At 72.9% G+C, this 56,603-nt stretch carries 53 protein-coding genes (1 of these 53 running past the window's edge); 30 read left to right on the top strand and 23 right to left on the bottom strand.

Annotated elements, in window-relative coordinates:
• From HAV40_RS05470 to HAV40_RS05400, 15 genes are all read left to right on the top strand, one after another.
• Positions 1-1,689, top strand: the 3' portion of a protein-coding gene (locus tag HAV40_RS05470; protein WP_239086348.1) for a CHAT domain-containing protein. The gene continues 858 nt to the left of window position 1, outside the view; the window shows 1,689 of its 2,547 coding nt (coding positions 859-2,547); its start codon lies beyond the left edge, outside the window; it ends in the stop codon at positions 1,687-1,689.
• 120 nt (positions 1,690-1,809) lie between these two features.
• A complete protein-coding gene (locus HAV40_RS05465) occupies positions 1,810-2,502 on the top strand; it encodes a hypothetical protein (RefSeq protein WP_166379575.1) in 693 nt (230 codons plus the stop codon).
• Positions 2,503-2,504: 2 nt separating this feature from the next.
• Positions 2,505-3,719, top strand: a complete 1,215-nt coding sequence (locus tag HAV40_RS05460) for a phage tail sheath family protein (RefSeq protein ID WP_166379573.1) — start codon at positions 2,505-2,507, stop codon at positions 3,717-3,719.
• 1 nt (position 3,720) lies between these two features.
• The gene (locus HAV40_RS05455; protein ID WP_166379571.1) at positions 3,721-4,215 is read left to right on the top strand and encodes a phage tail protein; all 495 of its coding nucleotides are present in this window, start codon (positions 3,721-3,723) and stop codon (positions 4,213-4,215) included.
• Positions 4,216-4,273: 58 nt separating this feature from the next.
• Positions 4,274-5,617 carry a hypothetical protein gene (locus HAV40_RS38335; protein WP_239086347.1) on the top strand — a complete coding sequence of 448 codons (1,344 nt, stop codon included), beginning with the start codon at positions 4,274-4,276 and terminating at the stop codon, positions 5,615-5,617.
• Positions 5,605-6,243, top strand: coding sequence for a CIS tube protein (locus HAV40_RS05445; RefSeq protein WP_166379569.1), 639 nt, complete (start codon positions 5,605-5,607; stop codon positions 6,241-6,243). Before HAV40_RS38335 ends, HAV40_RS05445 begins: the two co-directional genes overlap by 13 nt.
• Positions 6,244-6,254: 11 nt before the next feature.
• The gene (locus HAV40_RS05440) at positions 6,255-7,721 is read left to right on the top strand and encodes a phage baseplate assembly protein V (RefSeq protein ID WP_166379567.1); all 1,467 of its coding nucleotides are present in this window, start codon (positions 6,255-6,257) and stop codon (positions 7,719-7,721) included.
• Positions 7,718-8,056 carry a hypothetical protein gene (locus HAV40_RS05435; protein ID WP_166379565.1) on the top strand — a complete coding sequence of 113 codons (339 nt, stop codon included), beginning with the start codon at positions 7,718-7,720 and terminating at the stop codon, positions 8,054-8,056. The genes HAV40_RS05440 and HAV40_RS05435 overlap by 4 nt, the downstream gene beginning before the upstream one ends.
• Entirely contained in the window at positions 8,053-8,448 is a 396-nt protein-coding gene (locus tag HAV40_RS05430) for a GPW/gp25 family protein (protein WP_166379563.1), read from the top strand. The genes HAV40_RS05435 and HAV40_RS05430 overlap by 4 nt, the downstream gene beginning before the upstream one ends.
• On the top strand, positions 8,445-10,979 hold the full coding sequence (locus HAV40_RS05425; RefSeq protein ID WP_166379561.1) for a putative baseplate assembly protein: 2,535 nt from the start codon (positions 8,445-8,447) through the stop codon (positions 10,977-10,979). Before HAV40_RS05430 ends, HAV40_RS05425 begins: the two co-directional genes overlap by 4 nt.
• On the top strand, positions 10,969-11,430 hold the full coding sequence (locus HAV40_RS05420) for a phage tail protein (RefSeq protein ID WP_166379558.1): 462 nt from the start codon (positions 10,969-10,971) through the stop codon (positions 11,428-11,430). The genes HAV40_RS05425 and HAV40_RS05420 overlap by 11 nt, the downstream gene beginning before the upstream one ends.
• Positions 11,427-12,542, top strand: a complete 1,116-nt coding sequence (locus HAV40_RS05415) for a PASTA domain-containing protein (RefSeq protein WP_166379556.1) — start codon at positions 11,427-11,429, stop codon at positions 12,540-12,542. Before HAV40_RS05420 ends, HAV40_RS05415 begins: the two co-directional genes overlap by 4 nt.
• Before the next feature lies 1 nt (position 12,543).
• Entirely contained in the window at positions 12,544-12,993 is a 450-nt protein-coding gene (locus tag HAV40_RS05410) for a hypothetical protein (protein WP_166379554.1), read from the top strand.
• On the top strand, positions 12,986-13,750 hold the full coding sequence (locus HAV40_RS05405; protein WP_166379552.1) for a hypothetical protein: 765 nt from the start codon (positions 12,986-12,988) through the stop codon (positions 13,748-13,750). Before HAV40_RS05410 ends, HAV40_RS05405 begins: the two co-directional genes overlap by 8 nt.
• A gap of 207 nt (positions 13,751-13,957) precedes the next feature.
• Positions 13,958-15,181: a Clp protease N-terminal domain-containing protein gene (locus HAV40_RS05400; protein WP_166379550.1), complete on the top strand. Its 1,224-nt coding sequence runs from the start codon at positions 13,958-13,960 to the stop codon at positions 15,179-15,181.
• 126 nt (positions 15,182-15,307) lie between these two features.
• Here the strand turns inward: HAV40_RS05400 and HAV40_RS05395 are convergent, their stop codons facing one another.
• Positions 15,308-16,036: a neutral zinc metallopeptidase gene (locus HAV40_RS05395; protein WP_166379547.1), complete on the bottom strand. Its 729-nt coding sequence runs from the start codon at positions 16,034-16,036 to the stop codon at positions 15,308-15,310.
• 110 nt (positions 16,037-16,146) lie between these two features.
• Here HAV40_RS05395 and HAV40_RS05390 point away from each other — a divergent pair, with 110 nt between their 5' ends.
• From HAV40_RS05390 to HAV40_RS05380, 3 genes are all read left to right on the top strand, one after another.
• On the top strand, positions 16,147-16,698 hold the full coding sequence (locus tag HAV40_RS05390; RefSeq protein WP_166379545.1) for a hypothetical protein: 552 nt from the start codon (positions 16,147-16,149) through the stop codon (positions 16,696-16,698).
• A gap of 79 nt (positions 16,699-16,777) precedes the next feature.
• Positions 16,778-17,251 carry a (2Fe-2S)-binding protein gene (locus HAV40_RS05385; protein ID WP_166379543.1) on the top strand — a complete coding sequence of 158 codons (474 nt, stop codon included), beginning with the start codon at positions 16,778-16,780 and terminating at the stop codon, positions 17,249-17,251.
• A complete protein-coding gene (locus HAV40_RS05380) occupies positions 17,248-19,455 on the top strand; it encodes a xanthine dehydrogenase family protein molybdopterin-binding subunit (protein WP_166379541.1) in 2,208 nt (735 codons plus the stop codon). The genes HAV40_RS05385 and HAV40_RS05380 overlap by 4 nt, the downstream gene beginning before the upstream one ends.
• A gap of 21 nt (positions 19,456-19,476) precedes the next feature.
• On the opposite strand, the gene HAV40_RS05375 is transcribed toward HAV40_RS05380, so the two are convergent.
• The gene (locus HAV40_RS05375) at positions 19,477-22,551 is read right to left on the bottom strand and encodes an AfsR/SARP family transcriptional regulator (RefSeq protein WP_166379539.1); all 3,075 of its coding nucleotides are present in this window, start codon (positions 22,549-22,551) and stop codon (positions 19,477-19,479) included.
• Positions 22,552-22,707: 156 nt separating this feature from the next.
• Between HAV40_RS05375 and HAV40_RS05370 the strand changes: the two genes are divergently transcribed.
• Positions 22,708-23,352 (top strand): hypothetical protein, encoded by a 645-nt coding sequence (locus HAV40_RS05370; RefSeq protein ID WP_166379537.1) that lies wholly within the window; start codon positions 22,708-22,710, stop codon positions 23,350-23,352.
• A 45-nt stretch (positions 23,353-23,397) separates the two neighbouring features.
• Here the strand turns inward: HAV40_RS05370 and HAV40_RS05365 are convergent, their stop codons facing one another.
• From HAV40_RS05365 to HAV40_RS05345, 5 genes are all read right to left on the bottom strand, one after another.
• Entirely contained in the window at positions 23,398-24,069 is a 672-nt protein-coding gene (locus tag HAV40_RS05365) for a CE1759 family FMN reductase (protein ID WP_166379535.1), read from the bottom strand.
• Positions 24,066-24,533, bottom strand: coding sequence for a MarR family winged helix-turn-helix transcriptional regulator (locus HAV40_RS05360; RefSeq protein ID WP_166379533.1), 468 nt, complete (start codon positions 24,531-24,533; stop codon positions 24,066-24,068). Before HAV40_RS05360 ends, HAV40_RS05365 begins: the two co-directional genes overlap by 4 nt.
• The gene (locus tag HAV40_RS05355) at positions 24,533-25,720 is read right to left on the bottom strand and encodes an LLM class flavin-dependent oxidoreductase (RefSeq protein ID WP_166379531.1); all 1,188 of its coding nucleotides are present in this window, start codon (positions 25,718-25,720) and stop codon (positions 24,533-24,535) included. Before HAV40_RS05355 ends, HAV40_RS05360 begins: the two co-directional genes overlap by 1 nt.
• 240 nt (positions 25,721-25,960) lie before the next feature.
• The gene (locus HAV40_RS05350) at positions 25,961-28,390 is read right to left on the bottom strand and encodes an ABC transporter permease (protein WP_166379529.1); all 2,430 of its coding nucleotides are present in this window, start codon (positions 28,388-28,390) and stop codon (positions 25,961-25,963) included.
• Positions 28,387-29,067: an ABC transporter ATP-binding protein gene (locus HAV40_RS05345; RefSeq protein ID WP_166379527.1), complete on the bottom strand. Its 681-nt coding sequence runs from the start codon at positions 29,065-29,067 to the stop codon at positions 28,387-28,389. The genes HAV40_RS05350 and HAV40_RS05345 overlap by 4 nt, the downstream gene beginning before the upstream one ends.
• 173 nt (positions 29,068-29,240) lie before the next feature.
• Between HAV40_RS05345 and HAV40_RS38330 the strand changes: the two genes are divergently transcribed.
• The 3 genes from HAV40_RS38330 (at position 29,241) to HAV40_RS05330 (ending at position 32,359) form a co-directional block, all read left to right on the top strand.
• Positions 29,241-30,524, top strand: coding sequence for a sensor histidine kinase (locus HAV40_RS38330; protein WP_166379525.1), 1,284 nt, complete (start codon positions 29,241-29,243; stop codon positions 30,522-30,524).
• Positions 30,521-31,198: a response regulator gene (locus HAV40_RS05335; RefSeq protein WP_166379524.1), complete on the top strand. Its 678-nt coding sequence runs from the start codon at positions 30,521-30,523 to the stop codon at positions 31,196-31,198. Before HAV40_RS38330 ends, HAV40_RS05335 begins: the two co-directional genes overlap by 4 nt.
• A 177-nt stretch (positions 31,199-31,375) precedes the next feature.
• On the top strand, positions 31,376-32,359 hold the full coding sequence (locus tag HAV40_RS05330; RefSeq protein WP_166379522.1) for a hypothetical protein: 984 nt from the start codon (positions 31,376-31,378) through the stop codon (positions 32,357-32,359).
• 179 nt (positions 32,360-32,538) lie between these two features.
• On the opposite strand, the gene HAV40_RS39150 is transcribed toward HAV40_RS05330, so the two are convergent.
• Positions 32,539-32,799 carry a YrhB domain-containing protein gene (locus tag HAV40_RS39150; RefSeq protein ID WP_166379512.1) on the bottom strand — a complete coding sequence of 87 codons (261 nt, stop codon included), beginning with the start codon at positions 32,797-32,799 and terminating at the stop codon, positions 32,539-32,541.
• A 20-nt stretch (positions 32,800-32,819) separates the two neighbouring features.
• On the bottom strand, positions 32,820-33,020 hold the full coding sequence (locus HAV40_RS05320) for a hypothetical protein (protein WP_166379510.1): 201 nt from the start codon (positions 33,018-33,020) through the stop codon (positions 32,820-32,822).
• A gap of 289 nt (positions 33,021-33,309) precedes the next feature.
• Between HAV40_RS05320 and HAV40_RS05315 the strand changes: the two genes are divergently transcribed.
• The 3 genes from HAV40_RS05315 to HAV40_RS05305 all read left to right on the top strand — a co-directional run bounded on the left by HAV40_RS05315 (position 33,310) and on the right by HAV40_RS05305 (position 35,688).
• Positions 33,310-33,735 carry a DUF4326 domain-containing protein gene (locus HAV40_RS05315; RefSeq protein WP_166379508.1) on the top strand — a complete coding sequence of 142 codons (426 nt, stop codon included), beginning with the start codon at positions 33,310-33,312 and terminating at the stop codon, positions 33,733-33,735.
• 192 nt (positions 33,736-33,927) lie between these two features.
• Positions 33,928-35,058 (top strand): peptidoglycan DD-metalloendopeptidase family protein, encoded by a 1,131-nt coding sequence (locus HAV40_RS05310; RefSeq protein WP_203671421.1) that lies wholly within the window; start codon positions 33,928-33,930, stop codon positions 35,056-35,058.
• A gap of 153 nt (positions 35,059-35,211) precedes the next feature.
• Entirely contained in the window at positions 35,212-35,688 is a 477-nt protein-coding gene (locus HAV40_RS05305; protein WP_166379506.1) for a hypothetical protein, read from the top strand.
• A gap of 62 nt (positions 35,689-35,750) precedes the next feature.
• Here HAV40_RS05305 and HAV40_RS05300 read toward each other — a convergent pair whose 3' ends face one another.
• Entirely contained in the window at positions 35,751-36,617 is an 867-nt protein-coding gene (locus tag HAV40_RS05300; protein ID WP_166379504.1) for a sulfotransferase domain-containing protein, read from the bottom strand.
• Between the two features lie 154 nt (positions 36,618-36,771).
• Complete coding sequence (locus tag HAV40_RS05295; protein ID WP_166379502.1) at positions 36,772-37,533, bottom strand: cutinase family protein; 762 nt, start codon at positions 37,531-37,533, stop codon at positions 36,772-36,774.
• A gap of 201 nt (positions 37,534-37,734) precedes the next feature.
• Between HAV40_RS05295 and HAV40_RS05290 the strand changes: the two genes are divergently transcribed.
• Positions 37,735-38,232 (top strand): hypothetical protein, encoded by a 498-nt coding sequence (locus HAV40_RS05290; RefSeq protein WP_166379500.1) that lies wholly within the window; start codon positions 37,735-37,737, stop codon positions 38,230-38,232.
• A 61-nt stretch (positions 38,233-38,293) separates the two neighbouring features.
• Here HAV40_RS05290 and HAV40_RS38810 read toward each other — a convergent pair whose 3' ends face one another.
• Positions 38,294-38,419: a hypothetical protein gene (locus tag HAV40_RS38810; protein ID WP_275413485.1), complete on the bottom strand. Its 126-nt coding sequence runs from the start codon at positions 38,417-38,419 to the stop codon at positions 38,294-38,296.
• Positions 38,420-38,625: 206 nt separating this feature from the next.
• On the opposite strand from HAV40_RS38810, the gene HAV40_RS05285 reads away from it, so the two are divergent.
• Positions 38,626-39,546, top strand: coding sequence for a phosphotransferase (locus HAV40_RS05285; protein WP_166379498.1), 921 nt, complete (start codon positions 38,626-38,628; stop codon positions 39,544-39,546).
• Positions 39,547-39,631: 85 nt separating this feature from the next.
• Here HAV40_RS05285 and dhaK read toward each other — a convergent pair whose 3' ends face one another.
• The 4 genes from dhaK to HAV40_RS05265 are packed head-to-tail and all read right to left on the bottom strand — an operon-like array spanning position 39,632 to position 42,916.
• Positions 39,632-40,627 carry a dihydroxyacetone kinase subunit DhaK gene (gene dhaK, locus HAV40_RS05280; RefSeq protein WP_166379496.1) on the bottom strand — a complete coding sequence of 332 codons (996 nt, stop codon included), beginning with the start codon at positions 40,625-40,627 and terminating at the stop codon, positions 39,632-39,634.
• Between the two features lie 14 nt (positions 40,628-40,641).
• The gene (gene dhaL, locus HAV40_RS05275; RefSeq protein ID WP_166379494.1) at positions 40,642-41,283 is read right to left on the bottom strand and encodes a dihydroxyacetone kinase subunit DhaL; all 642 of its coding nucleotides are present in this window, start codon (positions 41,281-41,283) and stop codon (positions 40,642-40,644) included.
• Positions 41,280-42,059 carry an HAD-IA family hydrolase gene (locus tag HAV40_RS05270; RefSeq protein WP_166379492.1) on the bottom strand — a complete coding sequence of 260 codons (780 nt, stop codon included), beginning with the start codon at positions 42,057-42,059 and terminating at the stop codon, positions 41,280-41,282. Before HAV40_RS05270 ends, dhaL begins: the two co-directional genes overlap by 4 nt.
• Complete coding sequence (locus tag HAV40_RS05265; RefSeq protein ID WP_166379490.1) at positions 42,056-42,916, bottom strand: class II fructose-bisphosphate aldolase; 861 nt, start codon at positions 42,914-42,916, stop codon at positions 42,056-42,058. Before HAV40_RS05265 ends, HAV40_RS05270 begins: the two co-directional genes overlap by 4 nt.
• A gap of 400 nt (positions 42,917-43,316) precedes the next feature.
• On the opposite strand from HAV40_RS05265, the gene modA reads away from it, so the two are divergent.
• Positions 43,317-44,114 (top strand): molybdate ABC transporter substrate-binding protein, encoded by a 798-nt coding sequence (gene modA, locus HAV40_RS05260; RefSeq protein WP_166379488.1) that lies wholly within the window; start codon positions 43,317-43,319, stop codon positions 44,112-44,114.
• 78 nt (positions 44,115-44,192) lie between these two features.
• Here the strand turns inward: modA and HAV40_RS05255 are convergent, their stop codons facing one another.
• The 5 genes from HAV40_RS05255 to HAV40_RS05235 form a co-directional block, all read right to left on the bottom strand.
• Positions 44,193-44,846, bottom strand: coding sequence for a response regulator (locus HAV40_RS05255; protein WP_166379486.1), 654 nt, complete (start codon positions 44,844-44,846; stop codon positions 44,193-44,195).
• Positions 44,843-45,937, bottom strand: coding sequence for a sensor histidine kinase (locus HAV40_RS05250; RefSeq protein WP_166379484.1), 1,095 nt, complete (start codon positions 45,935-45,937; stop codon positions 44,843-44,845). Before HAV40_RS05250 ends, HAV40_RS05255 begins: the two co-directional genes overlap by 4 nt.
• 2 nt (positions 45,938-45,939) lie before the next feature.
• A complete protein-coding gene (locus HAV40_RS05245; protein ID WP_239086346.1) occupies positions 45,940-47,460 on the bottom strand; it encodes a serine hydrolase domain-containing protein in 1,521 nt (506 codons plus the stop codon).
• A gap of 122 nt (positions 47,461-47,582) precedes the next feature.
• Positions 47,583-48,212, bottom strand: a complete 630-nt coding sequence (locus HAV40_RS05240; RefSeq protein WP_166379482.1) for a DUF4360 domain-containing protein — start codon at positions 48,210-48,212, stop codon at positions 47,583-47,585.
• A 111-nt stretch (positions 48,213-48,323) separates the two neighbouring features.
• Positions 48,324-48,947 (bottom strand): proteophosphoglycan 5, encoded by a 624-nt coding sequence (locus tag HAV40_RS05235; RefSeq protein WP_203671417.1) that lies wholly within the window; start codon positions 48,945-48,947, stop codon positions 48,324-48,326.
• Positions 48,948-49,036: 89 nt separating this feature from the next.
• On the opposite strand from HAV40_RS05235, the gene HAV40_RS05230 reads away from it, so the two are divergent.
• Positions 49,037-49,852 carry a Calx-beta domain-containing protein gene (locus HAV40_RS05230; protein WP_166379480.1) on the top strand — a complete coding sequence of 272 codons (816 nt, stop codon included), beginning with the start codon at positions 49,037-49,039 and terminating at the stop codon, positions 49,850-49,852.
• Between the two features lie 3 nt (positions 49,853-49,855).
• Here the strand turns inward: HAV40_RS05230 and HAV40_RS05225 are convergent, their stop codons facing one another.
• Positions 49,856-52,936 carry a BTAD domain-containing putative transcriptional regulator gene (locus HAV40_RS05225; RefSeq protein WP_166379478.1) on the bottom strand — a complete coding sequence of 1,027 codons (3,081 nt, stop codon included), beginning with the start codon at positions 52,934-52,936 and terminating at the stop codon, positions 49,856-49,858.
• Positions 52,937-53,145: 209 nt separating this feature from the next.
• Here HAV40_RS05225 and HAV40_RS05220 point away from each other — a divergent pair, with 209 nt between their 5' ends.
• Positions 53,146-55,035, top strand: coding sequence for a serine hydrolase (locus tag HAV40_RS05220; protein ID WP_166379476.1), 1,890 nt, complete (start codon positions 53,146-53,148; stop codon positions 55,033-55,035).
• Between the two features lie 101 nt (positions 55,036-55,136).
• Here the strand turns inward: HAV40_RS05220 and HAV40_RS05215 are convergent, their stop codons facing one another.
• Positions 55,137-56,402 carry a pectate lyase gene (locus HAV40_RS05215; RefSeq protein WP_166379474.1) on the bottom strand — a complete coding sequence of 422 codons (1,266 nt, stop codon included), beginning with the start codon at positions 56,400-56,402 and terminating at the stop codon, positions 55,137-55,139.
• Positions 56,403-56,603: the final 201 nt, after the last annotated feature.

Raw genomic sequence — 56,603 nt, 5'->3', positions numbered from 1 at the left:
CTGGCCCGGCGGGCGTTCACCCGGCAGGAGCGCGGCCGGTGGGCGGTGCACGCCGAGTATCTGCAGGTGCGGGCCGCGCCGGGGCGGCGTACGGCCCGGTTGCGGGCGCTGGCCGACGCGCTGGACGCGGCGGGCTGGCCCGAGCAGGCGCTGGAGGCGCGGTTGTACGCGGCCGAGAGCGGCGACCCCGCCGCGCTGGCCGACCTGGCTGCCGTCCGGCCCGGACGGGGCACCGCCCGGCTGCGCATCCGGGCCTGCCACGCGCAGGCGCTGAGCCGCCTGCACCAGGGTGACCTGGCCGGGGCCAGGCGGGCGCTGCGGGCCGGGCTGCGCCTGCTCGACCAGTACCGGGCCGCGCTCGGCGCGACCGAGCTGCGGGTGCTCAGCTCCGCCGAGGGCGGTGACCTGGCCGCGCTCGGGGTGCGGCTGGCCGTGTCGGAACGCTCCGCGCGCCAGGTCCTCGCCTGGGCCGAGCGGTGGCGCGCGGCCACGTTGCGGCTGCCCCCGAGCACCCCGCACGACGACCCCGACCTGGTACGCGAACTCGCGCAGCTGCGCCGCGTCACCGCAGAACTGGCCGGCGACTCCCTGGACGCGATCCGCCGCACCCGGCCGTTGCAGCGCCAGCGCGCGCTGGAGGACGCGATCCGCCGCCGCACCTGGCGCACCGAACCGGGAACGTCTCCGGTGGACACCCCCGGTTCGGTGGACGAGATCACGGCCGGGCTCGGCGACCGCGCGCTGGTCGAACTCGTCGAGCAGGACGGGCGGCTGCTGGCCGTCGTCGTCGCGGGCGGGCAGGTGCGGCTGTGCCCGCTGGTCGAGGCGGCCGCGCTCGGTCCGGAGACCGCCGCGCTGCGGTTCGCGATGCGGCGCCTCGTGCTGCGCTACGGCTCGCCCGCGTCGCTGGCCGCCGCCGAGGCCGCCGCCCGGCACGGCCTGCGGCAGCTCGACGACTGGCTGCTCAAACCCGTCGCGGGGCTGACCGGGGACCGGGATCTCGTGGTGGTGCCGACCGGTGCGCTGCAGGCGCTGCCGTGGGCGGCCCTGCCGAGCTGTGGCGGGCGGCCGGTCACCGTCGCGCCGTCGGCGACGGCCTGGGTGCGCGGCACCGTCAACCGCCGTACCGAGCTGGACGAGCGGTTCGTGCTGGTCGCCGCCGCCCGGCCGGACCACGCGATCGGCGAGGTGCGGGCGCTGGCCGAGCTGGCCCCGTCCGCGCGGTTGCTGATCGGTCCACGGGCGACGGTCGCCGCCACGCTCGCCGCGATCGACGGGGCGCGGCGGGTGCACCTGGCCGCGCACGGTGAGTTCCGCGCCGACAATCCACTGTTCTCGCACCTCGACCTCGCCGACGGGCCGCTGACCGTACACGACCTGACGACCCTGCGCCGCGCCCCGGACCTGGTCGTACTGTCCGCATGCGACACCGGCCTGTCCGCCGTGCATCCCGGCGACGAGCTGATGGGCCTGACCGCGGCCCTGCTCGGCGCGGGCGCGCGGACCCTGGTCGCCAGCACCGGGCCCGTCGACGACGAGGCGACCCGCGAGCTGATGCTCGGCCTTCACCAGCGGCTGCGCGCCGGTCAGGACCCCGCTGCCGCGCTGGCCGCCGCGCAGGCCGCCGCCCCGGTGGAGCGCTGGGCGACCGCGTACAGCTTCAGCTGCTTCGGCTCCGGGGCCGCCTGACGTCGGAAATCAGCGACTTCCGCGTCACGGAGCTGACAGCAGTAGGTGTATCACCGCCCGTGACTGAGCGCTCTGTCCTGCGATCGTGCCGCCCCGGCACGAGACGAGGCGGAGGTCGCTATGCGCCACCACGAGGACCACGGGCCCCTGGCCAGGGCGTCCGCGCTGCTGCTGGCCAGCCTGGCCGAGGTCGACGTCGCGGTGCGGATCGAGCATCCGGCCGCGTCGGTCGGCGTGCAGTCCGGTGCCTTCGGCGGACCGTGGGTGGCCGCCTGGCCGTACGCGGTGCTGCCGGAGACGCTGCCCGCACGACCCGGTGACCCGCTGCGGCTGCGGGTCAGGTTCCTGCTGCACGCCGACGGCCCCGACAGCACGGCCATCGAGGCACTCGACCGGATCCTCACCGGCGGGGTGCCGTACCTGCTGGCCGAGCCGGTGCCGGACACGTTGTGGACGGCGCTGGGCGCACGGCTGCGGATCGCGCTGCTGTGCGAGGTCGCGGTGCAGGTCGCCACGGTCGCGCCCAGGGTTCCACGGGTCACCCAGCCGCCCCGGCTGGACACCGTGGCGCTGCGGCGGCTCGCCGGACGGGTGCAGACCCCCGGCGGGGTGGCCCTGGTCGGCATGCGGATCTCGGCCGAGGACGGCACCGCCGCCGCGTACACCGACATCCGGGGCCGTTTCGAGCTGCCCGTCGTCGCCGACCGGCCCCAGCGCCTGCTGGTCTCCGGTCGCGGGCTGCTGCTCACCGCCGAGGTCGCGGCCGTCACGGCCGAACCTGTCGTCATCACCTGCGAAATCCAGGAGGTCTAGCAATGCCTGTGTACTCCTCTCCCGGCATCTACGTCGAGGAGGTGTCCGGCGGCAGCAGGCCGATCGAGTCGGTCGGCACCAGCACCGCCGGCTTCGTCGGCACCGCACCGGACAACACCGCGCGCCGCAACGAGGCGGTCGCCGTCAACAGCTGGTCGGAGTTCGTCCGGATCTTCGTCGGCGAGAGCAACGACAGCACCCCGCTGTCGCGGGCCGTCTACGGCTTCTTCGACAACGGCGGCGGGCGCTGCTACGTCGTCAACATCGCCCCCGGTGACCCGGTCGCGGGCAAGGGCCGCCAGCGCAGCGGGCTGCGCCTGCTGGAGGCGATCGACGAGGTCGCCATCGTGGCCGCGCCCGGCTACACCGACGCGCTGTCGTACGAGGACCTGCTCGCGCACTGCGAGCTGATGGGCGACCGGATGGCCATCCTCGACGGGCCGGAGCACACCGGCGACGTCGAGCGGCTGACCCGCGTCGGCGGCGTGACCACGCCCAAGCCCGCGACGAAGAAGCCCGTCGACGGCGACGCCCCGGCGGCCGAGGACAACAGCGGGCTGCGCCCGCGCCAGTCCGACTACGGCACCTTCTACGTGCCGTGGCTGGTCGTCCGCGACCCGCTGACCGGCGATGTCGTCAACACCCCGCCCAGCGGCCACGTCGCCGGGGTGTGGGCCCGCACCGACACCCTGCGCGGGGTGCACAAGGCCCCGGCCAACGAGCCGGTGCGCGGCGCGGTCGACCTGTCGTACCGCGTCACGAAGGTCGAGCAGGACGTGCTCAACCCGGCCGGGGTCAACTGCATCCGGCACTTCCCGGCCGAGGGCATCCGCATCTGGGGCGCCCGCACCCTGGCCGCCTCCGGCAGCGAGTGGCGCTACCTGAACGTCCGGCGGCTGTTCAACATGCTCAAGGAGTCCATCGGCGACGGCACCCGCTGGATCGTGTTCGAGCCCAACGACACCCTGCTGTGGAAGTCGATCCGCCGCGACGTCAGCGCGTTCCTCACCCGCGTGTGGCGCGACGGCGCGCTGCAGGGCCGCTCGCCGCAGGAGGCCTTCTTCGTCAAGTGCGACGAGGAGACCAACCCCGCCGACGTCCGCGACGCCGGCCAGGTCGTGACCATGATCGGCATCGCGCCGGTCAAGCCCGCCGAGTTCGTCATCTTCAAGATCAGCCAGTCCGCCGGTGCCGGCGGCGACCAGGCAGGAGCCTGACATGCCCGAGGTGACCGCGACCCCCGCCCCCGCCGCCCAGCCGGGCAACCTGGTGGACCCGTACCGCGCGTACAACTTCAAGCTGCTCATCAACAACGTCACCGAGGGCCACTTCACCGAGGTCGGCGGGCTGGGCATCAAGGTCGAGACCATCTCGTACCGCGAGGCCGGCAACAACTCGGTGGTGCGCGCCATCCCCGGCCGGGTCACGTACGCCCCGGTGACCCTGCGGTTCGGTCTCACCTCGTCCCTCGAACTGTGGGAGTGGCTGATGACCGCCGTCGAGGGCCGGGTCAGCCGCCGCAACGTCTCGATCGTCATGCTCGACAGCTCGGGCTCGGCCGAGGCGCTGCGCTGGAACCTGGTCAACGCCTGGCCGCAGGAGTGGTACGGCTCGCCGCTGGACGCGATGAGCCGCGAACTGGCGGTGGAGACGCTGGTGCTGGCACACGACGGCATCCAGCGGGAGACCAGCAATGTCGGCGCGGCTGCGTGACATGCTCGGCTGGTTGCGGCGCCTCCTCGGCCTGAGGGGCGCCGCTCCCCAGCCGAGGATGCCCGCTCCCGGGGACGGGGCCGTCCGGCTCGGCGGGCGCACGCCCGCACCGGACGCCCCGCCCACCCTGCTCCTGCGCCCGGCCACCCCGCTGTATCCGCTCCCGGCCGACGGCTTCGTCGCCGTCGCGGCCATCCCGGCCGACCCCGGCTCGGCGATGCCCGATGCGCCGGTAGCCTGGTCCGGCCCCACCCGGTGGCTGGACGGCGAGCGCTCGGCCGCCCGTGCGGCGGCCGAGCCGCAGGCCAGCCCGGTGATGATCGCCCAGCCGCAGCCGCAGCCGCAGCCGCAGCCGCAGCGTCAGGCACTGGTGCCGGGCTCGCGGGCTGTGGGGACCTCCGAACCGCGCCGGGCGGAGCCTGCTGGCGTGGGGACGGGGCCTGCCCGCGCGGAGACAGGGCCTGCCGGGACCACATCATCGCCGTCGGAGCACATCTTCTCCGATGAGTCCACATCAGAGAAGGTGTGGCCCGCACTGGGTGATACCTCCGGGACGGCGATCCGGTTCGTCGCCGCCGGTGAGTCCGACGGCGCCGAAACCACCGACCGCAGCTCCGACGTAGCGGAACCCTCGACGCCCGACCAGCCCGACCAGCCCGACCAGGCCGACCAGCCCGACCAGGCCGACCAGCCCGACCAGGCCGACCAGCCCGACCAGGCCGACCGGGCCGACCAGCTTGACCGGGCCGACCAGCCTGACCGGGCCGACCGGGTCGAGAACTTCGGCCGTGCCGGGCAGGCGGAGCAGGTCAAGACGCCGTCGCGCAGCCGGGACGACCTCCCGCGCTTCGCTGTGCGGGCGGATCCGACCTGGACGGAGCCGATGCGCCCGGTTGCCTCGCCGATCCGATCAGACGCCTCACCTGCGGTGGCGACATCGGCCCAGCCTGCGATGACATCACCGGCCACGGACATCGCATCGCCTCTGTCCGTGGCGGCATCGCCGGTCACGTCGCCGGTCCAGCCCGAGGCGGCACTGACGCCGTCCACCTCTCCGGCCCGGCGGCGTCCTGTGGAGGCCCGCCAGCCATCGCTACATGCGGTGAGCAGGTCCGGCGAGGAGGTGGCTGCTGGGTCCGACTGGCGGGGGCCGTTCGCGTCGGCATCCGGGTCGGCATCCGGGGCGTCGGGCATGCCGCCGGCTGCTGATACGCCACCTGCGGTTTCTGCTTCTGCGCCGTGGCCGCGGCTTGCCGGGCAGGGCGTGGAGCCGGAGCCCGGGCCCTGGCCCGAACTGCTCGACGACGTTGAGTTGTGGGCCGTCGCCGCACCCGAGCGCACCGATCCCGACCGCAGGCGACTGCGGCAGAGCCAACAGGAGGGCAGGCCGTGGAACGCATAGCCTTTCTCGTCGACGCCACCGGCGAGCGCATCGACTGCCTGGTCAACCCCGAGACCCTGGTGGTACGGCGGCTGGCCGGGGTGCGCCCTGCGGCGCTGCCCGGCGCGGTGGTCGGCACCGGGGTCGACGACGCGCTGCTGTTCACCGGCGGCGGGCGCACCGAGCTGGTCCTGGACCTGCTGTTCGATGTGGACCTGGTCGAGCCCGCGCACCGGCCCGACGACGTGCGGCGGCTCACCGGGCGGTTGTGGCACCTGGCCGAGAACGGGCAGGGCCGCCCGCCGCTGGTACGCCTGGTCTGGGGCAAGACGTGGAACCTGCCGGGCGTGGTGGTGAACGTGGCCGAGCGCCTGGACGCCATCGACGCCTCCGGTATGCCGCGCCGGTCCTGGCTGCGGCTCAAGCTGGTCCGCAGCGAGGGCGAGCCCGCCGCGCCACCGGCCCGTACCGCCGCGAGCGCCGTGGAGGCGACCGGGGACGGCTCGGACGGTGGCGGGGCGCGGTTCGACCTGCTCGCCGCCGAGGCGCTGGGCGACCCGACCCGGTGGCGGGAACTGGCCGAGCACAACGGCATCGACAACCCCCTGGCCGTACGCGCCGGGTCTGTCCTCGGAGTTCCGTCATGATCATTCCTGTCGTGTCAGTGCGCCTGGACGGCGTGACCGTGCCCGGCCGGGTCCTGTCCGTGCGGGTGACGCAGCGCATCGGCCTGCCAGCGCAGGCGGAGCTGACCGTGGACACGGCCGCCGGCTGGCCCTTCGGCGGGCGGCTGAGCCTGGAGGTCGACGGCGAGGAACTGTTCGAGGGCGAGGTCGCCACGGTCGAACTGGTCCGGGGGCCGGGTTCGGAGACCGGCTGGACCGTCGTCGCCCACGACCTGCTGCACCGCCTGCGGGCCCGGCAGCGCCCGCGCGTGTTCACCGGCGTCACCCTCGCCGACCTGGCCCGCGAACTCACCGCCGGGCTGGGCCTGACGGTCCGCTGCCCCGATCCGGGGCCGCCGCTGGAGCGGGTGCTGCAACACCGGGCGACCGACTGGGACCTGCTCGCCCGCACCGCCGCCCGGCTCGGCCGGTACCCGGTGTTGGAGGGGCGGACGCTGACCCTGGAGGCGCTGCGTCCGCGCGGTGCCGCGGTGGCGCTGAAGTTCGGCGACACGCTGTGGCAGTGCCGGATCGAGGGTCACGCGGACCGGGCCGTCGGCGGGGTGGCGACCTTCGGGTGGCACCCCGGTGGGGAGTTCACGACGGGCCGGGTCGCCGCGCCCGCGTACCGGCCGGGGCCTGCGGACTTCCTGCCCGGACTGGCCGGGGACGGTGACCGGGCGCTGATCGACCAGCCCGCCGGCCACCAGGCCGAGGCGGCGCAGGCAGCACTGGACCGGGCGGCGGCGCGGGTGCTGTGTGTCAGCGGCACCGCCCAGGGCGACCCGGCGCTGCGGCCCGGCCGCGCGGTCGAGATCGCGGGTGTCGACGACGCCGTCGACGGCACGTATCCGGTGTGTACGGCCGTGCACACGATCGACGCCACCGGCTACCGCACCGCGTTCGGCACCGAGGCGCCCGAGGGCCCGGCTCTGTCCGGGGCCGCCGCGGTCGCGCTGGGCCGGGTCACCGAGGTCGACGACCCCGACGGGCGCGGCCGGGTGCGGGTGGTCCTGCCCGGCCACGGCGACCTGGACCTCGGCTGGCTTCCGGTGCTGTGCCCCGGCGCGGGGCCCGGCAAGGGCATCGTCGCCCTGCCCGACCCCGACGACCTGGTCGTGCTCGCGCTGCCGCACGAGGATCCGGCCGAGGCGATCGTGCTCGGCGCGGTCTTCGGCGCGCAGTCGCCGCCCGACAGCGGCGTCAGCGGCGGCCGGGTACGCCGGTGGAGCCTGCACAGCCCCGGTGGCCAGCAGGTGATCGTCGACGACACCGACAAGTCGATCAAACTGGCCAACGCCGACGGCAGCACCCTGGAACTAGCGCCGGGCAAGGTCCGCCTGCTGGCCCGCACCGACCTGGTCATCGAGGCCCCCGGGCACCGGATGACCATCCGGGCGGCCAACGTCGACTTCGAGCGCTCGCTGGTCCCGGGGCTGCCCACCGAGGTGATCCCGTGAGGATCGTCGAGACGTCGTTCGACGTGCGCTGCGACCACGACGGCAAGGTCGCCAACAACCCGTCCCAGCACTGGGTCGAGATCGCCGGGCACCCGGTGCTCGTCGACGACGACCCGCAGGGCCGCGCCATCGCCCGCTGCCCCAACATCGGCGCGACCATGAAGCCCTGCGTGAAGACGCTGCGCGTGTTCACCGGCTACAGCGACTGGATCAGCGTCGACGGCCACGCCGTCGTGCTCGACAGCCTCGACGGCCTCACCGACGGCACCGTGCCCGGCACCGTCCACTACCGGGTACGCGTGCCCGGCCAGTCCTTCGTGGAGGCATCGTCATGACCGCTACCTCACTGCGTTTCGACGAGGGCGAGGGGATCGTCACCTCCGCCGCCGGGCGGGTCGCGTTCGTGCACGGCGACGACGCCATCCGCCAGGCCATCATGCTGCTGCTCGGCACGGTGCCCGGCGAGCGCCTGATGCGCCCCGACTACGGCTCGCACCTGCACCGGCTGCTGTTCGCGCCCAACGACCAGACGACCGCGGGCCTGGCCATCCACTACGTACGCCACGCGCTCGAACGCTGGGAGCCGCGCGTCGAGGTCGAGCAGGTCGACGCCGACCCGGACCCCGACGTCGCCACGCGGCTCAACGTGCACCTGCGCTACCGGGTCAGGCAGACCCTGGCCACCGGCGTCCTCGACTACCCCCTCGACCTCGGAGAACCGTCATGATCCCCGTGCCGAACCTGGACGACCGCACGTTCGGCGACTTGGTCGCCGAAGCCCGTGAGCGGGTCCGCCGCTCGTGTCCGGACTGGACCGACCTGTCCGTGCACGATCCCGGCGCGGCCCTGCTGGAGGCGTTCGCGTACCTGACCGAGGTGATGCTGTACCGGCTGAACCGGCTGCCGGAGAAGGCGTACCTGGAGTTCCTGAACCTGCTCGGGGTGACCCGCCGCCCGCCCGCGGCGGCGTGGGCCGAGCTGACCTTCACCCGCACCGGCGCGGACACGGGCCGCATCGCGATCCCGGCGGGCACCCGCGTGATCGCGGCGCGCGGCGCGGACCCGCAGCCGGTCGTGTTCACCACGACCGCCCCGGTGGCGCTCGCGGAGGGGGAGACCGAGGTCCGGGTGCGGGCCTACCACTGCGAGCTGGTCGACGGCGAGCTGATGGGCCTGGGTTCGGGGCTGCCCGGCCAGGTGCTGCGTACCGACCGGGCGCCGCTGGTCACCACCGGCGAGCCGCTGGAGGTGCTGCTCGGCGTGCAGACGACCGGGGCGGTGACCGGGGCGGCCCGTGAGTTCGACGGGCGCACGTTCGAGATCTGGCAGCGGGTCGAGACGTTCGCGGGGCTGGGCCCGGACGACCGGGCGTACCTGCTGGACCCGGCGGCGGGCACGATCACGTTCGCGCCCGCGCTGGACGGCGGCACGGTCCCCGGCGCGGTGCCGGGGGCGCATCGCGAGATCCGGCTGTGGTACCGGGTCGGCGGCGGCGCGGCGGGCAACGTCGCGGCGGGCACGCTGACCGCGCTGCGCGACCAGATCCCGGGCGTACGCGTCAACAACGCCGAAGCCGCCCGTGGCGGCCGGGACATCGAACCTGTCGACGCCGCCGCGCGCCGGGGGCCGTACGAGCTGTTCAGCCTGCACCGGGCGGTCACCGCGCGTGACTTCGAGCTGCTGGCCACCGCCGGGTCCCCGGCCGTGGCACGGGCGCGGGCGTTCACGCGGGCGTCGATGTGGTCGTTCGCGCGGCCCGGCGAGGTCGAGGTGACACTGGTGCCGTTCGTGCCCGAGTCGGCCCGGCCCGGCTGGCGGCTGCCGGTCGCGGCGCTGCTGGAACGCCAGCTCGACGAGGTGCGCCTGCACACGCAGGCCGACCTGGACCGCCGCCGCGCGCTGGGCACCTCGGTCACCACGACCTGGGCCCGCTACAAGACGGTGGCGATCAAGGGCAAGGTCGTGGTCGGCCGGCAGGAGGACGTCGACGCCGTCCGGCGGCGTATCCACGACCGCCTGCACCAGACGATCAGCCCGCTGCCCGCCCCCGCGACCGTCGAGGGCTGGGCGTTCGGCGAACCGCTGCGCGCCTCGAACGTGTACCGCATCCTCGAGCAGGCCGAACCCGGCGTGCGCTACGTCGACGACGTGCGCTTCGTGCTGGAGCACGCGCCGAGCCGCGACGTCAGCTCCATCGCCGCCGACGGCTACCAGCTCGGCACCTGGTACGCCGGGGGTGGCGAGCAGGTGTTCCGGTCCACCAACGACGGCGTCGGCTGGGAACTGGTGACCGGGTTCGCGGGCGAGGCGGTGCGCCAGGTGGTGCCCGCGCCGGTGTCCGACCGGCCCGGCGTCGTCGCCCGCCCCGGCGCGGTCGCCGTGGTCACCAACACCGACGAGGGCGGCTCGTGCGTGTACGTGTCGGGCGACCTGGGCGAGACGTGGCGCAAGCTCACCGAGATCGACGCGGTGGTGCTGGAGGCCGCGTGGATCGACCGCGAGGAGGCGGTGTCGCTGCTGCTGGCCACCGACGTCGGCCTGTACGAGATGTCGCTGCTGGACGGCGCGGTCCCACTGCAGATCATCGTCGACGCCAAGGACCAGGACCGGGGGTTCAACTCGGTGCGCACGTTCGTGTCCGAGCGCGGCGTGTGGGGCGTGGCCCTGGCCGCCGAGACGACCTACGGGGTGTACCTGTCGGTCGCCGGGGGCAGGCAGGGCACGTTCGTCCACGTCGGCCTCAACGGCGTCGACACCCGCGCCCTGGCGGTGGAGCTCGACGGCCCGGACACGGTGCTGTGGGTCGGCACCGGCACCACCGACCCGCGCAAGCCCGGCAAGGGCTGCTACCGGGCCCGGCTGTTCGAGGCCGACGTGCGCTGGCAGGAGATGTCGGCCGGGTGGACCGGCGGCACCTGCTGGGGCCTGGACTTCGTCGACGGCTCCGCGTACGCGGCCAGCCAGAGCGGGGGAGTGCTGCGGCTGGACACGACCGCGTCGGCGCCGCAGTGGGAGTCCCCGTCGGTCAACTGCGGCCTGCCGCTGCGTGACCGCACCCGGTTCGAGCCGGTGCGCACCGTCGCGGGCGGCACGCAGGTGTTCGCGGGCGGCAACCGCGGCACGCACGTGATCGCCGGACCGGGCCAGTGGCGGTCGGCCGCCGACACGGAACTGCGCCAGCTCGTCACCGTCCCGCCCACCTGGCTGCTCGTCTCGGGCGACCACGACATCGAGGTGGTGACCGAGGATGCGCCGTGACGCGATCGCCACGATGCTGCCCGCCGCCTACCAGCGGGCGATGCACCCGTCCGGGGTGCTGTGGGCGCTGCTGGACGTGATGGAGGCCCTGCACGAGGCCGCCGAGGACCGCCTCGACACGGTCGAGGACCTGTTCCACCCGTACCGCACCCCCGACCGGCTGGTGCCGTTCCTGGCCCGCTGGGTCGCCGTGGACCACCTGGGCAGCGGGCGCGACCTGGTCGCGCACGGCACCGCCCTGGCCCAGTCGCGCGGCACCCGCGAGGGGCTGCGCCAGGCCGTGACCCTCGCGACCGGTCTCACCGAGATCGAGATCGAGGAGCCGGCCGACCGGCCGTTCCACCTGATCGTGCGCATCCCCGCCGGCAGCGACCTGACCGAGCGGGTCCGGCACATCGTCGAGCTTGACAAGCCCGCCGCCACCACCTTCGAGATGGGAACCCTTCCGTGAACGACAAGACCGACAAGACCGAGAAGTGGGTCATCACGACCGCGACGCCGGAGGTGACCCTCGGCCAGGACCGCGCGGCCGAGGTCACCTTCACCATCACCAACCAGTCCCGGCGTACCGGCCGTCCCGGCATCGACTTCCACACCGGCCAGGACACCGACGCGTCGTGGTTCTCGGTGGAGGAGTACCCGCGCCCCAAGCCCGGCGCGACCGCCCCGCTCGTCGTGAAGATCAACGTGCCGCAGGACGCCCCGGCCGGGCGCTACGAGTTCCAGGCCCGGCTGACCCCGCCGCTGGCCCTGGGCGCGCAGCGCGACGCCGAGCTGTCCGACGCGCCCGAGGAGACGTCGGTGCTCAGCCGCCGCGTCGCGGTCGTCGTCCCGGCTCCGCCCGCGCCGGAGAAGAAGCCGTTCCCGTGGTGGATCGTCGTCGCCGCGGCCCTGGCCGTCCTGGTCATCGGCGTGATCACCTGGGTGGTGTGGCCCGAGGGCGAGCAGCCGCCGCCCACGCCGCAGGCGAGCGCGTCGGCCAGCGCCGAGCCGTCGGCCAGCGCTGCCCCGGTGGAACTGGTCGCCGTGCCCAAGCTGATCGGCCTGCCGCCCAACGACGCCAAGGCCGCCCTGGCCAAGGCCGGGTTCGTCGCCGGGACCATCCAGTACGGCTGGGACAACTCCCGCGGCCCCGGCGCGGTCACCCGCCAGTCCCTGCCCGGCGGTGCGACCGCGGCCAAGGGCAGCACCGTCGACCTGGGCGTGTCGGCCGCCGCGGCCAAGCCCGTCATCTCCCAGCCGGTCACCAACTCCAGCGTGCCGCCCGGCCGCATGCCTAACGTGCTGTGGACCCAGCCCGACTCGTGGCCGGTCCGCTGGCTGATCACCGTCCAGATCGAACGCTGCACCCGCTCGGCGTTCGGTGAGGTCTGCCAGCCCACGCCGCCCGTGTCCAGCCAGATCGCCACCGCGCGCCAGTTCACCCCGGCCATGCCCACCCTCAACTACGCGACCGTCAACAACGTGCGCGACAACGGCTGGGTCATCGTCAACGTCCAGGTCCTCGACGACTACGGCACCGGGACCGAGGCCGGTTCCGTGCGCGTCTACCTGGAGCACTGACATGCCCGCGCTGACCCGGGGCCAGAAGATCCTCGCCGCCGTCGCGGTGCTGATCGTCGCGCTGTTCGTCACCGGTGTCGCCACCGCCGACGACGGCACCATGGCCGACCCGCAGGACAACGCCCTGGTCCGTACGCTCGGCGACTGGTTCGGCGACCCCGACCCCGTCGACCCGGCGGACATGTCCGCACCGTGCCTGACCGACGGCGTGCTCGTCGTCGAGACCGGCTGCGTGCTCACCGTCGCCGCTGCCGACAGCGACCTGCGCGAGGTCGAACTGCGGCCGGACGGGGACCTGCGGCTGCGTACCCGCGCCCCGCACGACGACACCGTGCTCGACCGTGACGTACCCGCCGGGGAGGCGGTCCGCGTCGCCGTCGACGACCAGGGCGTCGACATCACCCTCGAATGCGACAAGTGCACCGTCACCGTGGGAGGCAGCGATGGATAGGTTGCGCACACCGTTCTTCTTCGTCGCGCTCGTCGCGCTGGGACTGGTCGTGGCCGTCGAGACCGGCAGCTCGTGGCTGCTCGGCCTGACCACCCCGGCCCTGGACACCGCGACCCAGCTCGGCGCGGACGTGCCACCGGGCGTCGCCGAACGCCCCGGCGGCATCGCGATCAGCTACCTCGCCCTCATCGACGTGGTGCTGCTCGGCACGGCGGCGCTGATGGGCGTGGCGATCCTCGCCTCCAAGCGGGTGCACGCCCGCCTCCAGGGCCTGGCCACGCTCATCGGCGCGATCATCCTGATCATCACGGCGCTGGTGCTGCTGTTCGTGGCGATCGCGAAGCTCATCCTGATGGTGTCGCTGCTGCTGGCGTTCCCGTTCGGCACGATCGTCTACCTGATCCTGTTCGGGTCGTTCCCGCGCGGGGAGGCGGCGACGGTGCTGTCGCTGATCATGTTCCTGAAGGTCGTCGCCGTGGTCTGCCTCGTCGCGGCGCAGCAGCGTTTCCTGCAGAACAAGGGCCTGGTCGCCATGGTCATCACGTCGCTGCTCGGCAACGTGGTGGCGGTCTTCCTGCACGGCATGGTGCCCGGCGTGCTGGTCAGCATTACCGACGCCATCGCCGGGATCGTGTTCGCGATCGTCGGCATCGTGTGGGCGATCGTGCTGATCGTCGGCGCGATCCCGGCGCTGATCCGCGCCGTGCAGGTCACCGTCGAGAGCACCAAGCAACTCAAAGCCGCGGCAGCCACCTGACCTGCGGAGAGGGCCCGCGCACCGGGTGCGCGGGCCCTCATGCGTACGACGCTGTCCCGTCCGCCAGCCGAATCGATCCAGAAACGACTGCGGTCACCCGCCTGACCTGCAGGCTGCGGTGACAACGGGATCAGGCGCGGGCTCGCCCCACCGGACTGCCGCAGCCATGGCAGGATCTGCGGGATCTACCGACCCGAAGGGCGCGCCGTGCTTGATCGTTTCACCGAGGAGGCACGCCAGGCACTGGTGATGGCGCAGCGGACCGCCGGTGGACTGCGCTACGACACCCTCGACAGCGGCACCCTGCTGCTGGGCCTGCTCACCGATCACGCCGACCCCGCCGTCAGGGCACTGGCCCAGCAGGGCATCAACTTCGCGTCGGTGCACCGCGAGATCGCCGCCAGCCGACCGGCGGCCTTCGCCATCGAACGGAACGCCCCCGTTCCGTGGACGCCGGAGACGGCAGCTCTCATCGACGCAGCCCACCGCCTGTCCCGGCGGCTCAAGCACAAGGGTGTGCTGCGCACGGGGCACCTGGTGCTGGCCATGGTGCGCGACCCGGAGTCCGTGGCGGCGCAGACGATGCGGGGACTGGGCGCCGACTTCGCCGTCATCGAGATGGCGGTGACCGCCGGCCACATGCCGTCGCTGCCCGCGGACGATGCCGCACTGTCCGCCGATTTCCGGGCGCTGCTCGTCGACCAGGCGCGCCGCGACTGGCCGAAGCCGCGCGTCCACGTCCTGTCAGCGGCGGTCAGCGTGCTCGGGTACCTGGCCACTCTCGCCTTCATCGTGCTGGCCGGGCCGTCCGAGGTCGGCCCGGAACTCGTCGTCGGCCTCGCCGCCGCCGGGCTGGCGGGCGCGACGCTCCTACACGGCATCCGCCTGCGGTGGGTGCGTGTCCCGGCACCCGCCGGGGCCAGCCTCCTGCCGAGCCCGCCGGAACTGACGGCGCTGGTGGCCCGGTGGGGGATCACCGACCTGGCGATCTGGCTACGTGACGACTACCGCCTGGACGACCACGCGGCGAGAATCGGCACGAGGGCACGCATCGGCGTCTCGCGCGAGGTCTACCACCGGCCCGCCGAATCCGCGTACGTGATCGCGCACGAACTCGCCCACCTGGTGCGCAACGATCCGGGCAGGCACCTCGTCGCCCGGCAGCTGTGGTGGAGCCTCGTGCTTCCGGCTCTGGTCACTGGCGCTCCGTCGGTGTGGATCGGCACCGCTGCCAGTCTCGTCCTGCACACCGTCATCCGACACTGGACCGGCGAGCTCGGCAGCGACCAGATCGCGGTGGCGCTGCACGGCCACGAGCAGATGGCGTCATACATCGAGCGGACCCACTCGTCCAGGCACTGGCCGTCGCTCACCCATCCGCCGTTCGCCTGGCGGCTGTGGCTCGCGCGGCGGCAGGACCAGCACCCCTGAGACGAGGAGCACACGGTTGGTGTCAGCGACCGCACCTGCCGCCACATCGCGTCCGGCACCAGGAGTAACGCCGCGATCGCCGGTGGAGCCGGCGGATCGCGGCCAGCTCCACCGGCGCGGGCGAGGTCAGCTCAGATCGCACGCTTTCAGCGACTTCTCGTAGCCGGAGAAGAACGCGTCGGTGCGCTGGGCGACGGTGCCGTGCGACTCGGGGGCGAACCAGGGCTGGTCCTCCGGGTCGCCGACGGCGAGCAGCCCGCTGCGGAACTCGTCCAGGTCGCCCTTGTCGAGGTTGAGGTCGCCACGGCGGACCGAGTCGCCGAGGTAAGCCCCGGCCATGCAGTCCGCCTGGAGCTCGTGGTCGATGCCGTAGCGGTGCTCGATGCCCAGGCGCGCCTGGACGGCGTGCGCGTACTCGTGGCCGAGCAGGTAGAACACGAACGCGTCGCCGATGCGGCGGAAGGCGGTGACGGCCCAGTCGGCGTCGTAGGCGATGAAGTCACCGGCCGGGCAGTAGACGGCGTTCTCGGCCGGGATCGGTTCGCGGCCGCAGGCGAGCTCGCCGTTGTCGCGATACGGCCGGATCGCGCTGACGGGCCGGAAGGTGACGTCGGAGGCCTTGAACACGGCTGACCAGTAGAGCTCGGCGAGGCCGACGGCGTCCTTGGCGTCCTCCTGGAACTCGCCGACGGTCTTGGTGCCGTCGACCTTGGCCGTCGGGGTGGTCTGCGGGGCGGCGGGCGGGGACGCGCTCTCCTCGGGCAGGGCCGGGTCGGGCAGCGCGCCGCAGCCCAGGGTCAGCACGGCGGCTGCGATCAGCGCGACGGTCCATCGCTTGCGGGGGCGGGCGGGCATCGGCTCCGTCCTTTCACGGGGAGTTCCATGGTGGCAACCTGATGCCCACTCGGGCGCGTTTTCAGTCGGTAGCCGCGCGGTGAGCTGTGCCGCTGTCCTAGGCTCGCGGCGTGAAGGGATTCGCGCGGCGGGAGTTCCAGCTCATGCTGTTGCGGCGGATGGCCGACCTGCAGCCGGACCTGGTCGAGGCGGCGTGCGCGGATCTGTCGGCCACCCACGCCGAGTACATGGCGGCGCACAACCGCTGGCAGACGATGCAGCGCTCCAGGACGGCGCCGAAGGGCCTGGCGTTGTATGAGGCGGTGCTCGGCCCGGCCGAACAGCGTCGGCAGGTGCCGTTCGGGGACGCGGTGATGACGGCGCACCAGTGGCGGCTGCCGGGCCTGTGGCCGGAGCTGCGCTGGGAGGCGCTGGTGGGCACGGAGGACTTCGTGCTGCACGCGTGGCTGGTACGCGCGGCGGATGAACCCGTGCCTGAACTGGGCCCGGTCGAGCGGCTCGCGCCGTGGTCGTGCGTGGTGGGCGACGTGCTGGCCGGCTTCCCCGGCGCACGGCAGCGCGACCCCGAGGTCCCCGCCCGCTGGGGCGTGGACGTGCCCGGCGCGAACGGTGCCGTACACCGGCTGATGTTCGTCCACGGCCTGCTGCAGCAGGCAGTCTGATCTGCCGCCTGATCGAGCCTGGTGATCCGGCAGACGCCTGCCTAGACTTACCGCCCATGGTGCTCCGGATGCGGTCGCGATGCAGTTGCTGATCAATGGTCGGCAGCACGAGGTCGAGCACGGCGACGAGCCGCTGGTGTGGGTGCTGCGTGACGAGCTGGGCCTGACCGGCACCCACTACGGCTGCGGGATCGGGATGTGCGGCTGCTGCACCGTGCTGCTGGCCGGACGCCCGGCGCGCAGCTGCCAGATCACCGCAGCGGAGGTCGGCGACCGGCCCGTGGTGACCCTCGAAGGCCTCGCCGAACGCGACGCCGCCGGTGAGGTCGTCGCGCTGCACCCGGTGCAGGAGGCGTTCCTGGAGACCCCGCTGCAGTGCGGCTGGTGCCTGCCCGGCCACGTGCTCTGCGCGGTCGCGTTGCTGGCCCGCGATCCCGCGCCGGACGAGGCCGCCATCGCCGAGGCGGCCCAGCCGAACCTGTGCCGGTGCGGCGGCTACAACACGATCAAGCTGGCGGTCGCCCGCGCCGCCGAACTGGCCCGCAAGGCATGAGCGGGATGGACGCCGCGCCGCCCGTGCCGACCGGCCGTTCCCGCCGCTGGCGGGTCGCGCGCCGCCGCCTGCTGATCGGGGCCGGGGCGACGGTCGGCTCGCTGGTGGTCGGGGTGCCGGTCGCGCTGGAGTACGGCAGGCCGTCGCTGGTGCGGTGGATGCTGGAACGCGGCACCGGGCCGACGGAGATCCCCGAGTCGTCGCTGGTGTGGTTCGAGCTGACCCGCGACGGCATCACCCTGCACGTGCCGAAGATCGAGATGGGGCAGGGCATCCACACCGCGCTGGCGCAGGTGGCGGCCGAGGAGCTGCGGGTGCCGCCCGAGCGGCTGACGGTCGTGCAGGCCGACACCGCCCGCGGGTTCCCGGCGTCGACGCTGTTCACCTTCGGGTCGACGTCGGTGGCCTCGCTGTACACCCCGATCCGGGAGGCGGCCGCGGCGGTGCGGGCGATGCTGGAGCTGGCGGCCGCCGGGCAGCTCGGCGTCGATCGGCGGCAGCTGACCGCGGCCGACGGCGGCTTCCAGATCGCCGGATCGGATCGGCGGCTGGCCTACACCGAGGTGATCGCCGCCCATCAGGGGCCGTGGCAGGAGCCCGGCGAGCAGCCGGAGTTGCGCCCGGCGGGGGAGTTCACCAGCATCGGCCGGTCGGTGCCGCGCGTCGACTTCCGGGCCAAACTGCTCGGTGAGGCGACCTACGGCTACGACGCCCGGCTGCCGGGCATGGCATACGGGGCGTTCGCCGTGCCGCCGCGCTTCGGTGCGGAACTGGAGAGCGCCGAACCCGGTGACGCCGCGGGCATGCCGGGCGTGCAGCAGGTCGTCATCGACGTCGAGGCCGGCTTCGCCGGGGTGGTCGCCGACACCCGGACCCGTGCCTGGGCGGCTGCCCGCGCCCTGAAGGTGACCTGGAGCGAAGGCACCCGGGTCGACACGGCGGCACTCGACCGGCAGGTCACCGCCGGTGACGGCGTGGTGCTGCGCCGAGAGGGCTCCATCCGCGCCGCGCTGTCGCGGGGCAGGATCGTCGAAGCCGACTACCGTACGCCGATGGCCGCCCACGCCCACCTGGAGCCGCTCGCGGCCCTGGCCCGGGTGGAGTCCGGCCCGGCGGGCAAGGTGGAGCTGTGGGTGCCGACCCAGAGCCCGGAGAGCGTGCTGGAGGACGTGCACGCCGCGCTGGGCGAGGAGCGCGACGTCGTCGTCCACGTGACCCAGCTCGGCGGTTCGTTCGGCCGCAAGGGCGGCCAGCACCTGGCGGTGGAGGCCGCGCGGCTGTCGGCGGCCACCGGCCGCCCCGTGCACGTCGGCTGGACCCGCGACACCGACCTGCGGCAGGCCTTCTACCGGCCGCCGACGCACACCACGATGCGCGGCTCGATCGGGTCCGACGGCATGATCCGGGGCGTCGAGCAGCACAGCGCCGCCGGTGACATCATCTGGGCCGTCGCGGGTCTGCCCGAGCCGGTCCGCAGCCTGCTCGGGTTCGATCCGGGCGGGCTGCTGGGCCTGTTCCTGCCGTACGACCTGCCCGCGTACCGGCTGGTGAACCGCCGCGAGCAGCTGCCGGTGCCGACCGGGCCGTGGCGTGGGCTGGGCCTGATGCCGAACACGTTCGCGCTGGAGAGTTTCTTCGACGAGCTGGCCGAGGCGGCCGGGACCGACCCGCTGACCTACCGCCTGGCCCACCTGCGTCGGGGCGGCGAGCAGGAGGATCGGCTGCGTACGGTCCTGCGTACCGCGGCGCAGATGGCGGGCTGGCACGAGTCCCTGCCGGACGGCCGTGGCCGGGGCATCGCGTGCTCCGGTGACGTCGGCACGGTGGTGGCCGTGGTCGCCGAGGTCGACCTGACCGGCGGGCGGCTGCGGGTCACCGGCATCGACGCGGCGGTCGACTGCGGCCTGGTGGTCAACCCGGCCGGGGCGAAACTGCAGGCGCAGGGGTCGATCGTGATGGGGCTGAGCTCGGCGCTGCGGGAGAGCCTGCAGATCCGGGACGGGCAGGTCGTGTCGGACAACTTCGACAGCTACCCGATCCTGGGCATGGCCGACACGCCGCCGGTGCGGGTGACGTTCACCGGTGGCGGCGACGTGCCGTACGGCATGGGCGAACCGGTGGTCGGCCCGGTGCCCGCCGCGGTCGCCAACGCGATCCGCGCCGCGGGCGGCCCCCGGCTGCGCAGCCTGCCACTGCGGCTGTGACGGGCGGCCCAGTGGTGTCCGTCAGGCCGTGATCTCGGTGTCGCGTCCGATGTCGCGCATCGCGGCGGTATAGCGCTGCCGGGCCCGGCGGGCCTCGCCGTGCCGTCCGGCCGCGTCGAGCAGGGCGATCACCTCGCGGTGCCCGGCCTCGTCGTACGGGTCGCGGGACAGGATGCGCAGCAGGTAGTCCAGGGCCTCGTCGACCGCGCCACGCTGCCCGGCGAGCGTCGCGAGCAGTCGGGTGATGCGCAGGTAGACGGCGCGGGCCTCCTCGCGGGTGGGCACGGCCCAGTCGTCGTAGGGCTCGTCTTCGAACACGTCGCCGGTGTAGCGGCGTTCGGCGGCGGCCAGCACCTCCCGAGCCTCGGGGTGGCGGCGCTGGTCGTGCAGGCGGCGGCCCATGTCCGCCTCGGCGAGGAAGGTGTCCAGGTCGATGTCCAGGTGCGCGGGGTCGGCGGCCAGCGCCGTCGGGGTGGCGAACACGTAGTGGTCGGTGGGCAGTCTGCGGTCGGGGTCGAGGACCGAGCGCATGGTGGACAGCGCGACCGACAGCCGGTGGGCGACGCGGTGGTGGTCGTCGTCGTCCGGCCAGAGCAGCGCGGCCAGCTCCTCGCGGGCGACCCGCCGTCCGCGCCGGGCGACGAGGATGCGCAGCAGGTCCTGTGCCTTGCGGGAGCGCCAGGCCGCGCCCGGCACCGGGGTCTCGTCGATGACGACCTCGAACCGGCCGAGGACCCGGACGGCCACGTGCGGCGCTGACGCCGTTTCGTCCGGTGTGGACGCCAGCACGCCTGCCGCTTCCAGGGACGCGCGGGCGACGCGGGAGGCGAGCTGCTCCTCGGCGCTGGCGCCGGGTAGCTGTCCGAGGCGGCAGGCTACCCGGTCGGCGTCGAGGCGGGCGCCGGTGGCCCGCCAGGTCCGGGCGGCTTCGGCCAGCGCGGTGCGCCGGGCCGAGGGCCGGTCGATGGTGTCGGCGCGCAGTTCCAGGGCTTCGGCGAGACCGGCCCGGTCGCGGTGCAGGCGGGCGGAGCTCTCGGCCCGGTCGGCGGCCTCGGTCGCGGCGGCTCCGTCGCCTGCGGCGACCGCGGTCCAGCCGACGGCCAGCAGCGCGCGGGTGGCCAGGGGCCCGTTGGCGCGGGCGGCGGCGGTCTGGGCGTGGCGGCGGGCGGTGGCGGGGTCGTCGTAGGCGACCAGACAGGCCAGCCCGGCCATGGCGGGTACGAAGCACTGCTGCATGCCGTCGGTGTCGGCGGCGCGCACCGCCTCCTCGTACGCCGCACGGGCGAGGCTGCGCTGCCCCCGCCGGGCGCGTACGTCGCCGAGGATGGTCAGCGCGTAGGCGGTCTTGCCCGACCCGGCCCGCTGGCTGATCGCCAGGGCGCGTTCGCCGCAGCGTTCGGCTTCGTCGAGCAGGCCCATCCGGGACAGCGCCTCGCTGCGGTTGACCAGCGCGACGGTCAGCGCGGTGGCGTTGCCGGACGCCTCGGCGGCGGCGACCGCGTCGACGGACTCGGCCAGCGCCTGCGGGAACCGGGCCTCCTCCAGCAGCTGGGACAGCCGGTTGCTGCGGATGCGGGCGGCCTGGACGGCGTCGCGGGCGGCTTCGGCGTGACCTAGCGCGATCGCGTACTGCTCGGTGTTGCCCGCGCGGTCGCCGGCGAGCGCGGCGTGCAGGGCCAGGGCGACGTGTGCGGCGGCCAGGGCCCGGTCGTCGCCGGTCGCCGCCGCGGCGTCGCGGGCGCGCAGGGCGTGGTCGTGGCAGGCGTCGCGGTCGCCGACGCTCCAGTACGCGGCCGCGGTCCACGACAGCAGCAGCGCCTCGTCGACCGTGTCGGCGCGGTCCAGGCGGCCCCGGGTGAGGGCGTCGAACGCGGCGCGGTGTTCGGCGCGGGAGTAGTACGTCTGGCCCAGCCGCCAGGCCAGCCCTGGTTCGAGGGTGTCGCGGCTGGCGGCCAGCGGGGTCAGGCAGGCCAGCGCCTCATCGAGCCGCCCCGTGACGGCGAGCGCCTCGCCGTGCAGCAGCAGAAGGCTGACCTCGGTACGGCGCGAAGGGCCGTCGCCACGGCCGTGCGCGTCGGGGCTGGGTGTGCTCGCGGACCGACTGTCTGCGTTCGCGCCGCGTGCGGCATCCGGACCGGTGGACAGGGCGGTGACGGCGTCGATGACCTCACCGGCTCCGCCTGCGGCCACGGCCGCCGATCCGTGCTCGCGCAGCAGTTCCGCCGTCGCGGCGAGGTCCCCGGACCGCAGCCGGTGGCGGATGGCCTGCGCCCAGATCCGCTGCCCGGCGTGCCATGCGGCGGCGTCGGCGTGCAGGCGGCGGCGGGTCGCGGCGGCCAGGGGTTCGCGCTGGCGGGCGACGGCGGCCAGCGCCGGGACGGGACGCAGCCAGTGCGGCGCCGATGTGAGCCCGTACGCGCCCGGCGGGGCCCCGGCGGGTACGACGAGCCCGGTACGCGCCAGCAGCCGCAGCGTACCGCGCTCACGCGGGCCGACCAGTTCCTCGCAGGCGGTCTCCAGCTCGCCGAGCCTGCCCAGCAGACGCCGTTGCGGCACGGGCAGGTGGGCGAGCACGTGCTCGGCGGCGTAGCCGTGCAGCGGCGTGCCGGGTGCGCAGAGGGTGGCCAGGGTCCCGGTCTGCAGGTGCCGCCCGGCGAGGTGGACCAGCGACGGCCAACCGGCGGTGAGTTCGTGTACGGCGCGGGCCAGGTCGGGGGAGTCGAGCCCGTACTGCTCGGCCAGCACCCGGCCCACCGTGGGCTCGGGCAGGGCCAGGTCGTGGGCGTCCAGCACGGCGCTGTCGGCGGGCAGCCGGCCCGGCCACGGCGTACGCGAGACGAGAACGGCCCGTGTCGCGGCGGGCAGCCGGTCCAGCCGGGCGGCGAGGGCCGACGCGGCGGCGTGGTCGAGCGGCGGCAGGTCGTCGACGACGAGCCAGCCGTCGACCGCGGACAGGTCGGTGTCGCCGTCCGCCCAGGTCGGCGAGTGGTCGGCCAGCCAGGACCGGACCAGCCAGGACTTGCCGAAGCCCGGCGCGGCCGTCACGAGCAGGTGGCGTCGGCCCGGCGGCGGTTCCGCAACGGTGGTGAACGCCATGTGTCCCATTGAGGCAGAAGAGCCCGAAGAAAGGCTCGGTGCCGTCGTCATCGAGACAGTTCCACTTTGATCGGTGTTTGACGCGGGTCGAACCACCGTCCGGACCCTGGAGCGCACCCGGCCATCCGGCCGCATCCGATCCTGGAAGGACGACACATGGAAACGACCACGGTGCGCAGGCGCGCCGGTTGGCTGCGCCGGTCCGCCCTGCTGCTGGCCGCGATCGTGGCCGCCGCGGGCGCGGTCACGTTCGTGGCGCCGAGCTCGGCGCAGGCCGCGACCTCGATCACGTACTGCTTCGAGTACCTGAAGAAGACCCCGTGGGGCTGGTACTGGGTCCAGCACTGCTTCGAGGTCCCGTACGCCTACGACCCGAACCCGTGCTGCATCTTCGACTACGGCATCGACCTCGGGGTGAACCCGGTGCTGCCGGAGGAGATCGAGGCCGGCTACCTCGACCATGTCGCCGGTGGGCTGGCGCTGCTGGGCCGGGCGCGGGTGTCCGACGCCCGGACCGCGGCGGTGCTGCGCGGGCAGGCGCAGGAGGCGTTCCTGTCGGCGGCGCGGCTGCTGCGCACGTCGCGGGTGGGCGTGGAGCAGGTCGGCATCGCCGACATCGACAAGCAGGGCTTCGATCCGCAGCCGCTGCCGTGGCTCAGCCGTGCCGCGACCGACGTCGCGGACGGGCTGAGCCTGATGCAGCAGGCGGTCGCTTCCCCGTCGCCGCAGCCGTGGATCAGGTCCGCGATGGCGGAGTTCGAGAACGCGACGACCCAGCTCGCCGCCCCGCAGGTCGGCTGAGGACTGAGCGGCCGGGCCGGGCAGGCGCCCGGCCCGGCCGCCTGGTCAGTCCGGCACGGTGCCCCCGGCGGCGAGCCGCATCATGTCGGAGTTCAGGTCGATGGACAGCTCGGTGCCGCCCGCGCTGCCGAACTCGTGCTGGTAGCTGTGCCAGGACTCGTCCCTGACCTGCCGGGCGAAGCCGCTCTCCATCAGCAGCACCAGTTCCAGCACCGCCCGGTCGACGCGCTTGTTCAGTCCCGGGTCGGCCCAGTCCTCCGGGGCGGCGAACAGCGACGTCGGCGCGACGAGCGTACGCAGGAAACCGAACAGGGACCGCAGCTGCTCGTCGACGACCAGCGAGTGCCGGGCCGTGCCCGCCGTCGCGGCGAGCACGACGGGTTTGCCGATGAGCAGGTCGTTGTCGAGGACCTGGAAGAACGACGAGAACAGCCCGCTGGGCGCGGCCTTGTAGACCGGTGTGGCGGCGATGACGCCGTCGGCCCGGCCCAGCGCCTCGATCGCCAGCCGCAGCCTGTCGCCGACGTGGTTGGCGGTCAGCGCGGTGGTCACCTCGGCGGCCAGCTCGCGCAGGTCGACGACCTGCACGGTGACCTCGCCGCCGCGCCGGGCCACCAGGTCGCGGGTGCGCTGGGCGGCCCGGTCGGCGAGCATCCGGGTCGAGGACGGGTCGCCGATCCCGGCGGTGACGACCACCAGGGTGTACGGGTCGGTCATGGACGCTCAGCCTCCGTGTCTTCGTTCGTCGCGCCGGCTCCGGCCAGCTTCCAGCAGATCGCGGCGAGCTGCTGGAGTTCGTCGCGGCTCAGTTCGGCGGTCACGGCACGGGCGACCTGTGCGGCGTGCCGCCGCCCGATCCGGCGCTGGGTGTCGCGGCCGGTATCGGTCAGCGACAGGCGCACGCCGCGCCCGTCGGCCGGGTCGGGGCAGCGCTCCAGCAGCCCCCGCTCGGCCAGCCGGTCCACCATCCTGGACAGGGCCGGCTGGCTGAGCAGGACGTGACGGCCCAGTTCGCCGATGCGCAGCGGCTCGGTGTACTTCGACAGGGTGTAGAGCACGTCGTATTCGCGCATCGACAGGTCCTGCCAGATGTCGGCGTCGGCGAACTGCCGCATCATCCGGGCGTGCGCGGTCAGCAGCCCTTCCCAGGCGTGGTTGGCCAGCCGCCCCCGCTCGGACATCAGTTACCCGGCTGCGCGGCCTGCGCGACCTGGTCGCTGTCCTGGTACGGGGACCCGCCGGTCACGTTGTCGCCCCGGTTGGCGTTCGGGCGGGGCTGGCGCGGCACGAGCTCGCCGTACTTGGCCCTGACCCGGGCGGTGTGCGTCGGGGCGTCGGGCACCTGCGGGTCGCGCCGGGCGGCCAGTTCCTTGCGCAGCGTCGGCACGACCTCGCCGCCGAGCAGTTCCAGCTGGTCGAGGACCGTCTTGAGGGGCAGGCCCGCGTGGTCGATCAGGAACAGCTGGCGCTGGTAGTCGCCGAAGTGCTCGCGGAAGGTCAGCGTCTTGTCGATGACCTCCTGCGGGCTGCCGACCGACAGCGGCGTCTGCCGCATGAAGTCCTCCATCGCCGGGCCGTGCCCGTAGACGGGTGCCTCGTTGAAGTAGGGGCGGAACTCCTTGATCGCGTCCTGGGACCGGCGCGCGATGTACGCCTGCCCGCCGAGCCCGACGATGGCCTGCTGCTCGGTCCCGTGGCCGTGGTGGGCGTACCGCTGCCGATAGAACTTGATCAAGCGCATGTAGTGCTCCTTCGGCCAGAAGATGTGGTTGGCGAAGAAGCCGTCACCGTAGTACGCGGCCTGCTCGGCGATCTCGGGTGTGCGGATCGAGCCGTGCCACACGAACGGCGGCACGTCGTCCAGCGGGCGCGGCGTCGAGGTGAAGCCCTGCAGCGGGGTGCGGAACTTGCCTTCCCAGTCGAGGACGTCCTCGCGCCACAGCCGGTGCAGCAGGTTGTAGTTCTCCAGCGCCAGCGGCAGGCTCTGCCGGATGTCCTGGCCGAACCACGGGTACACCGGCGCGGTGTTGCCGCGCCCGAGCATCAGGTCCATCCGGCCCTTGGACAGGTGCTGCAGCATCGCGTACTCCTCGGCGATGCGCACCGGGTCGTTCGTGGTGATCAGCGTCGTGGACGTGGTGAGGATCAGGCGCTCGGTGGCGGCCGCGATGAACGCCAGCAGCGTCGTCGGCGCGGACGAGAAGAACGGCGGGTTGTGGTGCTCGCCGATCGCGAACACGTCGAGCCCGACCTCTTCGGTCTTCTTCGCGATCTGCACGACCGCGTCGATGCGCTCCGCCTCGCTGGGCGTGTGCCCCGACACCGGGTCGCGCGTGATGTCGCTGACCGAGAAAACTCCGAACTGCACGTGAATCCCTCATTCCACTCGTACCGACGCACCGGGCGACCGGAGAGTCCATGCGTTTGCATAAACGTAAACCGCCGACAGCCGTCCGCTATTCCGCCGTGACCCAGCCAACAGCATGATCCGCAAAGCATGATCGCCGTTTGCGGTCAAGATCTGCGGCTGGACCCCAGATATCGACCTCAAACGGCGATCATCGCCCGCAACGCGATCGTCCGCGGCGCGGCCCGCAGCCCCCGGCGGCTACTCGGCCCGCAGGGCGGTCGCGACCCGCGTGCGTGCCGCCCACCCGGCGGGCAGCAACGCGCCGAGGATCGCGAGCACGATGCCCGCGCCGCCGAGCAGCACCAGCACCCCCGGCTGGTACACCTCCATCGCCGATCGCGGCAGGGCGGTGCTCGCCGCCTCGCTCATGATCGGGATGACGGCGTGGTGCAGCGCGATGCCCAGCGGCACCGCGACGACCCCCGCGAGCAGCCCCAGCCCGACCATCGACGTGACGACCATGACGCGGACCTGCCGCGGTGTCATGCCCAGCGACTTGAGCACGCCGATCTCGTGGATGCGCTCGCGGGTGGTGAGCACGACCGTGTTGAGCACCCCCAGCGCGGCCACGACACTGAGCAGCAGCGTCAGCGTGGCGATCAGCGACTGGATGATCAGCATCGTCTCGCCGTCCTCGCCGACCGCGCGGTCCTCGACGTACACCCCGGAATTCTCCTCCGGGAACCTGGCCTGCAGCGCCTTCGTGTACTGCGCGGCGTCGGTCCCGGGCGTGAGCGCGATCTCGACGCGGGCCATCATCGGGTCGGTGACCAGCGACGTGTCACCGATGACGGTGTACCGGTCGCTGCCGTCGATGACCTCGCCGGTGATCGCGACCACGTGCCCGCCGGGCAGGGTGAGCCGGTCGCCGACCTGATACCCGGTCTGGCGCAGGAAGTACGAGGAGACCACGACCTCGCCCGTGCCGGAGTACCAGCGGCCTGAGGCCAGGCGGTAGCCGTTCCAGCTCGCGTCGCCGGTGTAGCCGTGCAGGTTGACCTCCTGACCGATGCCCGTGACCCGGATCTCGGCCTCGCGGAGCAGGGTCGCGTGGGCGGTGCCCGGCAGCGCGGCGGCGGCTGCGGCGACCACGGCGGGGTCGGGCGGCTCGATCGGGCCGCCACCCGGCCGGGCCATCACCGGGCCGAACCCGCCCGCGATCATGACCTGGGCCTCCACGTGCACCGCGTCGGTGCGGGTGAACGCTGTGTTGACCTCGGTCATCGACGCGGACAGCCCGCTGGAGAAGACCAGCGTGACCGCGCCGAGCAGCAGCGCTACCAGCGTGGCGACGGCCCGCGAGGGCCGGGCCAGGGGCATGCCGAGGCCGAGCGCGACCGGGCGGGGCAGCCGGGAGGCGGTCAGCGCCCGGCGGGCCCGGAAACCCCGTCCGGTACGCGGGGCGCGCCCGACGCTGATCGCCTGGTTGGCCGCCAGCCGCCCGGCCCGGGTGGCCGGACCGAGCGCGGCCAGCGCGACCAGCACCGGCGCGGCGACCAGCACCAGCCCGCTCACCCACAGCGGGACACCCGCCCCGTCACCGGGGATGCCGTACGCGTCGTCGGTCTGGGCCAGCAGCGGCACCGCCAGCACCGCGCCCAGCCCCACACCCAGCGCGGCACCGACCATGGCCGGGACCAGCACCTGCGCGAGGTACACGGCGACGACCTGGCCCGGGGTGAAGCCGAGGGTCTTGAGGATGCCGATGGTGCGGAAACCGGAGACGACCGCGCCGTTGACGACGTTGACGGTGATCAGCACGGACAGCACGATGCCGAGGATCGCGAACGCGACCACGAACGGCGCGATGGCCGAGATGGACCGGTTGAGCGCCTGCCGGACGGTCAGGTACGTCGTCGCGCCGGTGACGGACCCGGCGGGCAGGGCCGCGGTGGCGGTGGTGAGGGCGGCGCGCAGCGCCGTGTCGTCGCCGGGGCCGGTGAAGCGGTAGAGCATCTGCCGGGCGGCGTCCTCGCCGGTCAGGACGTCGCCCTGGGTCGGCCAGACCCAGGCTTCGGCGGTGCCGGTGACCGACGCGCCGATGCCCGCCACCCGCAGTTTCACGCCGCCGACGGTGACCTCGCTGCCCGGGGCCATCATCGGTCCGGCCGTGCGCCGGGTCAGCACGATCTGCCCGGGGCCGGTCAGCCACGTGCCGTCGCTGAGCGTGATCCGGTCGACGGGGCCGTTCTGCTCACCGCGCCCGGCGACCACGACCTTCATGCCCTGCGGCCCCATCACGCCGCTCAGCGATGTGGTGACCACGTCGTACGGTCCCGCTGCGGCGGCGACCCCGGCGGCCCGGCCGGTCGCGGCGACCTGGTCGGCGGGCACGTCCTTGCTGACCGTGGCGGTCACGTGGGAGCCCGCCGCGTCGGCGAACGCGGTGTCGAACGGCCCGTGCGAGGCGACGAGCAGCCCCACGCCGAGCACGGCCGTGGCCGCCGACAGCAGCACGACGACGCCGACGATCAGGGTCTGCAGCCTGCGCCGGGCGACCGCCGACCGGGCCGCGGCGAACACTGCCCGTCCGCCCCGGCCACGGCGCGGCACGTCGAACCGCACCGGGCCGGGTTCGTCCGGCACGCGTGGCGGCGTGGCGCGGGCGCTGGTCAGGTCGGCGCTCACGCGGGCACCGCCTCGGCGGCGTGGCCGTCGCGCATCGTGATCAGCCGTCGCCCGGCCGCCGTGGCCAGCTGCGGGTCGTGGGTGACGAGTAGCAGGGTCAGGCCGTCGGCGGACAGCTCGTGCAGCAGGTCGCGTACGCCCGCGGCGGCCTGCTGGTCGACCGCCCCGGTGGGTTCGTCGGCCAGCAGCAGCTGGGGCCGGTTCATCAGCGCGCGGGCGATGGCGACCCGCTGGCGCTGCCCGCCGGACAGCCGCGCCGGATACTCGTCGGCCTTGCCCGCGATGCCGAGCCGTTCGAGCAGCTCGTCGGCCCGCGTACGGGCCTGGGCGGGGCGGGCCCCGGCCAGCCGTGCCGGGAGCAGCACGTTGTCGCGCACGGTCATCTCGTCGAGCAGGTGGAAGAACTGGAAGATGATCCCGATGTGGGCGCTGCGGAAACGCGCCAGCGCGGTCTCCGACAGCTTGTCCACGCGCACCCCGGCGACCTCGACGCTGCCACGGGTGGGCCGGTCCAGGCCCGCGATGACGTTGAGCAGGGTCGACTTGCCGCTGCCGGACGGGCCCATGACGGCCACGGCCTCCCCGGCGTGCACGGTCAGGTCGACGCCGGCCAGGGCGGGCGGCCCCGCCGCCTCGTACGCTTTCGCCACGTCACGCAGGCGGATCAGTTCGGTCATGGTCGATGGCCCCTTCCGGTTCGGACTTCGGACCCGGTGACCGTAGGTAGCGGCGGAGCCGGGGCGCGTCCGGCGCGGGGGCGAACCTGGCGCGGTGGCGTACGCCACGATGATGAGGCGGGTAATCATCACGGCGGACGCCGCTCCCGCCCCGCCTGGGCACAATGGGCGGCGTGCCGACAGACCTGCGCCGCCTGCCCGACCGCCTCGGGGTGCCCCGGACCGACCTCGCCCTCGCGGCGGTCCTGGTGGTGGCCGGTGTCGTCTGGGCGGCGACCAGCGGCGGCGGCGACGCGGCCGCGCCGGTGAACCTGGACCTGCCGGACATGAGCGCCCGGCACCAGTCCCGGCCGATCCCCGACATCCCGACGATCCCGGACGTGCCCGGCGTCGGCCGGGTGCCGATGCCGCCGCCGGACTTCCGCCCCCACGAGGACGGCGGCGCGTCGGTCGGCATGGTGACCGTGAACGTGGTCGCGGCGACGATGGTCGCGGTGCGCCGCAGGTGGCCGATGACCGGGCTCGCCGTCGCCGCCGGGGCCGTGTTCGTGATCCAGGACGGCCTGCTCTGGCCGGGCTTCATCGCGATCCTGATCTGCGCGTACTCGGCCGTCGCGTACGGCCGCTCCGTGCGCTGGGCGGCCGTGCTGCTGGTCCTCGCCGCGATCATCTCGGCGACCCTGTTCGCCCAGTCGATCCCGCAGATGCCCGGCTGGGCCAGCCCGTTCGCGGTGCTGGTGCCCGCCGGCCTGTTCGCGTTCGCACTGCGCAACGCCCGCGGCCGGGCCGACGCCGCCGCGCGCCGCGCCGCCGCCCTGGAACAGGAGCAGGCCGCGACGGCCCGCGCCGCGATGGCCGAGGAACGCGCGCGGATCGCCCGCGAGCTGCACGACGTGGTCAGCCACCACGTCAGCGTCATGGTCGTGCAGGCCGGAGCCGCCGGGAAGGTCATCGACCAGCGCCCCGACCTGGCCGCGGGAGCGCTGAACGCGATCGAGGACAGCGGCCGCGCCGCCATGGCCGAGCTGCGCCACCTGCTCGGCCTGATGGCCCCCGTCGACGACCGCCTGCACCCACAGCCCGGCCTGCGCGAACTCGACACCCTCGTCGACGCCGTACGCGCTGCGGGCCAGCCGGTCACGCTGCGCCGCGACGGCACGGACGTGCCCGAGCGCATGGACCTGACCGCGTACCGGGTGGTGCAGGAGGGGCTGACCAACGCGCTGCGCCACGCGCCGGGCGCGCCGACCGCGGTGGACATCCGCCACGAGGGCGGCGACCTGCTCGTCGAGGTCAGCAACGAGATCCCGACCGGCGAACCGGGCGGACCCGGAGCCGGGCGTGGCCTGCTCGGGCTGCGCGAGCGGCTGCGCCTGCACGACGGCACCCTGCAGGCCGGTGTCGCTCCGGGCGGCGGGTTCCGGCTGACCGCGCGCATCCCCTCGGCGGCGTCATGAGCGAGCCGGTACGCGTCGTCGTCGCCGACGACCAGGCGCTGGTCCGCAGCGGGTTCACGATGATCCTCGCCGCGTCGGGCATCGACGTGGTGGGGGAGGCGGGCGACGGTGAGGCCGCGCTCGCGGCCGTCCGGCGGCTGCGGCCCGACGTGGTGCTGATGGACATCCGCATGCCCGGCATGGACGGCCTGGAGGCGACCCGCCGCCTGCTGGCGACCGGGGCGACGACGACCGCCGGGGAACCCACCCGCGTGATCATCCTGACGACGTTCGACCTGGACGAGTACGTCTACGCCGCGCTGCGCGCCGGCGCCAGCGGGTTCCTGCTCAAGGACGTCACCCCGGACCACCTGGTGCACGCGGTGCGGCTGGTCCGCGACGGCGACGCGCTGCTCGCCCCGTCGATCACGCGGCGGCTGATCGACCGGTTCAGCTCCGGAGCCGGTGTACGCGAGGACCACGGCGCGCTGCCGACGCTGACGGCTCGGGAGCGGGAGGTGCTGGTGCTGCTGGCGCGGGGCATGTCCAACGCCGAGCTGGCCGCCGCACTCCAGCTCGGCGAGGCGACGGTGAAGACCCACGTGGCCCGCATCCTGGCCAAGCTCCAGCTGCGCGACCGCGTCCAAGCCGTCATCTTCGCGTACGAGAGCGGCCTGGTCAGCCCCGGCGCGTGACCGGGGGCGACCCGCGCGTCCGGAATAGACGTTGGCCTATCTGGATGAGTTTGATCTACGTTTTTTCAACCAGATAGGCCAGCGTCTATGAAAAACGGGTGGGGTCGGCGCTGACCGGAGAACGCCTTCTGGGCGGATCGGGGCGGATCGGGGCCGTGTCGACGGGATACTGGGGCCGTGGGACGGGCGGCCGCCTGGCGGATCGGCATCGGCTCGGTGCTGATCGCGGCGTCCTGCCTGCAGATGTTCGCCCCCGCGTGGGTGTTCGCGCCGCCGCAGCAGCGGCTGTTCGGGCTGTCCATCGTGCCCGTGTTCGCGCTGGGACTGTGCTCGGCGCTGTTCGCGGTCGGCGTCATCGTCGCCGGGGGAGGGATCTGCGCCGCGTGCGGCGGCACCTCCCTGTGGGACATCGCCGTCCGCGACCCGCTGATGCTGCTGCGCCTGCTGGCCTGCGGCACCGCCGCCGGGCTCATACTGGAGATAGTCGCGCAGTGGCTCGGCCGCCTCTGGTACTACCCGTGGTGGACGAGCTGGTTCTACGCCCTCGTCCTCATCCCCGGCTTCGCCCTGTACTGGCTGTTCATCGTGGAGAGTTACCTGGCGGCGAAGGCGGCGCTCGACGCCGTCGCGCGCAGGCGGGCGGTGCGGAGGCCGGTGCTGCTGTGGCCGGTCGGCGCGGCCTCCGTCGTGGTCTTCGCCGCCCTCACCATCCGGTGGTACGCCGAACGCGGCTTCACGTTCGACGTCACCGGCCCGACCCCGCAGGCCCCGCCGTTCGGCTACGCCGTCCTGGCGTTCGCCGGGTGCGCCCTGCTCAGCGGGGCACTGGCGGCCGCCGTCGCCAGCCGTCACTGGGTGCCGTTCGCGGCGATCCTGCTCGCGTCGGCCGTCGTCGCGGTGCTGTTCGAGGTGCCGAACGCGGTGCACCGGCAGTGGGCGTACGACCACTTTCCCGGCCCGGTGCTGCCCGGCGGCCTGCCGCTGACCATGTTCCTGTCCTGGCCGATGCAGTATGTGGTGTTCCTGGCGGTGCCCGCCGCGCTCATGCCCAGCGCGGCGGCCCTGTTCTGGCAGCCGCCTCGACCGGACGAGCCCGATCACGCCGAGTCTGAGCCCGCAGCACGGGCCCGTGCCGGTGCGGAGGTCGACGAGGCCAGGTGACTGCTGGTCGCGCGTCAGTCGCGATGCGGGGCGGTGTTCAACCGGCCCGAATCATGCGGCTCTGACCAGCAAGATTGGTCGAGCCGCATTGCGTTGGGGTCGGGCGTGCCCGGCTGTGTATGCCCGTTCACGGGAACATGGGCCGAAACGCCCTGCGGACCGGTTCGGCCGGTCAGTGATCAGTTCGAGCACAGCTCACACGCGTGTCGTCCCGCCTTGTAGTCAGCCAGGTTCGTGTCGACTCCGCGTGCGGTTCCCAGGAGGTGGGGCAGGCCGCTTGCTCGATCGATCAAGATCGGGGCGTTCCCCAAGACCATGTGCACAGGGTCACCAGACTCGACATAGCGGGTGCTTTGGTAGTAGAAGACCCAACCAATGTCGCGCTCTTCATGCTGCGTGACTGTCAGGGCTGGTTCGTCGGGGTGGGGCTTGCCACGCATCCTCGACAAGCAGGCTGCGGCTACCGATTCAGCTCGGCGACGTCGAGGCCGAGCGTCCGGAGCAGGCCCGCGTTGGAGTCGATGTCGATGAGGTCGGGCAACTGCCGGTCGACGAACTCGGCGCGCGCGTCCTGGCCGCTGTCGCGCAACGCCGCCAGGACCTTCGCCTTGTCGATCGTCTTGGCGGCAGTAGGGGTCGTCGGGGTGGGTTGGTCGGGCATGGTGGCTCCTTCACAAGCTTGACGAGCGGTTCGACCAACACGGTCTGCAAGTGAGTGCCAGAAACGCCATGGGCGCGGAACGGGTCAGGTGACCCAGGTGAAATGTACTCCCTGGGTACGCGGGGCCGGGTTCCTAAGGCAGGCGGCCTGCCGCAGGCCTCGCACAATTCGTCGTCGATCATGACGGGACGGGCCGCCGGACAGTCCCGCACCGGTCACGGCACCGCGTCCTCGGTCGCCGCTGGCGGCGACATGGGTCGATGGCTACGGTGGCGTTCAGGGGGCGAAGATGGATCTCACTGACAGAGCACCGCGGCGTATTCAGCGGGAGCGCAAGAAGGGCTGGCGGCTGCCGGAGGGCGCGGTGATCGTGACCCGGCCCACCCGCTGGGGCAACCCGTTCGGGGTCGGCGAGTTGGTGCGCCAGACGCCGGACGGTTACGCCAAGTCGTACGCGGGCAGGCTGCCGCCCGGCCTGTACACGGCCGAGGACGGCTCGCCGTTCGAGATCCGTCCGGTAGCGGACCGCGCCGACGCGGCGGACCTGTTCCGGGTGCACCTGCTCCGGTACCCGGCGCTGCTGCTCCCGCCGATCCGCCAGCACCTGCGCGGGCATGATCTGGCCTGCTGGTGCCCACTGACCGACGCGTACGGCAACCCGGTGGCCTGCCACGCCGACGTCCTGCTGCGTGTGGCGGCCGGGCAGGAGCCGTAGCCGGATGGAGTGGCCGCGGCCGGTGCGCTGACCGGCGGCGTGCTCGCGGTCGGCCTGACCATGGCGTTGACCGAGCACGCCGGTGCCAGGTGTACGGGGTCGCCGCCGGGTCCGCCGTCGCCGGGGTTGCCGTCGATCGACGCATCGGCTTGGATCGAAGTGTTTCGCCACCGCGACCCCTGAGGAACGACCTTGACCGAGCTGTACGAGCACCCCTGTTGCACCGACGCCGAGCTGCCCGCCGTGACGATCAGCCGCCGCAGCCTGCTGTGGCGCACCGCCGCGATCGGGGGCGGGGCGGTGGCGGGAGGCCTGGCGCTGCCCGGCCTGGCGCACGCGGCCCCGAGCGTCTACAACCCGTTCAGCGCCTACGCCGTCACCGGCACCTGGCAGGAGCATCTCAACCGGGGGTCGTTGGGCGGCATCGACTACGGCATGGGCGTCGGCACGGCGCTGCCCGCGTGCGGTGCCGGGACCATCCAGAACATTCCCTACAACGGGACCGGCGGGCACACCGTCACCATCCACCACGGCGGCGGATGGCGCAGCCAGTACCTGCACCTGTCCCAGTTCCTGCTGGGCGAGGGCACGTCAGTGGCGTCCGGTGCGATCGTCGGCCGCTCCGGCGGCGCGGCCGGTGCGGACGGGTCGGGCAGTTCGACCGGCCCGCACGTGCACTGGCACATGATCGATCCGAACGGGACGCGGGTCAACCCGCTCGGCTACGTCAACAGCCCGGGACCCGGCCCCAACCCCGGTTCCTCGTCGGAGGGCGTGATCCTGCAGGAGATCGCACAGGCCGGCGGCTACACCGGTCCGGTCGACGGGGTGCCGGGCGGGAACACCTGGCGTGGCGTGCAGCAGGCGGTGAAAGGCTACGGGTACACCGGCCCGGTCGACGGCGTGCCCGGCGCGGGCACGTACGCGGGTATGCAACGGCTGGCGCAGAAGGGCGGTTACAGCGGCCCGGTCGACGGGGCACTGGGAGCCAACTCCTGGAAGGGACTCCAGACGGTCCTGCGCGGCTTCGGCTACGGCGGGCCCATCGACGGCATTCCCGGGGCCAACACGTACGCCGCGCTGCAGCGCCTGGCCAAGCTGGGAGGCTACACCGGTCCCATCGACGGGGTCCTGGGCGGCAACTCGTGGCGCGGCGTCCAGCAGGTGGTGAAGGGCTACGGCTACCCGGGCCCGATCGACGGGGCGCCGGGCGTCAACACGTACGCCGCGCTGCAGCGTATGGCGCAGAAGGGCGGGTACGCCGGTCCGGTCGACGGCATCCCCGGCCCCAACACGTGGGCCGCGCTCGGCAGGCTCATCTGAGTCGCTGGTCGCGTCCCACGCGACGGGTTCACCGGCCGCCGTCATCGGACGGCGGCCGCCAGGTCGAAGTCGAAGGGACAGTTCGCCCCTGATCTGCCACGGGCCGGATGCCGGCGAATGGCCGAAGTCCGGACCGGAGTCTAGGGTGCCGGTGTGACGAGTCGACCGCGCGAGGCCGAAGCGCGCCTTGGCCCCATCGGCGCGGTGCTCTGCCGCATCGTCTTCCTGGCCGTCTGTCTACCGGGTCCGGTCCTGCTCGCCGTGGCCGTGATGCCCGCGGCGGCCACGGGCCGTTCGGCTGCGGACTTCTGGGGACTGCTGGCCGGCGGCGTACTGGCGACGCTGGTGGGCGGGGTGGCCGGGGTGTTCGGCTGGCAGTTGGTCGGCAGGTCGCGCCGTGATGCCCGGCTGCTGGCGAGCGACGGCGTCGCGGCGACGGCGGAGATCCTCACGGTCGCCGATCATCTGAGTGGCGAGGACCCCGGGCTGGAACTGATGTTGTGGATCAGCGGGCCGGGGTTCGCCGCGTTCGAAGCCCGCACCGTGCGGTACGGCGACCCGGCCCTGGTGCCGGGCATGGTGCTGGGTGCGGTCGTGGTTCCGGCGGAGCTGCTGTACTCGGTCGGCTGAGCGCTTGACCGGGCGGCAGGAGGCCCGGTCGGGCCAAGGTGCGATCGATCACCCGGAGCCGCTCAGCGGGCCGGGTAGCCGAGGCGTTCGGCCAGGTCGCCGTACCTGGCCTGGAAGGCCTCGCGGTGCCGCTCGGTGAAGTGGTTGCGCCAGTCACCGGGTACGCCGTTGCGGTAGTGGTTCATCTCGTCCGGCTGGCCCGGTCTGCGGTCCGAGCAGGACAGCCGGGTGAACGTGTAGTGGTCCAGGGCCAGCGGCACGAACGTGCGCGGCAGTCGGGCCAGCGGCGGCGCGGGCAGCGCGCGGCGAGCGCGGAAACTGCCGGGCTCGGCCCGCAGCGTGGCCAGCCGCCAGCGCACCGCGGCGGTGCGAACCCATTCGCCGAGCGCCCGGGGCGGGACCAGCAGCCCGTAGTGGTCGAAGATCTGCGTCCACACCGCGACCTGGTCGCCGATCTGGTCCTCCATCCGCACTTCCAGCACCTCGGGCTGGCCGTAGTCCCAGGTGCTCATGTGGTCCAGGAAGTAGCCGCTGAACTCGATCTCCTCCAGTAGCCCGTCGGCGACGTCGAGTTCCAGCAGGCGCCTGCGGTGGTCGATGAGTTCGTGCCAGGTGACGCCGAGGGCGTGTACGCCGTGGGTGTTGCGGTGGCTGAAATAGCCCGAGACGACGATGTCGCGCGGGTCGCGGATGACGTTGACGGTGCGTCGGGGCGGCAGGGTCGCGTAGTCGTGCTGCGCGATGTTGGTCAGCGACAGCAGGTCGACCTTCTCCTGCCGGACCAGTTCGGCCAGCGAGCCGTACGGTGCCCACTGCTCAGGGGCGATGACGGTGACCATGTTCAGACCGAGCAGTCCGGCGGCCTCCCGCAGGATGGCACGCGACCAGCTGGACGCCGCCTTGTGGCGGCCGGAGTAGACGAGCAGCACGCGACCTCCAGTTCCGCTCCCGTGGCGGGTCCCGACAGCGGCTACGGCATCGACCTCAATCGAACAGACATCTTGCAACATTCCTAACTGATAGACAAGACGGCGCACCCGCGCCGTACGCGGATGCGCCGTCTTCGCCGCTCGGGCGAGGCTGTCAGAGTTTGGAGAGGATGAAGCTCTTCGCCGCGGTCTGCACCGCCGAGGTCTGGTAGCGGGTGCCGTGCACGTCGTTGGGGTCGCTGGCGTTCTGGCACCACTTGTCGCTGGCGTAGCAGTAGGAGCGCAGCCGCGCGTTGAACTCGCTCAGCACGCCCGCCGCGCGCGGCCAGGTGCCGGTGCCGGTGGCCCCGCCGACGTTGAACGGCTCGCCCTTGCGGTAGGTCGGGTCGCCGAAGAACACGACGGCCGCGATACGGCTGCGGTAGGCCGCCGCGATCCGGTCGCCGGAGTCGCTGGCCAGCGCGTCGCCGATGGCGTGCGCACCCTGTGAGTATCCGACCAGGACGAACCTGGTGCCGGACCCGCACTGCGTGCCGAGCGAGGTCACCAGGTTCTTGATGTTCACCGTGCCGGTGTGCTGGCTGATCGGGTAGATCGGCGCGATCGCGGTCGCCGGATACTTCACCGCGATGCGGCGCGCGGTGTACGACGTCTCGACGACGGCGCTGGAGGTCAGGTTGAGCCGGCCGCCGAAGCCGCCGCTGGCGTAGTTGTAGGACCCGCCGCCCGACCCGGCGGCCTCGTTGGTGCCGCGTACCCCGATGACGATGACGCCGGGGCAGGTCAGGGTCGAGCTCACGGCATGGGCGGGCGTGGCGGTGAGCGCACCCGCCGCCAGCGTGGCCGCCGCCAGGCCCACGGCCGCCGCCGTCCGGCGCGACCTCCGGCCGAACAGTCGGGTAACCATCCGTTCCATCTACAACCTCCCATGAAGACTGGTGGCGTCAGGATGGCACGGCCCACGGGACCGGGCGTACAACGGGGATACAGCCGGGGCACAAGGCGCGACCGGCTCCTCCGCGGTGCGCAGCGCAACCGTTCACGGCGCTCCGGACGGGCTGGCAAGTACAGACATTGAGCTGAGGCCGCCGTCGACGATCACCGATACCGTGCCGTCGTGCGAAAGATCGTCGGAATCGTCCTCGTCCTGTACAGCCTGCTGCTCGGGTTCTCGCTCTCGTTGCCGCTCGTCGCGTCCATCGCCGGCCCCAAGGTCACCGCCATCGTCGCCGCTGACCCGGCCACCTGCTCCAGCGCGATCGGGTTCGCCCCGCTCGCCGGGTTCCCGCAGCGATGCGACGTCACCTGGACCACCGAGAAGGGGCCGGCCAGCGGCACGCTCTACGGCAAGGCGGTGGACAGCCTCGTCGGCGGTGTGAACAAGCCCAAGCTGGCCGTGCACCAGCTCGGCAACTTCGCCTTCACCACGCCGGTCGGCAACGCCCAGCTCATGATGGCCTTCCTGGCCCCACCGATCCTGTTCCTCGGCCTGCACGCGCTCGCCCCCAAGCGCCGCCGCCGTCGCCACCGGGGCGGCGGACTCGACCTCGACTTCGACGATGACGACTCCGACAGCGCGGACTCGGGCGGCGGAGACTCGGACAGCGGCGACTGACCCGCCGCGTTTCACCGGTGCGAGGAAGGCCGGGTCGGTGACCCGGCCTTCCTCGCTATCGTCACGCGGGACGACAGACGAGTTCGGCGAATCCGGAGCGGAACCCGGTCGCGCTGACCAGTTCCAGCGGCACCGGCCGTCCGGTGGTGGTCTGGGCGGCCTGCACGAGGTCTTCGACGTGGTCCACCCAGCGGCCGTGCATCGTCGGGACACCGGCCCGGGTGTCAGCTGTCCGTGGCCAGCAGCGCGTGCAGGTGTTCATCGTGCAGGAGCCCGTCGCCGAAGCGTTTGCTCGCGCGTCAATCCTTCCAGGGCGAAGCCGGACTTTCGTGCCACCTGGCAGGAGGCCTCTGGCAGGGCGATGGCACGGACGAAACGCCGATACGATGCGGCATGCCGTTCACTCCCCGGGCTGCCTGGGCCGATGTGCCCGCAGCGGTGCGCTCGGCGGTCGCCGACGCGCTCGGCGCCGCGGTCGTCGACCACCGGGACCTGCGTGGCGGCATGTCGCCCGGACCGGCCGCAGCGCTGACGCTCGCCGACGGCCGCACGGTCTTCGCCAAGGCGATGTCGGCCGAGGTCAGGGCGCACAACCATCTGCTGGTACGCCGAGAGTCAGCGGTGCTGGACGTGTTGCCGGTGTCCGTGCCCGCGCCGCGCCGCCTCGCGACCGTCGAGCGTGGAGCATGGATCGCCCTGGTCACCACCTGGGCCGCCGGAAGCACCGAGGGGCCGTGGACCGACGAGTCGATCGACGCCGTCACCGGCGCGTGCCGCGCGGTGAGCGGGCACCGGGCACCCGCAGGGCTGCGACCGGTCGCCGAGCGGATCTTCGATTTCGACGGCTGGGAGCGGGTCGTCCCGGAGGACGACTGGGAGGTCGCGTACGCGGACCGGGCCGCCGGGGTGGCCGCGGACTGGGCACGGTGGACGTCCGGCGACGCCCTGGTGCACCGGGACATGCGCGCGGACATCGTCGCGGTCGACTCGGCGACCGGCTCGGCGACGCTGCTGGACTGGGCGTACGCCGCCGCCGGGGCACCGTGGATCGACCTCGCCCAGTTGGCCGCGGACATCGTCGGCACCGGCCACCGTCGCGGCGGCCAGGTCGCGACCGATCGCGCGTACCGGCTGATCCAGACGCTGCCCACCGAGGCCGCCCGGTTCGTGGTGGCACTGACGGGCATGTGGCGTATCCGTGCCGCGACGGCCCAGCACGCCGCGCTGCCGACGATCTCGACCTGGCGGCGCGACCGCGTGCGGGCGTTACGCCCGCTGCTGACCCGCCTGCTCACCGACCTCAGCCCGACCTGACCCGACCCGCCGCTGCCGCAACTCTCAACCAGTCGCGCCAAAGGACCGGCCGTGAAGCCGCGACTCTTTAGAGTTGCGGCAGGGGTCAGAAGGTGCGGATGGCGATCTCGGCGGGCGCGGCGAGGCCTTTGACGATCTCGTCGTCGAGTTTGACCAGTGTCAGCGAGGCTCCGGCCATGTCGAGCGACGTGCAGTAGTCGCCGACGTAGTTGCGGCGCACGTTGATGCCGCGGGCGGCGAGCTGTTCGTGGGCGCGGCCGTAGAGCAGGTACAGCTCGCTGATCGGGGTGCCGCCCAAACCGTTGATCATCAGGGCGACGTCGTCGCCGCGCTCGTACGGCAGATCCGTCACGACGGCTTCGAGCAGCTCGTCGATGATGGTGTTGGCGTCGGCGAGCTTCTCGCGGCGGCGTCCGGGCTCGCCGTGGATCCCGACGCCGATCTCCATCTCGTCGTCGCCGAGTTCGAACAGCGGTGAGCCCTTCGCCGGTGGTGTGCACGAGGTGAGCGCCATGCCCATGGTCCGGGTGACGGAGTTGACCTTGTTGCCGAGCCGGACGAGGTCGTCGATGTCCGCCCCGGCCTCGGCGGCCGCGCCGACCACCTTGATGACGAAGAAGTTCCCGGCGACGCCGCGGCGCCCGATCGTGAAGGTGGAGTCCGCCACCGCGACGTCGTCGTCGACGAGCACGGTCTCGATCCGTACGCCTTCGGCCTCGGCCATCTCCTTGCCCATGTCGAAGGCCATCCGGTCGCCGGTGTAGTTGTTGATCAGGTGCAGCACGCCCTTGGGCGTGGCGAGTAGTTTGCTGGTCTCCAGGACGTAGTCCATGGGCGGTGCGGCGAACACGTCGCCGGGGCAGGCGGCGTCGAGCATGCCCTTGCCGACGATCATCACGTGGGCGGGTTCGTGGCCGGAGCCGGACCCCTGGATGACCGATACCTTGTCGTCGCGCGGGGCGTCGGCCCGCATGATGAGGTTGTACGCGGGCACGTAGCGCAACGTGTCCGGGTTGGCCAGGGCGACGCCCTTGAGCATCTCGGCGACGAACTGGCGGGGGTCGTTGACGAACTTCTTCACGGTGCGGCTTCCTCTCAGGATGCGGTGGGCCAGGCGTCGGCGAGTGCTTCGAAGATGACGGCGACCGCGACGGCCCCCGGGTCGACGCTGCCGATGCTGCGCTCGCCGGTGTAGCTGGCCCGGCCGCGGCGGGCTTCGAGTCCGGCGGTCGCGTCGGCGCTGGTGCGGGCGACGGTCGCGGCGGCCCGGATGGTGGTCGGTGCGTCGCTGCCGAGTTCGAGCTGCCGGGCGATCTCGTCGGTCGCGGGTATGAGCGCGTCGAGCAGGGTCTTGTCGCCGAGGCTGGCGCTGCCGCGGGCCTGGATGCCCTCGGCGGCCGCCCGCAGCATGGTGACCACGGTGCCGCCGGTCAGGTCCGGGCTGGCCGCGGCCGTGGTGGCGGCGCGCAGGAACGCGGTGCCCCACAGAGGTCCGGAGGTGCCGCCGACCTTGCTGGTGATGACGACGGCGATCTTGCGCAGGAAGGTGGCGACGTCGGTGCGGTCGAAGGTGTCCCAGTCGGCGAGCACGACCTCGAAGCCGCGGGCCAGGGAGTAGCCGAAGTCGCCGTCGCCGACGACCGCGTCGAGGTCGCCGAAGTACTTCTCGTTGGCGACGGCGGTCTGCGCGATGGTGCGTACCACGAATTCGGCCTGGGCCATCGGGTTGCCGGTCATGTCGCGTCCTCTCCGGCGACGGCCGACAGGTCGGCCAGGGTCACGTACGCCCCGGGTCTGGCCGGGCTGTCGTTGGCCAGCACGGTGATCGGGGTGGCGTCGGGTTCGCCGAGGGAGTCGACGACGAACGCGGCGCCGGTGAAGTCCTCGGCGGCGGTGTAGTCGTTGACGGTGACGACGCAGGCGATCCCGGCGGCGGTGGCGGCGGCGAGGCCGTTGTGGGAGTCCTCGACGACCACGGCCTGCCGCGGGCTCAGCCCGAGCCGGTCGAGGGTGAGCAGGTAGATGTCGGGCGCGGGTTTCTTGCGCGGCACCACGTCGCCGGCGAGCACGGTGAAGTCGCGGGCCCGGTCCGGGCCGACGGCGTGCTCCAGTACGGCCCGCACGGACGGTTCGGCCGAGGTCGAGGCGACGGCGAGCAGCCAGCCGGCGGCGTGGGCCTGCGCGGTGATCCTGGCGATGCCGGGGCGGGCCGGCAGGTCCCCGGCGGTGACCATGGCGGTGTAGATGGCCGTCTTGCGGCGGTGCCACGCGGCGACGGCCTCGGCCTGCCCGGCCGGGTCGCCGGGCAGCCCCGCGGCGGCGACGAACTCCGGCGTCAGCAGGCTCGCCATGCGCTCCTTGCCGCCGCCGATGGCCAGCTTGCGGCCGTACTCCTGCTCGTCCCACCGCACGGGCAGGCCGAACTCGGCGAACGTCTGGTTGAACGCGGGCAGGTGCCCGTAGCGTTCGGTGTCGGCGAGCACGCCGTCGCAGTCGAAGATCAGTGCTCTCACCAGGCACGCCCGGTGCTGCCGAAGCGGTCGGCGTAACCTGCGGCCAGCGCGGTGACGTCGGCGGTGACGTGGCGGAACAGCGAGGGCGGGTCCCACTTGTTCTTCGTCTCGGCCTCGCGCAGGAACGCCAGGTTCGAGGTCATGTAAGTGATCTTCAGGGCGGTCGACACGTTGACCTTCGCGCAGCCGCGCGCGATCAGGTCGCTGAACTGGGCGTCGGTCAGCCCGGTGCCGCCGTGCAGCGCGATCGGTACGCCGGTCGCGGCGACCAGGTCGCTGACGCGCTTGTCGTCCAGGTGGGGTGCGGCGGAGTAGACGCCGTGCGCGTTGCCGATCGAGGGCGCGAACACGTCGACCCCCGACGTCTGGATGAAGTGGATGGACACGTCCAGCGTCTGGCGGTGGGCCGCCTCGTCGGAGCCGATGCCGTCCTCGACGCCGGTGATCGCCTCGATCTCGCCCTCGACGTGGGCGCCGTACCGGCGGGCCTCGGCGACCACCTCGACGGTCTGGCGAAGGTTCTCCTCGACCGGCAGCGTGGAGGCGTCGAACAGCACCGAGTTCCAGCCCCTGGCCAGGCACTCGGTGATCACCGCCCGGTCCGGGCAGTGGTCGAGATGCAGGCTGACCGGCACCTCTATCCCGGCCGTCATGGCCCGCCACATCGCGTACAGCACCTCGGAGCCGATGGACAGCACCGTCTTCACCGAGGTCTGCACGATGATCGGGGAGCGGCGCTCGACGGCGGCGGCCAGCACGCTCTCCATGGTCAGGTCGTTGACGACGTTGATCGCGGGCACGCCGTACCGATCGCGCATGGCCCGGTCGACGATCTCCTTGAGCGAGACCACACCCATACGCCGAACGTAGGGCCTGAGCGGGACGCGGATCGGCAGGATGCGAAACAACGCCTGGCGGTTTGGGTCTTTCGCGCCGTTCTGCGCCCAACGGCCGATTCCGGTCAGGGTGTACGGGTGGCCGCGCCAGAACCGTTGCGGCCAGCCTCATAGCTCCCGGGGATGGGAGGACACTTGCAGTTGCGACGTTCAGACGGCGATCGATTCCGCAACGAACCAGACGATGGTCTGTTATAGATCGCAACTGCGAGGCTAGTCTGAGGTAGCGCTCGGCGAGGCCGTGGTGATCGCGGTGCGTGCGGGCGGTAGCGGTGTGCGGTGCGAGGGCGATGTCCGTCCAGAGGCCCAAGGCGCCTTCGGGCAGGGGCAATGCGCCTTCGGGCAGGGGGAGGAGCGATCCATGAACAGTAGATTGATCCGGTCGGCGCTGGCCGGCCTGGTGATGGCGGCGGCGCTGACCACGGCCGCGTGCGGTGGCGACGGCACGGCGCAGCCGGGGTCCAGCGCCTCGGGCACCGGGGTCAGCGGTGACGTGACCGTGTTCGCGGCGGCGTCGCTGACGGAGTCGTTCACCAAGCTCGGCAAGGAGTTCGAGGCCGCCAACCCCGGCACGAAGGTGATCTTCAACTTCGCCGGCAGCTCCGCGCTGGCCACCCAGATCACGCAGGGCGCGCCTGCGGACCTCTTCGCCGCGGCCAGCCCCGCGACGATGAAGACCGTCGTCGACGCCGGTGACGCCGAGGGCACCCCCACCGTGTTCGTGAAGAATCAGCTCGTCATCGCGGTGCCCAAGGGCAACCCGAAGGGCATCGACACCCTGGAGAACCTGTCCAAGCCCGACCTGAAGGTCGCGGTGTGCGCCGAGCAGGTGCCGTGCGGCGCGGCCGCGAAGAAGGCCCTCGACGCGGCCGGGGTCAAGGTCACCCCGGTCACCCTGGAGCAGGACGTCAAAGCGGCGCTGCAGAAGGTCAAGCTCGGCGAGGTCGACGCCGCTCTGGTGTACCGCACCGACGCCAAGGCCGCCTCGGCCGACGTGGACGGCATCGAGTTCCCCGAGTCCGCGCAGGCCATCAACGACTACCCGATCGCGCTGCTCAAGGACGCTCCGCACAAGACCGCCGCGCAGGCGTTCCTGACCTTCGTCATCTCCGACCGTGGCAAGGCCGTGCTCGGCGAGGCCGGTTTCCAGGCCCCCTGATCGCCGAAAGATCGCCGTCTCGTGTCAGAACCTGGGGTGGGACCTGAAGTTTCGACACGAGACGGCGATCTTGGCAAGTCAGTCGGTGAGCAGGCCCGCTTCGTGGGCCAGGACGGCGGCCTGCACCCGGTTGGCGAGGTCGAGGCGGGTCAGGATCGTGCTGACGTGGCCCTTGACGGTGCCTTCGACCAGTCCGAGGCGGCGGGCGATCTGCGCGTTGGACAGCCCGGCTCCGACGAGTGCCAGCACCTCGCGTTCGCGTTCGGTGAGCTGCTGCGCCCTGGTGTGGGCGGCGGTGGCCCGGCCCAGCCCGCTCGTGCGCAGGCGGCCGATGACCCGGGCGGTGATGTCCGGTGACAGGTAGGCCCCGCCCGCGGCTATCGCGTGCACGCCCGCGAGCAGCTCGCGCGGGTCGCCGGACTTGAGCAGGAAACCCCGCGCGCCGCTGTCCAGCGCGCGGGCGATGTACTCGTCGTCGCCGAACGTGGTCAGCACCGCCACGCCCGCCTCGGGCCGGGCGCGCAGCATCTCGGCGGTGGCGGTGAGCCCGTCGACCCGGGGCATGCGGATGTCGACCAGCGCGACGTCGGGCCGGTGGGCCAGCGCCAGGTCGATGGCCGCGCGGCCGTCGGCGGCCTCGGCGACGACGTCGACGGCGGGGTCGGTGGCGAGGATGGCGCGTACGCCCGCCCGGATCATCGGCTCGTCGTCGGCCAGCAGTACGCGGATCACGGGGCTCCTCGGTGCGGGAGGGCGGCGACGACCTCGAACAGGTCGCCGCGCGCGCCGGTGCTGACGGTGCCGCCGATCAGCCGGACCCGCTCGTGCAGGCCGTCCAGCCCGGCCCGGCTGCCCGGTCCGCGCCGCCGGGCGGAGGGCAGCGGGTTGGTGACGGTGACCGTGGTAGTTCCGCCCGCGGTGGACAGGTCGATCCGCACCGGTGCGGCGGGGGCGTGCTTCACCGCGTTGGTCAGCGCCTCCTGGACGACGCGGTAGGCCGCGCGGTCGACCGGCTCGGGCAGGTCACCGCCGCTGTCGTCGCGCAGCGTGACCGCGACACCGGCCTGCCGCGCCCGGTCGACCAGGTCGGTGATCCGGTCACCGGCCGGGACCAGCGGTGCCGGGCCGCCGTCGCGCAGGACGGTGATGATCTCCGCGAGCCGGGCGGTCGCGGCCGCGGCCCCGATCCGCAGTTCGGCCGCCGTGGCACGGTGCCGTTCGCCGAGGTCCGGTGCCAGTTCCAGCGCGGCGGCGCGCAGCGCGAGCAGGCTGAGGTCGTGCCCGAGGGTGTCGTGCATGTCGCGGGCGATGCGGGCGCGCTCCTGCAGCCGGGCCTGGGCCAGGCCGAGCAGGGCGAGCTGGTCCTGCTGGCGCCGGGTGCGCCCGAGTGCCCACGGCACCGCGACGGCCAGCGCGAGGACCAGCAGACCGGTCGCCACACTCCGGCCGGTCGCCACGCCGTAAGCGGTGCCCGCCACCGCCGCGACGCCCAGCACCGCCGGCGCGGGCCGGGGCCGGGCGCCGTGGCGGCCGGCCAGCAGGCTGATCACGAACAGGGCCGCGCCGAGCGCCGCGCTCCACAGCGGCACCGCGCTGTCCAGTGCCAGACCGGTGACGACACCGGTGCCCGCGCAGATCGCCATCGCGAGCGGCGGGTGTGTCCGCAGTGTCGCCGCAGCGGCCATGGGCGCGAGCAGCGCACCGGCCACCCACCAGCCCGGTGGAGGGTCGGCGGCGACCGTCGCCAGGGCCAGGGCGAGCACGGTCAGCGCCCAGGGTGGGATCGGCGACCACCGTCGCCACCCGCCCGCCGCCCTCGTCACGATCATCGACGGTACCCGGCGACCTGCGGCTCGGCCTGGACCGGTGCCGGGGGCGTGGTCCGGCGGGCGCGGACGAGACCGGCGAGCCGGGTGGCCGCCACGGCGAGGTTCATGCCCGCGGCGGTCGCGGTCCAGAGCACCAGGGGCAGGCTGTAGTAGGTGAGCTGGCCGTACGTGAGGTCGCGGCCGCCGCCGACCAGCAGGCCGAGCAGGTCGGGCAGCGCCGCCAGCAGGACGGCGGGGGCGAGACGGGGTGCCAGCCGCAGCGCGGGCCGCCACGGCGCGGCTGCGGCGAACCGGCGTGCCCAGGCGCCGCCACGGCGCAGGTTACGCACACCCAGCGCGACGCTGAGCAGGGTCAGCGCGGCGAGCACGAGATCGGCGATGAGGCGCACCGGCGCGGGAGGCTGCGGGCTGCCGCCGGTCACCAGGTCGGCGAGGGCGTCGGCGAGCTGGTCGGTGCCCTCGTTGCCCAGCCCGATGCCGCTGTTGCCGACGACGGCGATGCCGTACCCGGACGGCAGCAGCAGCTGGCTGGCGGTGTAGGTGAACCAGACGCCGTTGTGGCGCACCCGGCCGTCGGCGTCGCGCTGCCAGCCCATCGCGTAGGTGCGGCCGGGGGCCGACGGGGTGTGCGTCGCGGTGATGCCCGCGGTCGACAGCAGCCGTGCTCCGCCGGGCGCGACCCCGCCGCCGTGCTGCATGATCAGCCACTGCGCCAGGTCGGCCGCGCTGGCGATCACGCCGTCGGAGCCTGCGACGAACCGGTCGGGCTCGGCGGCGGGAAACGTCATCCCGTACAGGTACCGGTAGCCCTCGCGGACCTGGCCGGGCAGGTCACGCGGGGTGCGGTCGACGCTGGTCGCCGACCGCATCCCGAGCGGCGCGAACACCCGGTCGGCGAGGTAGCCGTCGAAGGGCTGCCCGGACACCACCTCCACCAGCCGCGCCGCGAGGTGGTAGTTGGTGTTGGTGTACGCGTACGCGCTGCCGGGTTCGGCCGCCAGGGTCGCCGCCGCCACCCGCCGCACCGCTGCGGCCAGGTCGCCGGGCTGCGGCAGGCTCTTCTCCGGCAGGGTGCGGTCGGTGATCCCGGAGGTCTGCTCCAGCAGGTGCCGGACCGTGATCCGGGCGCCCCGCGGGTCGGCGGTCCGCAGGTCGGTGACGTATCGCGTGACCGGCGCGTCGAGCTCCACCCGGCCCTGTTCGGCGAGCTGCATCACCGCCAGCGCCGTGAACGACTTGCTCAGCGACGCGATGGGCATCGGCGTCGTCGCGGTGACCGCCGCGCCGGACGAGTCGTGACCGTGGCCTCCGGTGTACAGCACCCGGTCGCCCTGGGTGATCGCCACGACGATGCCGGGATACCCGGCGCGCCCGGCGAAGTCCGCCACCACCCGCGCCACCGCGGCGGGGTCGGCGGACCCGGCCGCGGCGGCCGGGGCGGCGAGCACGGGCAGCAGCAGCATCGTCACGGCGGCGACGGTGCCCCAGCGTCGGGGGGTGGGGCTCGGCAAAGTCATGGTGCGCTCCGATCGTCCTGATTGACGTCGGCCACGTTAGGCATGGCGTGAGCGCGGCACAGGAGCCGATCGGCAGGCGGCACCCCTGACTTTCGACAGGGTCGTCAGCTGCCGGGGGGACCTCAGCTCGGGCAGGGCAGCAGTTGGGTGGTGGCGACGTGCAGGTCGAGGGAGTCCAGGGTGATCTGGCCGCTGCCGCCGCTGCCGTCGAGGCTCACCTGGGAGTTGATGGTGTCGGGGCGCACCGTCTCCGACGCGCACAGCGTGCTGGACAGCGGGGCCTGCAGGTACGAGTCGCGGACCAGGTAGTCCTTGTTCACCGGCCCGGGGTAGCTGGTCTTGGCCGGTGCGCCCAGCACGAGGTCGGTGGAGTGGAAGACGTCGCCGCGGCTTGCCGTGATGCCAGCCGGGACGCCGACGTAGCCCCGGTGGTCGACCTTGACGGCGGCCAGCCAGGCCAGTGACCGGGGGATGTGCAGGTTCAGGTTGATCTGGCAGTTCTTGCGGCGCTCGGTGACCGGCACGCCCGGCCCCGTCGACGCCACGAACTGGTCGAAGATCAGCGTCGCGGAGGTCCGGTCGTTGCTGAACGAGCTGGCGACGCTGCCGTTCGGGCAGCCGGTGCCGCCGTAGGCGATGCCGGCGATGTAGACGGTGTCAGGGTCGGGGCCGGTGGCGTGTGCGGTGCCGGGCACGGCCGTGGTGGCGAGCACGATGGCGGTGCAGGCGAGCAGCAGGCGGTACGGGCGCATCGACGGCTCCCTCGACAGTGGACGGTCAGGTCCGCATCCTGGCACCGCGCCGTCACCTCGAGACAGGGCTGTTCACGCCTGCGGGTGACGGGTTCCCCCATACGGGTGCGCTCAGGCGAGGTCGGCGGCGAGGAAGGCTCGGGCGGCCGCCGCGCCCGCCGCCGCGTCCCACCGGTCGCCGATGACCGCCGCGACCTGCTCCACGGTCACGTCGGCGTCCGCTGCGATCAGGGCCGCGATCGCGGCCGGGTCGGGTTCGCCGGTGCGGCCGTCCTTGGCGAACTCCGCGATCAGCTCGGCGCAGTGGACGTCGTCGATGGCCGGGATGCCGACCGAGTCGAAGCCGTCGTAGTTGTCGTAGCCCGCGCGCTGCCACGTTCCGTCGAAGCCGTAGACGAAGCCCAGCCGCTCGCCACCGTCGACGACCCGCCGCGCGTACGGCGCCCACCACTGCGGCGCTCCGGCGAGCAGGTCGGTCTCCGGTTCGCCGAACATGGCGGCGAACGGGCCGTAGTGGGTCTCGGAGTACTCGTGGTCGTTGCCGACCATGACCACCCGGCCGCCGCCGTCGTGGTGCAGTTCGGCCCAGTTGCCGCCCCAGTCGTCGAAGTGCCACAGCGGGCCGTCGGCGTAGCAGCCGCGACGCTCGCTGCTCTGCGCACCGCAGATCGCGGCGAACGCGGCGAGGCGGCCGCGCATCTGCGCGGGTGTGGGCAGGTCCATGGTCACGAGCACGCGGGTCTCCCTGTCGGTGCGATGGTCCCGTCCGGTCCACAGGTTTCGTGCAAGGCTTCGGACCGAGGATGCATCGTATGGTGCGAGAGTTGAGGCGGGTAGTCGCCGGTGGTATCGCCGCGGTGTTCGTCGCCGTGGCCGCGTTGACAGCGGCCGGCAGTCCGGGCCTGGCGGCCTGCCAGCGGGTGATCGTCATCAATCCCGAGGTGACGGTCGGTGAGGGCGCCGGACGGCTGATCTTCACGGTTTTCTCTGGCGGGTGCGCGGCCTCGGGCCAGGTGGGCTTCACGGTCACGGCGGGCACCGCCCAGCCGGGCGCGGACTTCGCCCTGTCCGGAAACCAGCTGCTGCGCTGGGCCGCGGGCGATGTCACCGTCCGCAGGATCACCGCGACGGTGGCGCTCGACACCGTGCCGGAGCCGGCGCTGGAGGACTTCCGGGTGACGCTGGTCAGCCCGAGTCCGGGTGTCAGGGTGGTGCACGGCACCGGGCACGGGCGCATCCTCGACGACGACGGGCTCGGGTTCGCCTGGGCGGCGGACGACCAGATCTGCCCACCGTGGACCTTCGGCACGTCGACGCCGGTCGGCGAGCCGTGGCTGACCGGTGAACAGCGCTACCTGTGCGACTTCGACGACGGCGTGATCGACGCCGTCTCGCCGGAGGGACCGGCATCGGTGCGCTGGGCGACCGCCGACGGGACCGCGCAGGCGGGCATCGACTACGTCGGGGTCGCCGACCGGATGGCGCTGGTGCCGACGGGGGCGAAGCTGGTTCAGCTGCCGGTCAAGCTGCTGGCGCGTCCGGTGGGCACGCCGCAGCGGTGGTTCCAGGTGCGGATCTTCGCGCCCTCGCGCGGTGTCGTCGTGGACGGCGTCTCGGTGGTCACCGTGCCGGGTTCGTGAACCTCAGGCCGGGCGGTCGTCGCACAGGTGAGCCAGCGTCGCCGCCTTGAGGTGCCAGTCGCCCAGTTCCTCGCTGAGCGCCAGGGCCTGCCGGAAGTGCCCGGTGGCGGACGCGTGGTCGCCGTTGCTCTGGTGGGTGAGGCCGATGAGGTTGAGGGTGTCGGCCTCCCGGCGCCGCTCGCCGATCCGCCGCCGGATCGCCAGGGCCCTGGTGAAGCAGTCGAGCGCGCTGTCGTGATCGGCCTCGGCGAGGTGCACCTCGCCGAGGCTGTGCAGCGCGGTCGCCTCCAGGTGGGGATGGCCGATCTCGCGGGCGAGCGCGAGCGCCCGGGACAGCGGTGGGCGGGCGAGTTCGGTCCTGCCCATCAGCGTGTAGCTGTGGCCGAGATTGTTCAGGGCCAGCGCGATGCCGGGCGGGTGGCCGTCGGCCGTGTGCAGTTCGAGGGCCTGGCTGAACGCGTCGGCCGCCGCGTCCAGCCGGCCCAGCCTGCCGTACGCCAGGGCGATGTTGTTGAGGGCCATGCCCTGTCCGCGCCGGTCGGCGACGGTCCGCATGAGCACCAGCGCGTGGTGCAGGTGTTCCAGCGCCTCCTCGTGCCGTTGCGTGCCGTTGCAGGCCATGCCGAGCAGGCTGCGCATCAGCGCCTCGGCCGCCGGATCGCCCAGGCGCTGCGCGCAGGCCAGCCCGAGGCGGCACATCTCGACCTGGTCGGCCCGGTGCCCGCGTACCACATGGAAGCTGGTCAGCAGGTAGGCGAGCTGCCACGCGGCCCGGTCGTGGCCGTGCTCGCCCGCGTGGCGCACCACCGGCAGCAGGTTGGCGCGCTCGTCGTCGAGGAAGGCCAGTGCGCTGCCGTGCTCGGCGGGGAACGGGATGTCGACGGGCGGGCGCACCGACAACGGTCCCGCCCGGTCGCGCGCCGGGTCGAACACCCGGTTGGCGGCGTCGGCCACGACCAGATACCAGTCGACCAGGCGGTGTGCGGTGTCCTCACCGGACGCGGCCTGCTCGGCGGCGTACAGGCGGATGAGGTCGTGGAACCGGTAGCGGCCGTCGCCCAGGTCGACTAGGAGGTGTACGCCGGTCAGCTCGTCGAGCGCGCTGCGGGCTTGGGCGGGGGAGGCGTCGGCGACGGCCGCGGCGAGCGCGAGCGCGAACGTGGTGCCCGGATGCAGGCCCATCCGGCGGAACAGGCGCGCGGCTGCCGGGCTCAGGGCCTGGTAGGCGCTGTCGAAGACGGTTCTGATGCTGCGGGAGTCCCCGGGCACGGTCAGGGTGGCGAGCCGGTTGGCACCGGCCAGCTCGGCGGTGAGTTCCGCGATCGGCCGGGGCGGGCGGGTGGCCAGCTTGGCCGCGGCGATCCGCAGGGCCAGGGGCATCCGGCCGACCAGGTCGATGAGCGTGTGGGCCGCGTCCTGTTCCCGGTCGACGCGCTCGGTGCCCAGCACCCGGTTGAGCAGCGTCAGCGCCTCGGCGGTGCCGAGCGCGTCGACGTCGACGCTGGTGACGGCGTAGTCCACGGCGAGACCGGCGAGCTGGTTGCGGCTGGTCGTCAGCAGCAGGCTGCCGCCCGAGGGCGGCACCAGCGAGGCGACCTGATCAGCCGTGGCGGCGTTGTCGAGCAGGATCAGGACCCGCCGGTCGTGCAGCACCGACCGGTACAGCCCGGCCAGCTTGGCCAGATCGGACGGGATCCGGTCGGCAGCCACGTCGAGCCCGCGCAGCAGGTGCGTCAGCACCTCGGCCACGGGCATCGCCGTCGCGGGATCGTGGCCGCGCAGGTCGAGGTAGAGCTGGCCGTCGGGATACCGGGCGGCGGCCCGGTGCGCCCACTGCACGGCCAGCGCCGTCTTGCCCATGCCCGCCGGGCCGCACACCACGCCCACCCGGCCCGCGCTCGCGGTGCCGCTCAGCAGGTCGTCCAGCAGGGCGAGCTCGGCGTCGCGGCCGACGAAGTGGCCGATGCGCGAGGGCAGCTGAGCGGGCCGGGACGCCGTCGCCCGAGCGGTGGTTCCCGGCTCGGTGCCGAGGTCGAGATCGGCGGACCGGCGCAGGACGGCCGTGTACACGTGCGCGGCCCGGGGACCGGGCTCCACCCCCAGCTGCTCGGCGAGATGGCCGCGCAGCCGCTGGTATGCCAGCACCGCTTCGTTGTGCCGTCCGCACCGGTAGAGGGCGACCATGAGCAGTTCGACGAGCCGCTCACGACCAGGATGGGTGGCCAGCAGCCGTTCCAGCTCGTCGACGGCGACGACGTGCTGGCCCAGGCGCAGCCGCGCGTCGAGCAGGTCCTCCTGCGTGCTCAGCCGCAGCTCGTGCAGCCGGTCGACCTCGGCCAGCACCCAACCGGCCGGTGCCGCGTCGGCCAGCGCCTCACCCCGCCAGAGGGCCAGCGCCTCATGCAGGCCGGCGGCGGCGTCGGCGGTCCTGCCGTCGGCCAGTGCCCGCCGGGCCTGCGCCGCCTGCTTGGCGAAGCGGGTCGCGTCCACCTCGTCGGGGCGCACCGCGAGCGCGTATCCCGGGCCACGGGTCGTCAGCAGACCCGGCAGCCCGCAGGCGTCGAGCGAGCTGCGGACCCGCGCGACATGGCTGTACAGGCTCTCGATCGCGGTTCGCGGCGGCGTCTCGCCCCACAGCGCGTCGACCAGCCGGGTCTTCGTGACGACGCGCCCGGCGTCCAGGGCCAGCAGTCCGACCAGGGCCCGCTGCCGTACGCCCACCAGCGCCGCCCGGCCGCCCGGGCCCGCCACCTCCACCGGCCCGAGCAGCCGGACGTCGGCGCGCTGCGGCACGGACCTGCCCGCCGCGGGTTCGCGGCGGTGGTCGTCGGCCCGGTCCCGTGCCGTGGCCAGCACACCCAGCTCGGCGGCGGTCGCGCCCAGCAGCCTGACGAGGACGTCGAACCGGTCCACCGGCGGCAGCGACTTGCCGGAGAAGTACTGCGCGATGATCCCGAGTGACCAGCCCGTCCTGGCGGCCAGCTCCCGGTAGGTCAGCTCCGCGCCGCCCCGGCTGCGCGCCTCGCGCCGCCGTAGCTGGCGCAGCAGACGCGTCAGGTCCGACATGCCCGTGTCGTCGGTCACCCGGTTCACCCTCCTGACGCGACAGCCGTTGTCGGGCTCAATCTAGCGGCCTCGCTCGATGCTTCAGCGCAGCCGCGTGTTCAACGATGTTCAGCCCGCGCGTTCAGCCGGGTTCAGGATCGGCGACGTGCGGCCGCGAACCGGCGCACGGTGTCTCCTGTCCGGCCCACCCCGTGCCGGACGGGCCCATCAGACGTTGGGAGTGCATCATGACCATGCGCAGACGGATAGCCGTCGTGCTGGCGACGACCCTGGCCGGCGCGGCACTGAGCGGCGTGCCGGCCCAGGCGGTGCCGGGCGTGCCGTCCCCGGTCTTCGACCCGAACGCGGTCTCGTGGCTCTCGCTGCGCGACCAGACCAGTGCCCAGTTCGCGACCTCGTTCACCGCGAACAGCAAGAACGGGTACCTGATCGACGACCTGGACATCGACACCACCGGCGGCGACTACCGCGTCGGCTCGGTGTGGCAGTACAACACCGACGGCCGGGCCTGGAAGGAGCTGCGTGACCTCGACGACGCGGGATTCGCCGCCGCGTGGAGCGAGGCCGCCGGGCAGGGGATGCGGCTGACCGAGCAGGAGACCTACCTGGTGGGCGGCGTACGGCGCTGGGCCGGGGTGTGGGTCAAGAACGTGGAGGGCCTGTCCTGGACCTCGTTCCGGGGGCTGACCAGCGCCGAGTTCTCGACGAGGTTCGACGAGCAGCGCCGCGCCGGGCGGATGCCGATCGACATCGACGTGTACGACACGTCGCAGGGCCTGCGCTACTCCGTGGTCTGGGTGCAGAACGCCGAGAACCTCGCGTGGGTGCTGTGGCGGGACCTGACCTCGGCCGAGTTCTCGACGAAGTTCGCCGAGCTCCAGCGCGAGTACCGGATGCTGGCCTTCGAGTCGCTGCGGATCAGCGCGGGTCAGCGTTACGCGGGGATCTGGGTGGAGAACCGCAACGGCCGTGGCTGGGCCGAGCGCCGTGACATGACCGCGACGATGTTCGGCAACTACTGGCACCGCTACTCCGACGAAGGCTACCGGCTGGTGGCGTACAACAAGTACGACACGGCGGGCGGCGTGCGGTACGCCGGGATCTGGCGGCAGAACAACGACCGGCCGGACTGGAAGCTGAAGAACGCCGTCGACGCCCGCGTCCAGACCGAGCTGGACAGCACCGCGGTGCCCGGCATCAGCGTGGCCGTGTTCCACAACAACCAGCCGAAGTACCTGCGCGGCTTCGGTTTCGCCGACATCGGCGACAACGTGTGGATGGACAGCGAGCACGTCGGCGGGCTCGCGTCGGTGAGCAAGGCCGTCGCGGGTGTGCTGACGATGCGGATGGTCGAGCAGGGGCTGGTCGACCTCGACGACGAGAGCCGTGACCTGGTGCCGGCGATGCCGGCGCACCACACCCACACCGTCGGCGACCTGCTGGCCAACCGCGGCTGCATCGGCGACTACGGCGACATCGACACCTCGGGGTTCGACAACCTGCCGTACGCGACGGCGCTGGCCGCCGCGGACGAGTTCTGGGACGAGCCGCTGGTGTGCAACCCGCCGGACTACTACTACACGACCCTCGGCTACACCCTGCTCGGCGCGGACCTGGAGGCGGCCGCCGGTGACAACGTCAAGAACCTGGTCCGTACGAAGCTGACCAACGCGTACGGTCTCGGCACGCTCGCGCCGGCGGACATGAGCGCCGCGGTCCGGCGGATGACGATGTACACCGACGGCAACGCGGAGGTGGCGCTGGAGAACAAGGACTGGAAGACCCTCGGCGGCGGCATCCAGTCCAACGTGTACGACCTGGGCCGGTTCGGCGCGAAGCTCGCGGCGGGCCAGATCCTGACCCAGACGTCGCGCGACACCATGTGGACCGCGCCGGATGCCGACAGCGGTTACGCCTACGGCTGGAGCACCGGCACCGAGAACGGGCACCCCGTGGTCGCCAAGGACGGTTCGTGGACGGGCACCCTCGCCTACCTGAGGATCTACCCCGAGGACGGCATCGTGGTGGCGGTCATGATGAACGACCGCTCCGGCACCCAGAGCACCACCCAGCTCGGCCGTGACATCGGCGCGATCGTGCTGAACTCGCTGCCGTAAACCACAGCCGCCAGGCCCGCGAGGCCGGGGCCTGGCACGGCTCAGCTCATCTCGGCGCGGAGGCGGCGCCCACCAGCCGGTGGGCGCCGCCTCCGTTCGGCCTACCGGTAGGTGATGTCGCTCTGCTTGACCTTGCAGTTGCTGTCGTTCCAGCCCTCGCCGAGGTACGAGGGCTCGCTGCCCTTAGGCACGCCCTTGTACTTGCCGCAGACGGTGGCGCTGGAGCTGTTGATCAGGGTGACCCGGGTGATGGTGGCGGTGTCGCCCCAGTTGGTGTTGATCCCGGCGACCATGTCGATGTCGTCCAGGATGACATTATCGATCTTGACGTTGCGCTGGTACGAGCTGGAGCAGTTGCCGCAGGCGCGGTACAGCTTGCCCGCCGACTTCAGGTAGAAGCCGCTGATGCTCACCGTGCCGTTGCCGTTGTGCTGGAACACCTTGTCGCTGCCGGACCGGGCGCCGCCGCCGATGACGTACGACGTGCCGCCGCCGGTGCCCTTGAAGGTGGCGGCGTCCTCGCCGATGTCGTTCCACCACACGTTGCGCAGCGTGCAGGTGCCCTCGCAGTGCACGCCGTCACCGGCGGGCGAGCCGAGGATGACGTTCTGCAGCGTGGCGCCGTTGGCCAGCTTGAACATCGGGTCCTGGCCCTCGTCCTGGCCGCCGTCGCCGATGCAGCAGTAGGTCTTCATGCCGCCGTCGAAGGTGCCCGACACGCTGATCGTGCCCGAGACGCTGGCCGACCCGGCCGACGTCGGCCACGTGGTGCTGGGTCCGCCGCTGCCACCGGTCGGGGTGGGCGTCGGATTGGTCCCGCTGCCCACCTTGACCAGGCGGAACTGCTGGTTGGTGCCGTTGAGGTCCTGGAACTGCGAGATGCGGGCGCCGTCGGCCGACGACCACTCCCACACGTCGAGGGTCTTGGCACTGTTGCGGTTCTTGAACCGGATCACGTTGTTGCCGTTGTCCAGCAACGAGAACTGCTGCTGGTAGGCGGTGCTGCCCGCGCCGGTGTTCATCTGGACGGTCGCGCCGTCGGCGGTGCTGCTGCCCGCGATCTCGACGACCCGGCCGCTGGCCTTCGACTTGAGGCGGTAGTAGCCGCTGCCCATGTCGAGGAACTGGAACTGCTGATTGGACGCCGCGCTGTCGGGGGTGCGCTGGACGACCGCGCCGCTGCTGCCTTCGATCGCCTTGCCGCTGAACACGTTGACCAGCTGGTAGTAGGCGCTGGTGTCGATGGTGGCGGCCGACGCCGGCATCATCGCGGCGAGGGCGACGCCGCCGACGACGGTGGCGACCGTGGTGATCGCGAGGGCTAGGCGCAGCCGAGGACGCCGCCTCGGGGAGCTGGGTGATGGCATGGTGGTTTTCCTCCGTAGGGTCCGCCGATGAGCCGTTTCGGAAGTGGTGATGGGACGGTGCGTAATCGGGTAAGCGCTTACCAAGGCGTACCGTAGGGCATCCACCGGAGCCGGTCAATAGGTGATGCTCGATGATGGGAGCGTTCCCGTTTTCGGCGACAGTCGCAGATACGGGGCTGACCAGGACGAAGACGGGTGGAT

The organism is Catellatospora methionotrophica, from assembly GCF_011297335.1.
GTDB classification, from domain to species: domain Bacteria; phylum Actinomycetota; class Actinomycetes; order Mycobacteriales; family Micromonosporaceae; genus Catellatospora; species Catellatospora methionotrophica.
The sequence above is the reverse complement of the archived record's forward strand: the minus strand, read 5'-3'. Positions and strand labels throughout refer to the sequence as shown.

Coding starts and splice junctions, on each gene's coding strand:
- HAV40_RS05365 (WP_166379535.1), bottom strand. CDS start 24,069: ATGACCGACCCGTACACCCTGGTGGTCGTCACCGCCGGGATCGGCGAC.
- HAV40_RS05420 (WP_166379558.1), top strand. CDS start 10,969: ATGCGCCGTGACGCGATCGCCACGATGCTGCCCGCCGCCTACCAGCGG.
- HAV40_RS05295 (WP_166379502.1), bottom strand. CDS start 37,533: ATGGAACGGATGGTTACCCGACTGTTCGGCCGGAGGTCGCGCCGGACG.
- HAV40_RS05240 (WP_166379482.1), bottom strand. CDS start 48,212: ATGCGCCCGTACCGCCTGCTGCTCGCCTGCACCGCCATCGTGCTCGCC.
- HAV40_RS05245 (WP_239086346.1), bottom strand. CDS start 47,460: ATGACTTTGCCGAGCCCCACCCCCCGACGCTGGGGCACCGTCGCCGCC.
- HAV40_RS39150 (WP_166379512.1), bottom strand. CDS start 32,799: ATGCGTGGCAAGCCCCACCCCGACGAACCAGCCCTGACAGTCACGCAG.
- HAV40_RS05455 (WP_166379571.1), top strand. CDS start 3,721: ATGCCCGAGGTGACCGCGACCCCCGCCCCCGCCGCCCAGCCGGGCAAC.
- HAV40_RS05380 (WP_166379541.1), top strand. CDS start 17,248: ATGAGCGGGATGGACGCCGCGCCGCCCGTGCCGACCGGCCGTTCCCGC.
- HAV40_RS05410 (WP_166379554.1), top strand. CDS start 12,544: ATGCCCGCGCTGACCCGGGGCCAGAAGATCCTCGCCGCCGTCGCGGTG.
- HAV40_RS05405 (WP_166379552.1), top strand. CDS start 12,986: ATGGATAGGTTGCGCACACCGTTCTTCTTCGTCGCGCTCGTCGCGCTG.
- HAV40_RS05360 (WP_166379533.1), bottom strand. CDS start 24,533: ATGTCCGAGCGGGGGCGGCTGGCCAACCACGCCTGGGAAGGGCTGCTG.
- HAV40_RS38335 (WP_239086347.1), top strand. CDS start 4,274: ATGCCCGCTCCCGGGGACGGGGCCGTCCGGCTCGGCGGGCGCACGCCC.
- HAV40_RS05465 (WP_166379575.1), top strand. CDS start 1,810: ATGCGCCACCACGAGGACCACGGGCCCCTGGCCAGGGCGTCCGCGCTG.
- HAV40_RS05335 (WP_166379524.1), top strand. CDS start 30,521: ATGAGCGAGCCGGTACGCGTCGTCGTCGCCGACGACCAGGCGCTGGTC.
- HAV40_RS05285 (WP_166379498.1), top strand. CDS start 38,626: ATGCCGTTCACTCCCCGGGCTGCCTGGGCCGATGTGCCCGCAGCGGTG.
- HAV40_RS05425 (WP_166379561.1), top strand. CDS start 8,445: ATGATCCCCGTGCCGAACCTGGACGACCGCACGTTCGGCGACTTGGTC.
- HAV40_RS05345 (WP_166379527.1), bottom strand. CDS start 29,067: ATGACCGAACTGATCCGCCTGCGTGACGTGGCGAAAGCGTACGAGGCG.
- HAV40_RS05220 (WP_166379476.1), top strand. CDS start 53,146: ATGACCATGCGCAGACGGATAGCCGTCGTGCTGGCGACGACCCTGGCC.
- HAV40_RS05370 (WP_166379537.1), top strand. CDS start 22,708: ATGGAAACGACCACGGTGCGCAGGCGCGCCGGTTGGCTGCGCCGGTCC.
- HAV40_RS05430 (WP_166379563.1), top strand. CDS start 8,053: ATGACCGCTACCTCACTGCGTTTCGACGAGGGCGAGGGGATCGTCACC.
- dhaL (WP_166379494.1), bottom strand. CDS start 41,283: ATGACCGGCAACCCGATGGCCCAGGCCGAATTCGTGGTACGCACCATC.
- HAV40_RS05265 (WP_166379490.1), bottom strand. CDS start 42,916: ATGGGTGTGGTCTCGCTCAAGGAGATCGTCGACCGGGCCATGCGCGAT.
- HAV40_RS05460 (WP_166379573.1), top strand. CDS start 2,505: ATGCCTGTGTACTCCTCTCCCGGCATCTACGTCGAGGAGGTGTCCGGC.
- modA (WP_166379488.1), top strand. CDS start 43,317: ATGAACAGTAGATTGATCCGGTCGGCGCTGGCCGGCCTGGTGATGGCG.
- HAV40_RS05385 (WP_166379543.1), top strand. CDS start 16,778: ATGCAGTTGCTGATCAATGGTCGGCAGCACGAGGTCGAGCACGGCGAC.
- HAV40_RS05215 (WP_166379474.1), bottom strand. CDS start 56,402: ATGCCATCACCCAGCTCCCCGAGGCGGCGTCCTCGGCTGCGCCTAGCC.
- HAV40_RS05315 (WP_166379508.1), top strand. CDS start 33,310: ATGGATCTCACTGACAGAGCACCGCGGCGTATTCAGCGGGAGCGCAAG.
- HAV40_RS05395 (WP_166379547.1), bottom strand. CDS start 16,036: ATGCCCGCCCGCCCCCGCAAGCGATGGACCGTCGCGCTGATCGCAGCC.
- HAV40_RS05375 (WP_166379539.1), bottom strand. CDS start 22,551: ATGGCGTTCACCACCGTTGCGGAACCGCCGCCGGGCCGACGCCACCTG.
- HAV40_RS05320 (WP_166379510.1), bottom strand. CDS start 33,020: ATGCCCGACCAACCCACCCCGACGACCCCTACTGCCGCCAAGACGATC.